We start from the raw sequence: 57671 nt of genomic DNA, 5'->3' as shown, positions 1-57671 counted from the left end.
GAGGCCATCTTCGCCGCTTACAACCGGATCGAAGGGGATAAGCACATCGACGTGCATCCTTTCTCCGGCCATGAAGTCAGCGAGCGGCAGCAGCAGGAGCACAGGAAATATCTGGCCGAATGGGCCCGCGAGGAGCAGTAGAGCCGTACCGGGAGCCCGGCTGGAGAAGCAGGACTTAAAGTTATTCTGTTAGCAGAGCATGCGGACGGATAACGGAGGGGCCTGCTTTTTTGTGGCGGCCCGGACCCGGATACTTGGCAGTTCCGCTGCAGGGCCAGGGGCTGCGGGAGCAGGATTTGAACCTGCGGCCTTCGGGTCATGTGCCGGGCTGCGGGAGCGCCGGGCCTCAGCGCCGCCATGCCGTGCAGGAACGTTAGCTCGGGATTCGCGCGCCGGAAGGCTGGCCCTGACCATGCGGCGCACGGCGGATCATAGAATGGCAGGCGGACCGAACCGCTTCCTGCCTCAAGGCCGATCCCCGCAAGCGGTGATGGCCTTCGCTTGACCAGTGGCCCGATCGACTAATCGGCAGCTTTCCAGCATCTGGATCGTTTTTCATTGACGCGTATACGTGTATACACGTATACTTATTTTAATCCTAATCTAATTCAAGGAGGCGAGTTGTTTGACATCTAGCCGGCAAGTCCCCCTCATAACGAGCGGCAAGTCGTTGGGCGAACAAGCGTATGAAGCGTTGCGGGACTCCATCATCACGTTAAAACTGGAACCCGGCCAAACGATTTTCGAAAGCGAAATCGCGGATACGTTCCGGATCAGCCGGACTCCGATCCGCGATGCGTTCCAGCTTCTTGTAACGGAGCATCTGATCGAGGTGCTTCCTCAGAGGCATAAGAAGATCGCGCGCATTTCGGAATCCAAAGTAAGGGAAAGCAGCTTTGTCCGGCTTAGCCTGGAGAGCAGCGCCTTCAAGCTTGCTGCCGGAAGCTGGAACGATACCGACCGCTTCGTGCAGGCGGAGAGGCAGATCGGCCGTATCCTCCGGGAGCAGAGCGATGCGGCAGAGCATCAGGATGTGGTTCAGTTCCTGCAGCTGGACGAGGCTTTTCACAAATGCATCCTGGAACTGACCGGCAACGCGACTCTGCTGGAAGTGGTTTACCATATGCGAGGCCATCTGAATCGTCTCAGATATCTGGCGATGAAAGAACTGGTGCTGACCCGGAAACTGGTCGAAGAGCACCTGGAGCTGTTCGACAGCTTGAAAAAGAACGACGAAACGAGCACCGTTCAGCTGCTGGAGCGGCATCTCGGCAATCTGGATCATGAGATCCCGCAGCTCCGGGAGCAGTTTCCCCACTATTTCACCGACTGAAAACGCAGGAAGGATGATAACCATGAAGATGACCTTTCGCTGGTTCGGCGAGAATGATCCCGTAACTTTAACGAACATCCGGCAAATCCCCGGCGTGACCGGAATCGTGTCGGCTATCTACGATGTTCCCGTCGGAGAAGCATGGCCGCTCGACAAAATTACCCGCTTGAAGCAGACGATCGAAGATCACGGTCTCCGCCTGGACGTAATTGAAAGCGTACCCATTCACGAGGATATTAAGCTCGGCCTTCCTTCGCGCCAAGCCTATATCGACAATTACAAAACAACGCTGCGCAATCTGGCGAAAGCCGGCATCGATACCGTCTGCTACAATTTTATGCCGATCTTCGACTGGACCCGGACCTCTCTTCATTACGAACTCGAAGACGGCTCCAACGCCCTCATCTACGAGGAAGAAGTCGCACAGAAAATGAATCCGCTCACAGGCGAGCTTAAGCTTCCCGGCTGGGATACGAGCTATACGGACGACCAGCTCAGAACCCTTTTCGACCATTATAAAAACGTCGACGAAGAGAAGCTCTGGTCGCATCTCGCTTATTTTATTCGGGAAATCATGCCGGTCGCCGACGAAGAAGGCATCAAAATGGCCATTCATCCGGACGATCCGCCATGGCCGATTTTCGGGCTTCCCCGCATTATTACCAACCGGGAGAACCTCGACCGTTTCCTCGGACTCTACGACAGCCAAAATCACGGACTGTGCATGTGCAGCGGTTCGCTGGGCGCCCATAAAGACAACGATTTCCCGGCCATGCTCCGGCATTTCGGGCACCGGAAGCGCATTCACTTCGTTCATGCCCGCAACATCAAGCGGATCGGGGACAAAAGCTTCTGCGAGACTTCCCACCTCTCCGAGCACGGGTCCGTCGACATGGTAGAAGTGATGAAGGCCCTCAAGGAAGTCGGCTTCGACGGTCCCCTGCGGCCCGACCACGGCCGCATGATCTGGGGCGAAACGGGAAAGCCCGGCTACGGGCTTTACGACCGCGCCCTCGGCATCGTCTACCTGAACGGCATCCGCGAAGCCCTGAACCATTAGCTGGTTCACTCCGCCCGGCGTGAGGGTAATTCCTTAAAGGACTTATCTCGTTCTACTATCCCGTTCGGATCTTGCGAACAGCGGAACTCACGCTGAAAAGGAGGGCATACACATGCCGGATAAGCGTTTGGAAGGTAAAGTGGCCGTCGTCTCCGGCGGCGGCTCCGGAATCGGCAAAGCTTCGGCCATCCGTTTGGCCCAGCAGGGAGCTAAGATCGTCATGCTGGACCGCACCCCGGATAACGCGGAGAAAACGAAAGAGACGATCGAAAGCGCCGGTGGAGAGGCTCTCGTGATCGAGTGCGATATTTCCAAGCCGGAGATGATCGAACAGGGATTGCGGCAGGCGGTCAGCCGATTCGGCGGCATCGATATCGTGTTCGCCAATGCGGGCATCAACGGAACCAAAGCTCCGATCGAAACGCTGGAAATCGACGAATGGGAGCAGACGATTAACATCAATCTGCGCGGAACGTTCGCTACCGTCAAATACGCGATCCCTCATCTGAAAGAAAAAGGCGGAAGCATTATTATCACAAGCTCCATTAACGGCAACCGCGTCTTTTCCAATATCGGATTTTCTACGTATGCCACGACAAAGGCCGGTCAGGTAGCCTTTATGAAAATGGCGGCCCTGGAGCTTGCCCGGTACAAAATCCGGGTAAATGCCATCTGTCCGGGCGCAATCGACACGAATATCGACAATAACACGTATCCGACCGACGATTTGAAGGAAGTTCAAATTCCGGTCGAATTCCCGGAAGGCGATCACCCGCTCAAGGGTGCGCCGGGAAAGCCCGAGCAGGTGGCCGATCTCGTGCTGTTCCTTGCTTCCGACGAGTCCTCCCATGTCACGGGGACGGAAATCTACGTCGACGGCGCAGAGTCGCTCCTGCGCGGCTGATCACTAAAAGGGCGCTCTCCACGGAACATGGAGAGCGCCCTTTTGGCGTTTGTCCGACGGCGGCGCGTATGTCCGCCGTCGTCCGCTGCCCTATGTATGACTACGGGTGCGGCCGCCCTTTTCAGGCACTGGCGCCGTCGCGCTCCCATTTTTCCAGCATCAGCACGTATAGCTCCTCCAAAGGCATCTTCACGGCGGTCTGCGTAATGTTGACCGTAGCCTGCACCAGCCCCTGATTCGCTTTCATAAGCGCTTTCTTGAACCCGTTCTGCCGGGCGAGGAACGTGTCCGTGTCGTGAAGGCGGATGCCGATAAAACGCTGGCCCATATAGTCGTACAGCTTAATTTCCTCGATATCCGCCCACTTCAACTCGCCCCCGCCGATAGCCGACGAATGGTCCACAATCCCCTCATCGTTCACGATAAGAGATGGCCTCCGGTTGAAGAGCCGGTAAACCAGATACAACAGACACGCCCCGAAAAAGGCAACGCTGATTCCCCCGATCACCACAAGTCCCAGGGAATTCTCCTCGTCCGACTGTCCCACTCCTATAAATACGACACCCAGAACAACAAAAACGAGTGCGGCCAAAACGAGCCCTATCGTTTTTTTGGTACTCGGATAAATGATCCATTCATTAGGCTGATGCACCGGCAGCAAAACAATCCCCCCTAATTTTCCTCTATCCGTTATATAACAAGCCGCGTGAAAGTTGAAACAAAAAGACGATTTTAAGACAGATACACGTGTCCCTGATACATCTCGGTAATGCGCCGCGCCGCACCTTCCAGTACCGTTTCGTTCAATCCTTCCAGCTCCTCCAGATGCTCCAGCCTTTCCTCAAGCGAAAGCTCCGGGAACGTGAACAGGCTCCAGTTTGCCAAATTCTCGATCGCCGCCTGAAAATCCAGCCGGCCGTAATCCAGATAAGCCTTGTAGATATAACAAGCTCCGTATGACGGATCCAAGGCCAAAGCCTGGTCGAAAGCGTTGCGTGCCGCGTCTTCTTCCCCCTCCAGCTTAAAGCAGACGATACCCAGATTGAAAAAAGCCGAAGGGCTGTCCGGATGAAGTCTCGAAAACTGGCGGGCGAGGTTTCGGGCCTCGGCGTACTCTTTTTTCAAGTACAGCACATTGCCCCGCAGGCTGATCAGGTCCGTGCAGGAGGCATCCTTATCGTAGCCGACGATGCAGTCCAGCTCCGCTTTTTCAAGCTCGCGCAGAGTAAGATAGCATTTCGCCCGGCTCTCGTAATAGGACGCATGCTCCGGCTGGATGTCGATCGCTTTCGTAAAAGAAGCGATGGCCATCTCAAGATGGCCCATCTCCTCAAGCACCCGGCCCATCGCATGATGGTAGCCGGCTCCCTCGGAAATGCCGGGCTCCAGCTCCGCCGCATGATGCAGATCCATCAGGGCCTCGTCAAAGCGGGAGTCCATGAAATAAGCATAGCTGCGCTTCATGCGGAAATCCGCACGGTCCTGCATCGCGATCGCTCTGCCGTAAGCGGACGCCGCCTGCCCGAAGGCGCCGGTCTCTTCCAGAATCAGACCCCGCTGCTGTTCGTTAAGAGGATCGTCGTCCTCCAGTTCCAGCAGGCGCTTGTTGAATTCCAGCGCTTTCTCGGTCTGGCCCAGATCCAGGTAAGCATCCGCCAGCCAGTAGCAGACGATCGGATTCCCCGAATCCTGCTCGTAGAGTTTGTGAAGCAGAGGCACCGCTTCGGAATCCCGGTTCTGCGCCCGGTAGAGAAGGACTCTTTCCATCCACAGAACGCGCTCTTCCACGTCCCGCTCCTTTTCCAGAACATCCAGCTCGCGCTCCGCGTCCTCCCAGCGCCCTAAGCTGCGGTAGACCGCCACACGCTGCAGGTACAAGCCGTTGTTGTCCGGGTAGGCTTCAAGAGCGCGGTCGATCTCTTCCAAAGCTTCCCCGTACCGTTTCAGACTCGTGTATAGGCCCGCCAGGTCTTTGCGGAATCCGCAGGTACGCTCCGCTTCTTCCATGAAAACACGGAAAGCTCCCGGACCGTATCCGGTCCGGTTGAGCACGAGCCGCTGCCCTTTATCCGAAATGTACTCCCATTCGATCACCTGGTCGACGGCTTTGCGCATCGAACTGACGGCTTCTTCCGGACGGCCCATAATTTCCAGCGTCTTACCCAGCCTGTAATGGAAAATGGGAATGTCCCGGTCGGGATACGACAGCACTTTGCGGAATGTTTCCTCCGCCCGTTCGTAATCATCCATCCGCCAGTAGCACATGCCCAGCTCGTAGTAGGTCGATACGACGGAATCTTCGGGCTCGCGCTTGACGCATTCTTCCAGATCTGCGGCCGCCGCCTCGTAATCCTGAAAATCCTTGCGCCATATCCCCCTCGTATACCAGTACATGTAAGGTTCGGGATTGAGACGGATGGCCTCGTCCATATCCCGCATGGCCTCTTCTTCCCGGCCGGTTTCCTGCAAAATATGCGCACGCCGCTCATGGGCCTTATCCGAACTCACCCTCCCGATAATGTCCCCCAGGAGAGACAGCGCGTGTTCCGTACGCCCGCACTCGTGATAAACTTCCGCGACTCGAATCTTTTCGGCGGTATCCAGCTTGCCGTAATCGGCCTTTTCGTAATACTGGAGCGCTTTCGCGAAATTCCCTTCTTTTATGTACTGTCTGCCTTTTTTTATATAATAGCCGTTAAAAAGCTTCACGGTCTTCCCTCCCTCTGTTCTGTCCTCCGGCAGTAAGTAAGTATACCTGAAATCGTGAAAATGAAACACGGTTTCATACGTCGTCCGTACCGGCCCGTTTCAAAAGCTCCGGCAGCCCCCGATGCAGCAAAAGAACGTCAAAGGAACCCGCCTTCGTACGCTCTTCCGGTACAGCTATCCTTTTATTATACAAATTATTACTCGGGGGAGGTATACGTTTTTACGGACGGACGATGAAAGGAAGCAAAAATAGCCCTTCAACCGGCAGGCCGCGGCAAGGACTACTGAAAAAAGAACCGGGAGAAATACCGGTCTACGGGCTCTTATTCTCAGCGAGAATATTGCCCCAAAGACTACTACCCTAATGAAAACATGACTGCGATTACTAACACCATAAAGCCAGCACCTATATATACAGGAACTTTCTTTTCGATAAGCCCCGTTTTAAAGGATAGGTAATCTATACCACCCAATATTATTGCGACTAATGCGATTTTCAGAAAATTATTTAGTGACAACTGGTCGACCATTAGGAAAACAACGATGAACAAAATAAAATTTAGCGGGTAGCTAATACTCAATTTGGCCTTCTCCTTTCTTCACACAGGACCATTATATACCAAAATATAGCAAAAATGCCTAGCGATTGCAAAAAACCGCTAGGCTAAATTTAATTCTTAATAAGCGTTCCGTTGTAATGCCTCAACGGGTACTCTGGTCCCTGTCCCATAGTTCTCAACCTTGACAGGGCGTACGGCATGCTGCATCCGCTCCATTAATCAGTCGCTTAATCAGCGCAACAAACTTTGGCCGCCTGTCCGGCCGATGATGGAGGCGATCTCCAGGATGAGGGCCACGTTCCCGTCACCCAAAATCGTCGCCCCGGCGATGCCTTCGACTTTGCCGATGTAAGGCCCCAGCGACTTGATGACGATCTCCTGGTTGCCGATCAATTCGTCGACCCCAAGAGCGAGGCGCTTCTCGGCCGACCCCACGATCACGAGCGGAATGTGGCTCCCCGTGTACTCCGTGTACGGAATCTGGAGATAATCGTGGAGCCGGGCAACCGGAATGACCTGATTGCGCAGGACAATGACCGACTGTCCCTGGACGCTCCGGATCTCATCCGGGCTCACGCGGACGATCTCCGCTATGTTGCTCATCGGAACGATGAAGGTCCGCCCGCCGAGCTTGACCTGAAGGCCCACGATAATGGCCAGCGTCAGGGGAAGCTTGATTTTGAAGCAAGTTCCGTGGCCGAGGCGGGTTTCGATGTCGATCAGCCCGTTCAGCTTCTCAATGTGGCTGCGGACGATATCCATTCCGACGCCTCTGCCGGATACATCGCTTACCGTGCTGGCGGTTGAAAAGCCCGGGCGGAAAATAAGTGCCACGGCCTCCCGCTCGCTCAGCTGTGCGGCCTCTTCCTGAGTGATGACGCCCTTCTCCAGCGCGGAACGGATCATCCGGACGGGATCGATTCCCGCTCCGTCGTCCTGCACGTAGATGACGACCTGGTTGTCTTCGTGGGCGGCCCGGATGGTAAGGACGCCTCCGGCGCTTTTGCCGGACAGCGTCCGGACCTCCGGCTTCTCGATCCCGTGATCCACCGCGTTGCGGATCAGATGGATGAGCGGATCGGCGATCTCCTCGATGAGCGTCCGGTCCAGCTCGGTATCCTTTCCTTCGAGGACGAGCTCGATCTCTTTGCCGAGCATGCGGGAAAGGTCCCGGATCATGCGGGGAAAGCGGTTGAAGAGCTGCTCGATCGACAGCATTCGCGTCTTCATGACACTTTCCTGCAGATCGCCGATGATCCGCGACAGATGGTCGGCTATGTGGCCCAGCTCGTCGACGGTCTCATCGGCGAAACGCCGCCTCTGCGTGCGCTCCACCTGATGAATGCGGGTCTGGTCGATCACGAGTTCCCCGACCAGGTTCATCAGGTGCTCCAGCCGCTCGACGCTCACGCGGATCGTCGGAGACTTGGCCTTCGCCGGAGCATCCGCGGCCGCCGGCCGCGAGGCCGATGCGGAGGCTTGCGGCGGCGTGGCGGCGGCCATGGCGCTGTCCGCGCTCCATGCAGGCCCTGCCGCGGCCCCCGTGCCGCCTGCTGCGCCCGCCGGAGCCGCTGCGCTGCGCGACGGGCCTGCCGCGTTCGCTGCGGCGGCTCCGCTGCCGCCCACGCCCGCAGTGCTGCCCGCATGGCCCGCGGAGTCCTCTGCGGCCATGACGCCGCCTGCTCGGCCTCCGGCGTCTGCTGCACCCGCCGTATTCATTGCAGCCGCCGCGCTGTCTCCGGCGCCCGCCACATCCCGCGCGGTCCCGGTTCCAGTTACCGCCGCTTCTTCATGCGCAAGCGGCTCCACCACGGCCCGCTCGACCTCCATGAGGCCGTCCGCGAACGCCTGCAGTTCCTCCAGGGACTGCTTGCCTCCATACAGGAAAAGCAGGTCCCCGGGGCCTTCCTCGCCCAGGCCTTCCGGCTCCGGATCGGCCAGAAGCACGTCGCCGTGTTCATTCAGCGCGGAGTGTATGACGTACGCCCGGGCTCCGCGGATCAGGCATTCGGAAGCAATTCGGATATCAACCCAGAACAGCTCTTGACCGAGTTCCATCCGCTCCTGCACCCTTAACCGCAAATCGAGCGAAAGAGACGGTTTCCCGCGATGAGTGGGCATTTCCTCTGCATCCGGCCTATCCCCGTCCAGGCCCGGATCTTCACTGCCGAAGCTCCTCAGTGCCCGGACACAGTCCGAAATATCCACGGAAGGCGGCTCCCCGCCTACGATGTCGTGCTTAAGCTGTTTAAGAACATCCAGCGCCGTGAAGAGCAGGTCGACCATAGAACCCGATACGGCGAGCTGCCCGCTTCTAACCCGGTCCAGCAGATGTTCCATCTCGTGGGTTAACTGCTTCATCTCCTCGAAGCCCATCGCGGCCGACGATCCTTTGATCGTATGAGCCGCCCGGAACAGGCATTGAATGACGGTCCCGGATTCGTCCGACTGCTCCAGCTTCAGAATCTCCCCGTCCATAACCTGAAGCTGTTCCTCCAGCTCCTCCAGAAAGATTTCCCTATACTCGGACAACATACCCGTCAACTCCTATTCGTGAAGCAGAACTTCGTCCAATTTTAAAATCCCGGCCAGGCTGCTGTCCGCAAGCCCGATTCCCGTAAAAAATCCGCCCTGCACGCCGCCCACCCGTTCCGGAGGAGGCTGAATGTCCGTGAAGGTCGTCACTTTGCTCACATAATCCACCATAATCCCGACGGTGTCCTCCAGGTGATGAACCACGACAATCCGGGACGCCTTCGTCGGCTCCGCCTCTTCCATTCCGAAAAAGGTCCGGAGGGAAATGACCGGAACGATCCGCCCCCTCAGATTGATCACCCCTTTGACATAGGGCCTTACACCCGGAATGGCCGTAATGGCCTGCATTTTAATAATCTCGTGAATATCGTAAATCCGGATGGCATACTGTTCCCGGTCGATGCCGAACGCCACATATTGTTCCTGCCCGCTTCCCTGCATAAAAAGGTCCTCCTTGCTGTTCATACGGAATCCGGCCCCCGCCGTTAAAAGAATAACCCCAATCAGGCTGACTGGGGTCCCTGCCTCGCTAGGCGGATTTGCTGATTTTAAACACCGCTACCGTCCGGTTAAGCTCTTCCGCCAATCCGGCGAGCGACTGGGCCGTCGAGGCCGTCTCTTCGCTGCTGGCCGCCGACTGCTCGGTTACGGCGGAGATGCTCTCGATCGACGACATGACCTCGGAGGACTGCGCCGCCTGCTGCTCGCTTGCCGCGGCGATCTCCATCACCTTATTGGCCGACTCGTTCACCATTCCGATAATGTGATGGAACGATTCGCCCGTCTGGCGGGACAGAACCACGCCCTCGCCGACCGCTTTGACGCTCTGGCGCGTATTCTCCTGCATGCCCTTGATAATCGCGGTAATCTGCTTCGTCGCTTCCCCGCTCCGTTCGGCGAGCTTGCGGACTTCGTCCGCAACGACCGCGAACCCGCGTCCCTGGTCCCCGGCGCGTGCCGCTTCGATTGCCGCATTCAGGGCAAGCAGATTGGTCTGCTCGGCGATATCGTCGATCACTTCGATAATCTCTCCGATTTTGTTGGAATCCTGTTCTAGTCTGGATACCTGCTCATTGACCTGGTTCATGCTCTCGATGGACGAGTTCACGATCTTGCCGCCCTGCTGGGCGATATCGAGCGCATCCGACGATACCTCCGAAGCTTGTTCGGCACTGGTCGCGACCGACATAATCGCGGTCGACAGTTCCTTGAACAGCTCCTGGATGGTTTGCGCGGCGTTGGCTTGACTGACGCTTCCGCTGGCGACTTCCTGCGTACTCGCCGAAATCTGCTCGGCCGCCGCCGACACGCTCTCGGCCGACGTCAGAATGCCGCCCACCGTGCTTCGCAGGCTGTATACCATATCGTTTACGGATTTGGCCAGCTGCCCGATTTCATCGCGGGTGTCGATATGTGTGACTTCGGTCAAATCTCCCGCGGATACTTTACTTACCAAACCGACCACCTGGTTAAGCGGCCGGGAAATGATCCGCGCGATAGCATACCCCAACCCGATGGAGATCAGGAAGGCTGCAATCATCACCCCGAAGGTCACGTTGCTGGAGCTTTTGTACAAGGCGGCGCCTTCGGCGTTGCGTTCTTTCGCCAGCTTCACGTTAATCTCGAACATGTCGTCGAAAGCCTTCATGACTTCATCGCCTTTGGTTTTGAAGCTTCCGCTCGCGAGCAGGGCTTTAAACGCTTCCCGGTCATCGCCGTAGCCGATTTTAACGGCCTCCTCCAGCTGCTTCTGGTAGCTCTCCCACACGGGATGAAAAGCCACAAGCAAATCTTTTTCACCTTGGGTGACGTTGGTTTTCTCGTAGGCTCCTATTTTTTCCCCGATCTTCTTCACGTTCTCATCAATGTTTTTCTTATATTCGTCTTTCTGGGCCGGAGTTTCCGTAAGATCGTTCAGGTCCCTGAGATCCGTTCTTATCACTTGATAATAAAAGGAAGCGTCCGAAACAACCCGGAGCGGAACCAGGTTATTCTCATACATACTGCTCAGGCTGTTGTTGAGCTTGCTCATATTGAAAAGCCCGAAAAAACCGGTAAATACAAGCAGAATCGCGATGAATACAAATGCGGACACGAGCTTTGCGGATGTTTTTAAATTGCGGTACCATTTCATTGTCCGTACCTCCTGCCTTTGCGTCCTTCAATCACTTTGAGCTCGGCCTCCAGATCGTGCAGAATGTCGTCTATTTCTTCGCTCGTTAATCCTCCCTCATTTCTTTCCGGATTGTAATCGGCTCTTCTTCTGGAATTGTCCCACAGCACTCTTATAAATCTCGTTTTTTCCAAGTATGTTCCCCCATCTTAAATTGTTGATTTGTCGCGACGTTTTTTATGCGGCTTCGGACTTTTGCAGAAGAAGGATCATATGGATCGTTCCGACTTCCGCAAGGGAAACCGCTATTGAAATCCCTTTTTCGAATCCGTAAAGCTTCATTTGACCTACCATGACCGTGGGCGGGGTAATATCGATTTTATGCCCTTTCTGATAGATAATCGCCGACGTATTTCCGGCAATCATATTCGCCATTTCTCCCACAAAACTATGGAGCATTTCACCCTCAAGAGGCATGCCAAACATGGATTGTCCCAGTTTACCGAACGTTTCGATGTCTCCTTCAATCACAAGTCTCCCTTCGACATCCCCAACGATCCCGATCAGCACTCCGATCTCGCCCTGGATGACCGCATTTTGCAGCATACTGGGCGGCTTCGTGTCGATGGGGATGGGAAAAACCTGGCCCATCGATGCAATGGTACTGTTCAGCAAATCTTTAACTCCGTTTGGATTCTGCACTTCAATCAACCACCTTTATGTGTATAAAATGATCTCAGCCCGGGACCTTCGCTGTGGAACGACCTCGGATAGAGACAGACATTTACCCGCAAATTCGCATCCTCCCTTTCGGGAGCTTCTAAAAACCGAGCAATCCGTCATAGGTTAAAAGACCTAGAAGATGTTTTAATCATAAACCGCAAAAGAGCAGTGGTAACCGAAAAAGCTTTGCGGGAACCCGCAAAAATATTGCGGAAACATGTAAATTCCTGTCGGATTAATGGTAATAAATAGACAAAAAAACCGTATCACGGCTGTGTACGGTTGAATTTATGTCGAACTTGATAAATTTTTTATCAGGCCATTTTCGGAAAATCTTCATCGGACAGCAGGCCCAACTGCTTCGCTTTCATGGCCGCTTCGATCCGTGATTTCACGTTAAGCTTGTGAAACAGGTTCGTCAGGCAGTACTCCAGCGAGCGCTGGCTCATCAGGACGGATGCGGCGATTTCCTTGTTGCTTCTTCCTCTCGCGATCTCCTTCAAGATCTCGTATTCCTTGGAGCTGACCGCCTGCGTTTCCGGATTGCCGTTCGCCGATTCCGCAAACTGGCTGCCCGTCGTCCTCCTCAGCTGTTTCACCAGGGACAAAGGCAGCACGGCTTCCCCCCTGAGAGCGCAGCGCACAGCCGTTACGAGCTGTTCCTTGTTTGCCGTTTTGAGGACAAATCCGGCGATTCCGGCTTCAATCATCAGATTGAAATGATTGTTGAATTCAAAGCCGGTGTAGATCAGGATGACGGCGTCCGGAATAAGGTTGAGAATTTGTTTGGCCAGATCGATCCCGTTCATCGTAGGCATGTGCAGATCGATCAGCATCACATCAAAATGCTGGGCAACCGCCAGCTCCAGCGCTTCTTTGGCCGTATGGGCCAAGGAAACTTTCATATTGGTATCCTGCTCCAGCAGCATTTTCGTCCCCTCCATGACGGAAGGATGGTCGTCGACCAATAAGATCTCAATCATGGTTATCCCTAACACTCCAATTTCTGATTTCGAATTTCTGATTCTGTTTCACCGGTACGTTAATGAAAACGGCGAGCCCATTGTTCGGGGAGGAGTAAAATTCAACGTCGCCATCCATACTGCGAACCCTTTCTTTAATGCCGTAAACTCCCATACTGTTAAAGGACTCCACCATTCCACTAACATCCATACCGATTCCGTTATCCTCATAACTCAAATGAATCCGGTCGGAGTGAGCCGACAACTTGAATTGAACTTTCGCTGCGTTAGAATGTTTCGTCGCGTTGGCCAGAAGCTCCTGTACAATTCGATACAACCCGATCAACAAATCGTCGTCGTGCAGGGAGCCGTGAAAGCCCGTGTAGTCAAAAGCAATGGAATAGTCGGTCCGCAGCTGCGTAAATTCGAACAGGGCTTCCAGAGAAGCCACAAGGCCCTCTTCCTTGAGCATCGGCGGCCTCAGCTCGTTGCACGTGATGCGGATCTGGTAAATGACATCGAGCAGCCCCTGCGTAATCTGGGCCAGCTTCTCGCGCAATCCCGGCGGAATCCCGTCGTCCGACGAAATCTCGTCAAGCTTGCGGTACCAGATGATCTGCTCCTGCAGAGCCCCGTCGTGCAGATCCTGGGAAAGACGCTTGCTTTCATTCTCGGATAAAGTGAATAAGAGCCGGATCAGCCAGGAAGGCGTCTTCTGCCGGGTCGCCAGCTCACGCAGCTCCTGAGTCAGGTCTTCGATGACTCTGAAATTATCGTACAGGACACTCGCGTAGCGGGCGATCGTTTTGATCCATACCCTTTTGGATTGCAACACGAGTGAAGAGGATTTTTCCCCGATGCAGAGCAGATAGCTTTTTCCTTTAATTTCTCCGATGCGGATCAGATGGCCGTCCGGCGTGTCGATAATTTCGCAGACGGGCAGCGGGTCGGAACAGCCCTCGACAATCTCCTCCCAGACGTGCTGGGGAATGTCCGAGCTGCCGTTTTTGACCGTAATCTTGTTCTGCTTGTCCACCTCAACGAGACTAACCTTCTCTGTACGGATCATTTCCCGCACTTCCTGAATAAGCCTCCGGTCCAGCTCCTGCACGTTCATAAGCCCGAATAAATCGCTTGAGAAGCGGTCCAGACTCGTCTGGAGCATATAATAGCGGTCCTTGCTCTCGCGGACGATCTGCTCCGCATAGTCCCGGTCCTTCTCCGCCTTCTTCTGCTCGCTTATATCCCGGATCACGGTCATGGCGACATCCATGCCGATATACGGAATGGGAATGGTAACGACTTCGGCGTCGATGATCCTTCCGTCCAGCCGGATGATCTTGTGTTCGGCGATGCGGGTGGCTTCCTTGTTCTCGTAAACCGCGTTCAGACGGACGCGCACCTTGTCCTTGTAGTTCGGGTGGACGGTATCGTAAATCGAGCGGCCGATCAGGCTGCAGGTCGTTCCCGCTCCGAACAGATCCAGTCCGGCCGGATTGACGTAGTCGAATTTGTGGTCCCGGGTCAGAATCGTCGGAATCGGCGACAGCTCCACCAGGTGGCGGCTCAGCCTCTCGCTTTCCTGCAGGGCGGTTTCCGCCTGTTTGCGCGTCGTAATATCCTCGAAGAAAACGAGGAAAGCTTCGGTCCGGGCGTCATAGATGGCGGTCGCGAGCATATCGACCACATTGCCGTCGCGCCGGGTAATGGCCAGATCGATAGGAGCGCTGGTCCCTCGTTCCCGGATGGTACGTTCTTCTTCGAAGAGCATACCCGGCTGAAGCCAATCCTGCGGTGCCGTGCCTATGATCTCCTCCGGACATCCAGCGCCCAGTACCCGGACCGCAGCGGGATTCACGTAGATGACCCGCCCGTCTTTATAGAGCGCGATCGAAACCGGGGACAGTTCCACAAGGCTGCGGTAGCGTTCTTCGCTGTCCCGGAGCGCCTGCTCCATCTGCTTGCGCACCGTAATATCCGTATGCACATGAAGGGAGGAAAGCGACAGCCCGTCGTAGATGCCCGTCACTTCCACATCAATGACGCTTCCGTCGGAACGGACCATTTTGTACGTCAGCGGCGGAGCATACTTCTCGTGCGCCATCGCAAGCGCGCGGCTGCGGGCCTGCTCGACATAATCCGGATGCATGAACTCGTAGATGCTCCGGCCGATGAAATCGCAAGGCAGCGCAGCGCCGAACAGCTCCAGCCCTGCGGGATTCGCATAGATAAACCGCTCGTCGCGGATCATCGTCAACGGCTGGGGCAGCAGCTCGATCAGATGCCTGTACCGTTCTTCGCTCTCCATCAGCTCCCGCTCGATTAACACTCTCTCGGTAATGTTCCGGGATACGATGATAATGCTCTCCACTTTCCCGTCGGCTCCCTGGACAGGATTGGCCACACAGTCGAAATGCAGCTCGGAGCCGTTCGCATGGATGAGCCGGCAGCGCGACGCCCATACGCAGGCCGATTCCCGCATCCCTTCCAGCTTAAGCCGGACAAGCTTCTCGTCTTCGGGATGCATGATATCGTACAGCGATAATTCCGCCGCTGCCGCCCCGTCCAAACCGAGCCTCGTTTTATAGGAAGGAGACGTGTAGCGGAACTTTCCGTCCGTACCGACTACGGCCACGAGATCCGTCATATTTTCCGCGATCAGACGGTACATGGCCTCGCTATTTCGTAACGACCGCTCCGTCAGTTTCTTCGAAGTAATATCCCTGCACAGCACAAAAACTCCCGTAACCGCGCCGTTTACATACACGGGCACCATTTTCATTTCCCAGTGGTACATGCGGCCTTCTTTATGGTAAGAGGTCATTTCGAACGTCTGGGCAGCCCCCTGCACCACCTGGTCGAAATACACCGACATCCGCTTCAGGCTTTCCACACCGAACAATTCGATAAGCGACAGCGGGTTCGCGATCTTGTTCCCGTTCTCCGTAATTTCCAGGGCGGCCGAATTGATATCCAGAACCTTCCCGTGCAGATCCAGCTCCACGATCGCATCCGAATGATGTTCGAATAGAGAACGGTAGCGCTGCTCGCTTCTCAGCAGGGCTTCTTCCGCCGCTTTGCGGGCCGTAATATCCAGGACTACCCCGTCCAGACGGATAATCCGGCCGCTCGCTTCATCCAGCGTCGGAATCATCCGCACCTGTACCCACCGGATATCGCCGGTCGCGTGAACGATCCGGTACTCGCTGAAATCGGAAATCCCCTGTTTGACGTTATCGCACGCTACCCTGTACCGCTGAAAATCATCCGGATGGATAATTCTTTCCCATGCTTGCTGGGTAGCGAAATATTCAGCTCGATAGCCGGTAATATTGAACAGAGCTTCCGATGTGAAAGGAACGCGCCGGGACGAGTAATCGTACGACCAGGTGCCGACATCCACGGTATGCATAATATTGACCAGCAGGCCGTACTTTTTGACGAGCTGCTCGTGATGTTTCCGTCTTTCCAGACTCCTTTTGTAAAGGATGAGAATGATTTGGGCAGTCAGAAGAAGGATGCATATAGCAGCGCCGACGATAAATTCATTCAAGATGTGTGTCTCCTTTATGCGTTGAAGAATAAGCTCGGGGATGGGCTGCGGCAGATGCGGCTCCCGTGGAACCATAAAGGCGCGAATCGGATTCGGATAGCTACTATTTCGGAAAAAGTACCTTCCAGTCCTTCCCGATCCGTTGCGTGAATGCGGATAATTTTGGTAATGGGGAAATTTGTTTAGCGGTAAAGTTTTTATACCGCGAAGCATTGGTTTATAATATAGCTTATCCGGATCCGCATTTAAAGGAGATCTTGCAAATGAGCCCTGATATTTATTCAACCTCTTCCCTGCCCTCTGCCGGCGGGAAGCCCGACATCCGGCGCGTCCTGATCATGACGCCCGTCGAAGCCGAGCGGGACGCCGTGCTCCGCGGTCTTGCCGGAGCGCCCGGCTTCCGGGTGGAGCTCGCGGGCGTCGGCCCCGTGGCGGCGGCTATCTCTACCGCGACGGCGCTCGCCGCCGCCGAGTACGACCTCGTCATAGCCGCCGGAATCGCCGGCGGCTTCGAAGGGCGCGCCGCGGTCGGCTCGCTCGTCGTGTCGAGCGAAATTCTCGCCGCCGATCTGGGCGCCGAGACGCCCGGGGGCTTCCTCAGCCTGGACGAGCTCGGCTTCGGCTCGGCCCGCGTGCCCGTCGACGCGGCGCTTGCCGGCCGCGTCGCCGAAGCTCTGGCGGCCGCCGGGCTGCCCGTAAGCACAGGCCCTGTGCTTACGGTCTCGACCGTGACGGGCACGGCGGAGCATGCCCTGGAGCTGGCCGGGCGGGTGCCCGGCGCCTCCGCCGAGGGCATGGAGGGCTTCGGCGCGGCAAGCGCCGCCCTCGCCCGCGGCATCCCGTGCCTGGAGCTCCGTTCGGTCTCCAACGCGGTGGGACCGCGCAACAAAGCGGCATGGCGAATTCCCGAAGCGCTCGCCATGCTGGAGAAAGCCAGTTCAGTCTTACCGGAGGTGCTGTTATGAAAATCGCGTTTTCCCCGTGTCCGAACGACACGTTCGTCTTTCACGCCTGGGTGCACGGGCTCGTCCCGGGCGCACCCGAACTCGATGTCCTGTATGCCGATATCGATATCACCAACGGCCTGGCCGCCAAATCCGGCGGTCCCGAAGTGATGAAAATCTCTTACGCGGCGCTGCCCTGGGTCCTCTCGGACTATGCCCTGCTCCCTTGCGGCGGCGCTCTGGGCAGAGGCTGCGGACCGCTCGTGCTGTCCCGGGACTCCGCCGATCCGGCGTCCCTCTCCGGCAAGCGCGTGGCCGTCCCGAGCGAGCGCTCGACCGCGTACCTGCTGTTCCGGCTGTGGGCCGCGCAGCAGGTTCCCGGGGGCGTCGGCGAGATCGTCGTGATGCCTTTCCACGAGATCATGCCGGCCGTCCGGGACGGGAAGATCGACGCGGGCCTCGTCATTCACGAGGCGCGCTTCACCTACCCGTCCTACGGTCTCAGCCTGCTGGCCGATCTCGGCAGCTGGTGGGAGTCCGACACCGGACTCCCGATTCCGCTCGGCGCCATCATCGCGAAGCGTTCGATGGATCTGGAGGCGGTGGCGGGATGGATCCGCTCATCCGTCGAGTACGCATGGGCCCATCCGGAAGCTTCTCAGGCGTACGTGCTCCAGCACGCGCAAGAGATGTCTCCCGAGGTCGCCAAAGCGCATATCGACTTGTACGTGAATTCGTTCACGGCGGATCTCGGCGAGGACGGCTACGGAGCGATCGAAGCGCTGCTCGGACGAGCCGCGCGGGAAGGGCTGGTGCCCGAGTTCGATCTGAAGATGCTTCGCGCCTAGCCTTGGGGCTATCCTTCCATCATCGGAACGCGTCCGAAACTTTCACCGACTGACGGTGGAGAGCAGCACCAAATGAAGCCGGCACATGAAAGTTATCCCCCTTAAGCAGAGAACCCAAAAACAGCCTTGGTTCGGGAATTGACCGGACCTAGGCTGTTTTTGTTTTTTTAATATAAAAAAGTTGTCTTTGTCCCCGGAACACCGTCATGTGACGCCGAGCACCGCGCGCTGGGAGCTTCGCGCGGTGCGGAATTTCTAAGTCGTTCCGCCGCCTCCGGATTTTTTTACTTTTACCCTACGAGTCCTTGTTCTATGCTGAAATCAACAATTTCAAACCGTTTTGTTAATGCTTTTCACTTGCCGGCGTATTAACATACGTAAATTTCCTCGACCAGAATACTTACCCGAAGAAAGAAAGGAGGAAAGGAGTTGGAGAGCGTTTCAATAAATATGGAAATTTACCGCAATCAAGATGAGACAACGCGTGGAAATATTTTAACCTCCGAACAATTTTCACAGCTGTATGAAATGTACATCGACCGCGTTTACAAGTACATCTACTATCGGATTCACAATTCTTACGAGACGGAAGATATATGCAGCAAGGTTTTTGAGACGGTCATTTCCAAGTACAACAGCTTTTCGGAAGAAAAAGCTAAATTTGATGTGTGGCTGTTCGCGATTGTAAGAAACGCGGTGACCGATTACTTTCGCGCCCGGAAAAAAAGATTCCATTTTTCACTGGATTCCATTACCGGACACATCCTGCCTAAGCCGTCACCCGAAGAGCTCGCTATCCGGGGCGATGAACATCAGGCACTGTTTAAAGCGCTGGAAAAACTGCGTGACAAGGAACGCAATATCATCGCAATGAAGTTCGCGGCCGGTCTGAAAAATTCGGAAATCGCCGAATTGATGGGGGTTAGCGAGTCCAATATCGGCGTCGTAATCTTCAGAAGTTTAAAAAAGCTGCAAAAAATTTTGGAGGCGGGTAGGTTCAGGAATGAGTGAAAAACAAAATCCGGAAGCATATGAAAAAGTCGTTGATCTGCTTGAAAACATGGAGGTCGATCCCTTGACCAAAGAACGTATTTTCAAGCGTGTGGCAAACAAAATGGAGACGGGAACCCTTCAACCCGAAAACACGAAAAAGGATGCGATCGCTATGTTGAATAGAAAATGGAAAACCGCTGCCGCGACGGCCGTTGCTGTAATTATCATTGGAGGCGCTCTTTCGACCACCTCATACGCACAGGGGATGTTCCAGTCCATCCTGGCACGTTTTCAAGTGGGCAATATGGAAATTGTCCAAACCGACAAGGAACGGCCGGGCAGGACAAAGCCGCCGAGCCCGGGGAGATAAAGCTTCCGGAACAGCCGAAGCTGACTGTGCAGGAAGCCCGTGCCGCAACAGGCATGAATTTCCCTGCGCCTGCCTGGACAGCCGGTTTTGAATACTTCAACACGGTTATTCAAGCTAAATCCATGGTAGAAGTGCAGTACAGCCAAGGCGAAAAAACCGTTAACTTCCTGATCTCTACGAGGGGCGAAAACGGCATCGAGACAACTGACCAGGTTAAAACGGAGGTTATCGCCGGGAAGAAAGTCTATTTTGCGAACGGGATTGTATTTTGGGAAGATAAGGGTTTCACCGTAGAGATGTATGCACAGGAAGATTTCGACACGGCCTCGCTGGAAAAAATCATCAAAAGCTTTGCCGTCGGAAAGCCGTTGACGCAGGAAGAAATCGACAAAGCGAAATCAGTCCTGGACAACAGCTTGAACGCGGAAAAAGCCGGACCCGCTCCAGCTTCGAACTGATAGGGAATTATTCGCGGCAGCTTCTCCGGGACAAGTGATGCTCCACAACCCCTACGGGTTGCGGGGCGTCTTTCTTTTATGCCGGGAGGTTCGGAATTACGACGGCTGAAGCCACGCTGCGGCCTCGTTTGTCATCCCGCCAAAATGATTCAAAAAGAAGAAGCCCGCAATAAACAGAGCTTCTTCTTTCTTCTTGTGCGGTCCGCTATAACGGGACTTTAGCACGGGCATCCGGCTTCGGCTTTCGGCTTATATGCATCCGCTGCTGTGAGTGCGGCAGCTTGCCCGCAGTTGTCCGCCGGTCGGCCGTTGCGTGCGCCGCTTATACGACGGGGAACCAGCCCGGTGTATTTAGGATCGCGTTCCACAGAGGGTCGGGAATAACCAGACGCTCTTGATCGTCCCGGGTTAAGGTCGTCTTGATTTCCGACTCTCGTCCGTCCGCGACTTTGCCGACCCAGTCCGGTTCCACGATCAGCTCGCGGCCCAGGGCGATCAGAGGCACGCCGGACTCCAGAGCTTTCAATGCGTCGTCTGCCGTATGGATAGAGCCTACGCCCATCACCGGCGTTCTGCCGCCGACGGTTTCGAGGATGATTTCGATCCGCGGACGGTTATCGTCTAGCGTTCTCGAAGCCGACCAGAAATCCATCAGGGAAACGTGGATATAATCCAGACCCTTGTCGGCCAGCGCATTTACAAGCTGAATGGAATCGTCCATGGAGATTCCCGGTGTTTCGGGTTCTTCCGGCGAGAACCGGTAGCCGACGGCAAACGGCTGTTTCGCATGCTCGGCCGCGACGCGCTGCACTTCATCCACGATTGCAAGCGGGAAAGTCATCCGCTTGTTCACATCTCCGCCCCAGCGGTCGTCGCGGCGGTTGGAATGCGGGGAGAAGAACTGCTGAATGAGATAGCCGTTCGCTCCGTGAATTTCCACACCGTCATAGCCCGCTTCGATGGCGCGACGGGTCGTTTCGCCGAAGTCGCGGATAATGCCTTCGATTTCGGCCTCCGTCAGCGCTCTGGGCACGACGCTTCCTTCCTTCTCTTCCGCCACGGCGCTTGCGCTTACGGTCTCGCCGTTCGGCACCAGCTCCGGAGGGCAGCTCCGGCCGCCGTGGAAAATTTGCAGAATGGCTTTCGCTCCCTGCCCCTTGATTGCCGAAGCGAGGCGGGCGAGGCTCGGGATCATCTCATCACGGTCTCCGGCGAATTCGCCGGGGAACCCTTTGCCGTTAGGCGTTACGTACGTACAGGCGGTAATGACAAGACCCGCTCCATTGGATCTGCGTTCATAATACGCGATTTCAGCGTCCGAGACGGTTCCGTCCTCATGGGACGAAAAATTCGTCATCGGAGCCAGCACGACCCGGTTATCCAGCTCCACACCGCTCGGGAGCGTAAAAGTTTCAAACAAAGCGTTAAACTTGCTGTTCATCTGGTTTCTTCCTCCTCTATATCCGTTCACACGTACAAGATTAGCTTGCTCAAATTACTCGGGAGATATAAAAAGACTCGCGGACACGCCCTATACGGACTTCTCCTTCGCCCGCTCATGACGCTTATAAAAGCCGGAAGATTTCCGGCGGTTGCTTGCACTTGACTGTTATTTTATCTGTAACAGTTATTCATTGTCAATCGCCCTTACTGCTGAAATCCCCGATTCGGATACTTTACTCTGTCTATTCCGCCTGTTTCTCTAGGGATTTGGCGAACAAAACTTTTTTTACATTACCGATCATCCGGCTGTTTCGTCTCTCGGTGCGGCTTGCTTTCCGGACAAACTGTAACTATAATGATTACAAGATACACAAAAAAACTCCCTGTTTGCTTCGTTCAGACGGTCCGAGATAGAAATTTGGAGGTTTTCTAAGATGAAAATTGAAATCTGGTCCGATTTTGCATGTCCGTTCTGCTATATCGGAAAACGCCGGTTCGAGCAGGCGCTTGAACAATTTCCGCACAAGGAAGAGCTTGAAGTGGTGTACCGCAGTTTCGAGCTGGACCCGAACTCCCCCCGGGATATCGGCCACAGTGTCCATGACATGCTGTCCCAAAAGTACGGGATGAGCGTGGAGCAGGCCAAAACGATGAATGCCAATGTGGTCGCGCAGGCGGAATCCGTCGGGCTCACCTACCACATGGATACGATTGTCCTGACGAACACGTTCGACGCGCATCGTCTGGCTCATTTCGCCAACGCCCACGGCAAAATGCACGAGATGACGGAGCGGCTGCTGAAAGCCTACTTCACGGATTCCCTTCATCTCGGCGATCGTGCCGTACTGGCTTCCCTTGCCGAAGAAGCGGGACTGGACAAGGCCGCGGCCGAACAGATGCTGGCAGGCGACCTGTATGCGAGCGAAGTGCGCGCCGACGAGCAGGAAGGCGCTGAGCTGGGCATCACCGGCGTTCCGTTCTTCGTGATCGACCGCAAATACGGCATTTCGGGCGCCCAGCCCGTTGAAGTTTTCCAGCAGGCTTTGGAGAAAGCGTACGGCGAATCCAAGCCTCTCACGATCTTAAGCGACGGAGAAGGCAGCTCGGCTGACGGAGCCTGTGCCGACGGTGTTTGTACGCCTCCCGTGCGGGATAAGTAATCTTTTCCCGCTTCAATTCAATGACAAAGGCCGTCCGGCATAGGACGGCCTTTCTGGCGTTCGGCGGCCGGTGCAGAACTGCCGCTTCCGCGCGGGCAGAAGCCGCCGCCCTGCGGCAGCAAGGGCCGCGCGGCCCGAGGCAGTTCTTGCTCTAAAGCAGATGGCACGTCCCTGGAAGCGTGCCGGCGGACGCAGCAAGAGCGGCTGCCCATCTGCGGCTGGGCACCTTCATGCGAAGCAAACACCGCGAGTTCTGAGAGCGGGTAACAACCGCACGGCAAAGACACGGAACGTCCGGTGTCCCGTGTCTGCTTTTCACCCCGTCCGCGCTCCCGTATCCTGCATTATCATCCGGCTGGCCATGTCTGCTTGTTCATTCCATCCCTGTCACAGATCCTTCTTCTTCATCCTTCAACCGACTTGTCCTCACTCGCTCCCGCCTTCTTCATCCTCAAGCGTCGCGGAATAAATATTTTTGCCGTAAAAAATTTCGTCCATCTCCAGCGTCAGGCTTTCCGTTATTTCCTCCTGCTCCTCGGGAGTCAGCGTGTCCTTCGTATACCCGAACAAATAGTTGTTAAGATCGAATTCACGCAGTTTACATTTCGTGTGGAAAATATTTTCCTGATAGACGTTCACGTCGATCATATGATACTTATCCTTGATGGACTGCGGGATATAGTTCTGGATGGAGCTAATTTCATGGTCGATAAACAATTTATGGCCGTTAATGTCCCGCGTAAAGCCGCGAACCCTATAATCCATCGTAAAAATATCCGTGTCGAACGAATGGATCATGTAGTTCAACGCCTTCAGCGGAGAAATTTCGCCGCAGGTGGAGACATCGATATCCGCCCGGAACGTGGAAATGCCCTCATCGGGGTGGTATTCCGGATACGTATGGACCGTGATGTGGCTTTTGTCGAGATGAGCCACAATGGCATCCGGCAGAGGTCCCGGGGATTCCTCGAAGGATTCCGTGGGCGCCGTATCGACCGGACCTTCCGATACGAGCATCGTAACGCTGGAGCCCTGGGGCTCGTAATCCTGCTTGGCGATATTCAGAACGTGGGCGCCGATGATGTCGGATACGGTATTTAAAATTTTCGTCAGCCTCTCCGCGTTATACTGCTCGTCGATATATTCGAGGTACGCCTGCCGCTCTTCCCGGGTACGGGTGTAGCAAATATCGTACATATTAAAACTCAATGACTTTGTAAGGTTATTAAAGCCATGGAGGGTGATTCGCTGCTCGGGTGTCAGTGCCATCATTGATTTCCCCCTATCCCACTTCAGGTTAAAAAAAGACTCTTTTTATTTTTACCCACTCTGCTCAATAAAAAACATGTCGAAAAAAGGGGAAAGCGGAAGCGCCGGAAAAACAAAAAGGCCGCCCTTGCGGGCAGCCTCTGTCACGCGCTTTACGCTGCTTACTTGAACCCGGGGAGACCGCGTTCCTTCAACCATTTCTCTTCGTAGTAATCAAACACGTTGTTCTGGGCAAGCGCTCTTCGCTGTACGGCATATTCACGCCCGAGCTCCATGGATCGTTTCAGAACCGTTTCGACTTTAAGCCTTGTGATCGGCTCCGTAACGCCGTGCTCCTGGACAAACGCGTACAGAGACTCCGCTTCCTCCTGTCTGCCCGCCAGACTCCAGCCCATCGCTTCCTCGCACAGGATGTGGGAAATGATCATTTTGTTGTGTTTGTTCCCTGTCTCATTGCGGAGGGCGTCCATAAGAACCGGCATAAAATCTATCGCGTTGATCCGGTCCCTGCCGATCACCTGACTGAAATATTTCGCGTAATACAGCACAAACAGATCCGTAAACTTTTCCGTGATCCCTTTCTTGCTGCCGATATATTTATCGAACAGATATGTTTCCGACTTCAACAGCAGAAATTTGAGGCTTTCTTCTTTAACACTCGGGATCGTAAATAAAATATTCCAGTAATAATAAAGCGATTCGTACGGATCGGAAATCGTCTTGGCGAGCCTGCCGTCCGAAAAGATCAGCGTACCCAGCCCCATCGCCAGCGATAAAATACCGAACAGCGTCACAACGAGGTAGTCCAAGCTGTTTTTGAGCAGCGTCAATGCCAGAATCCCCGTCACCAGGCTCATCACAGGCCCCAAGATAAAAATGACCGACTGCTTCTTATTATTCCTCTCATAGGACGCCTCATCGCGGAAATCGGTTACATCCACCAGCACATTGCCGACGTAATAAAAGTTTTTCCACGAAAAAATCAATTTTTTCTGCGGAACGGACAGGGTAACCGGCCCCAGACTGAATTTGATTACTTTTCTGCCCGTCATAAACGCCCCCAGAACATGACCCAGTTCGTGTACAAAAAGGGCGGCTCCGCCCGCAACCACGAAAGACAGCAGGAAAACGACGATATTCAGAGCCATACTAGGGCTCGCAACGGCAATTGCCGCAAGCACAACTAAACAACCGATCAGAAACTTTACTTTTCCCTTCATTTCTCTCTCCTTTGAAGACCGGTAGGCTTTGCGCTGAACGCTCCCTGCCGTTTGTTAAAAAGTAGTGTCAGGTTTATTTTACCTCATAAAATAAAAAGTTAAAAACATAAAGAGGCACATCCGCCCGAACGAATGTGCCTGACATGCCGGAATGGCCTCTACTTATCCGGTGCCGCGTGATAGTCTTCTTTTAAAATCCCGTAGATTTCCAGGTCCACAATTCCTTTGCCCGACCACAATGCGGCCTGCCGGAGCGTGCCTTCTTTGCGGAAGCCGTTCTTGAGCAGCACCTTCTTGGAAGCTTCATTCGCCGGCATCACCTCGGCCTGAATCCGGTTTACCTCCGCTGCCGTGAACAGATAGGAGGTCAGCATCCTGACGGCTTCGGTGGCGATTCCCATGCCCCAGCAATCTTCCGCCAGGAAGTAGCCGATCATCACCATATCGACCTTCCGGTTGAAATCGAAAGCTTCCGCGATTCCCGTCAGCCTGCCGTCCTCTTTGCGGAAGATCCCCCACTTGATTCTCGATTTTTTATCGAAGTCTCTCTCGAAATGACCGATCATCGACCGGACCGTCTCTTTGTTATGCTTAGGGATAATGCCGCAGTGCCGGAATACTTCCTCGTTGTCGTAAATGCCGAACACCTCGTCGAGGCTGTCCTCTCCGATTTTTTTCAGTACCAATCCGGATGACTCCAAGACGGGAACTTGTGCAAATACAGCTTCCATGTTCAATGTTACACCTTCTCGCATTGGAATAAGTCAGTCTTTGGAGCGGACGGGAATATACAAATCCACCTTCGCTTTGCCTTCCGGGTCCCGTGACGGGCCGTTCAGCGAAATCCCGATGAACTGCCGGCGCTCCGGGGGAAGTCCGTTCCGGCTGCCCAGCTCCCGAGCTTCTCCCATGCCCGGCCCGTTACCAGGCAGCTTCCCGTATGGCGCCATTGTCAATTGTCTTCGTGAGCGGACCACCGACTTGAACGGGGTGGTACCAGAGCTCTCCTATAAGGCAAGAAACTCTTTCTCGGATAACCTTGCATTAATATAATCAATCGCTCCCTCGATGCTCATCATCTGATTCATCACATTTTTCACGCCGAGACCGATAATCTTCTCGACTTTCCGCAGATTGAAGTTATGTCCTGTCGGGAAGGCGGATTCTCGAACCCCGCGGTACTCTAAGTCTTTGGCGAACTTCAGCCAAGGGTATTGATCCATGACATTCTGGTTGCTGTAGATGAAATCGTTGACCGAAGCGCCGCCGAGCAGCGTGACTTGCTCGGCAATTTCATGATCATAGAACCAACGGAAGAAGGCTGAGACTTCGTCGTCCTTCCGGCAATATTTCGATACGCCTAGCGAGCCTCCGCCGAGCAGCGGCTGTTGGCCAGGGACCTCTGCGAACCCAACGAGCGGGGATATCTCGCTGTGGGCGATATTCGAGAATAAGTTCATATACACGATGAGCATCGCGATCTGACCGTCTTCGAATAACGAGATGGACTCGTCCCACCATTTGGCAGGTAAGTTCCTAGCTATGGATAAATGATCGATATAGCTATGAAAGGCATCAATCGCAATCTCTTTGGATAGAGCCAGCTTATTGTCTTCTTGGATCAAATGTCCGCCTTCGGCATAATACCTGACTAGGAATTCGGAAGCGATAATCTCTGAATTTCCCGTCGTTACGCAGGATCCATGGGATAGAGGCGACTCGGGGTTACTCGCTCGAGAGAAAAATGCAGAAATCCGATTGAACGCCTCGAAGTCGGAGGGCGTTCGCAGTTCGGCTTTATACTGCTCATAGAACATTCTTCGCACCTTGGTATCTTCGAAAATATCCTTACGGTAGAAGAGCATCTGAATGCTCGGATCGAAAGGTACCGCGTAAGGGATCTCGTTCACATAAGCATACCGATCAATAAGCTGTGAAGGATAATTCGTCAGCAACTCCTGCATCTCCGGGCTTAACGGCTTTAAAGTCTGGCCCGCGAACCAAGATAACCCGGCCATATCAACACGAATGATATCGTAATGTTTATGGTTGTCGATATCGGATAAGATATCGTAAATTTCTTCGAACGAATAGACAGCTAGTCGAAGATCAATACCGGTCGTCTTCTTAAAATGCGGCGCTAATTTCTTGAGCGCATCCGTGGTTGGACTCGGGATCGTAAGAATGTTCAGCGTCTTGTTCGCCGTTGGATGACCAAGCGCTTGGTCATCGAACATAAACCCGCGATTCAACCCGATGATCGGGGCTCCGTCACGCTGGTCCGTCGTCTCATGACGTAGAATCGTCTCGGCAATTTCTTTGCCTAGCCACTGATAATTGATGTGATACTTGTGAATGAAATCCTCGGTTAAAAACTCGGAATCGGCCAAGCTGTATATCTCCGGACTTTGGCCCGTACTCCCTAAGAAATGGGCATTTTTGATATAACGCGCTCGTTCCAGATCACTGGTCACAATGCAATCGAAGGCATCCCCTGCAAAGAAATCAAATGCATGATTATAGGCCGTAGATTGCGCGGCAGCAATCGTATGTACGCGCAAATCCAAAGGTGATAGTTCTTCCATGATGGCATTTCTAAAATCCCGATCACAGGAATATTGGAGCAAATCGGTGAATATTCCGATCTTCCGGTGCGCTTTTTCTTTTATTTTCTGAGCAATCGTTCGTCCGGATGCACCCGCATCGAAGCTGGCGAATTTCATTGTGTTTTGCAATTTACGATAGACAAAAATGATGTTCTCCCGTGGAATGCCGAGCAGGTCATAATATTCCATGGCATCGTCCACACAGGAGACCGTGATTACAGCACAGTCCCGATTCGCAGCAATTTCTTGCAGAAGGGCTTGTTCATTCTCTTTCTGATCTTGTGTGAGATATAAATTTGTCGTGTACCCCGCACGGAGAAGGGTGCTATGGATTGCGATATATAGCTTGTTATAGGAATCCGATGAAATGTTAGGCAAGATGAGGGAGACGGTTGTCGTGCTTCCTTCACGTAAAGATTTAGCGCGCGCGTGGATCTGGTAACCCATTTTACGAGCGGCTTCTTCCACGAGATTGATTTTCTCCAGACTTACATTTCCTCTTCCGTTCAGCACATTCGATACCGTTCCATGCGACACCCCCGCAGCTTTGGCGATATCTTTGATCGTAGGCATGCTCCATCCTCCCCCCTTTTTGATGATAGTTGGCTAAATTAATTATATCGGGTCCTCAATTGATATGCCATCATCACGATATTTTGACACGTTCCAATTTTAAAAAGTATTCCGAACGGACGTTAAAGTGTTGTTTTTGTAGTGTTTTACGTAGATATATCGCGTTCTAGTGAAAACCAACTCTCAAATATTTATTGACTCGTTCCAATAATATGTTAGAATTCTATTCAAGAAAGCGTTAACATCACATCTGGATTGATCGTTCGTCAGTACGGTTGATCAAGATTTGTACGACATCATGATTAAGGGGGAGAGGAACGCTGTGGATCCAATCCAGTATGGCCAGATGTTCGGACATTGGGAGATGTATGTCAGAATCCTTGCGAGTGCATTGATGGGCCTGTTTATTGGCTGGGATCGATCACATAAACATAAGCCCGCCGGTATGAAGACGTATACCTATACCTCAGTGGCTTGTACATTAATTACGATTATTTCCATCTCTACCGCCAGTCATTACAATGAAACGGGTCAACTCATGCGCGCCGATCCGATGCGGCTAACGGCTCAAATCGTATCTGGCTTAGGATTTATCGGAGCGGGGGTCATTCTTAAGGATGGGGAACGGGTTAAGGGGCTAACATCGGCGGCCATGATATTTTTCTCAGGCGGCGTCGGAATTGGCATTGGAGCGGGGTACTATGGCATCGTCATTTTCTCCGTTGTCTTAACTTTTTCCCTTGCAAGAATCAGTCGATTTCTTCCGATGAGCAACCTGGGAGATGATCGGAAATCAAGAAGCAGCAATGATGCTGCTAGGAAACAACAAGAGAAGGAATGTATCTGAATTCCTGCATATCTGCGAAGCGAAAAGGAGATATTTGTATGAAAGTTCATTTTCTAGGATCTGCCGCGTCAGAAGGGATACCGAATCCATTTTGCAAATGCGAGGTTTGCGTGAAGACGCGAAGCGAGAAAGGGAAAAATAGTAGAACGCGGTCAGCTGCGATTGTTGATGATACGATGCAGATTGATTTCCCGCCAGAATACAGCTACCAAGTCATGCGGGATGATGTGGATGTTACTCGTATTTCGGAATTGCTCTTCACGCATACGCACCCCGATCATTTTAACGCAGGAGATTTGTTCAGTCGGATGGAAGGGTATGGTCACCACGTTACGCATCCGCTGCATATTTTCGGGAATGATCGTGCTGTTAATGGTTGTCTGGATGTGTTGACCGACTATAGTCCGCAGCGGTTTCAATTCACTCGGATGATTCCATTCGTGACAGTAGAGTCCGGCGGAGCGCGCATTACGCCGCTTCTCGCCAATCATGCGAAGTGGGAGACGTGTCTGATCTATTTTATCGAAAAGGAAGGCAAGACATTGCTGTATGGTCATGATTCAGGATGGTTCCCGGAATTGACGTGGTCGTGGCTTGCGGACAAACATATCGATCTGACGGTACTCGAATGTACACATGGCTACAATCAGAATCCGCATTCCGATGGTCATATGAGCATTGAGACCGTGTTGGAGACACAGAAGCGATTGCTGGATAGCGGCATTCACTCGGCATCGAGCCAGATCATCGTCTCGCATTTATCTCATAACAGCGGTTTCATGCATGACGAGCTTGTGGACATTTTCAAGCCTCACGGTATCGAAGTGGCTTACGACGGTCTCATCAAATTTATTTAATAGGGGATATTACACATGAAGACTACTATCGTTCCGAGACTATTAATTATGATGTTTCTGCAATATTTCGTTCAAGGCGCTTGGAATATGACTTTAGGGTTAGTTCTCAGCACATCGGGCTTATCTTCCATCATCGGTACTTCTTATGCATTGCTCGGCATCGCGACGATTCTGTCGCCGCTGTTCATCGGGATGGTCGCGGACCGGTTCATCGCCTCCCAGAAAATTATGGGCATCCTGCATATTGTTAATGCTTGTGTGCTGCTAGCGATTCCGTCTCAGATTCAATCGGGCAACGCGACGATGTTCCTCGTATTGCTCTTTATCGTCGGTGTGTTGTTCTATCCTACGACGGGACTGTCGAATAGCATCAGCTTCAGACATATTCATGGCGCCAAAACATTTCCGGTGATTCGGGTGTTCGGAACATTTGGTTTTATGGCGATCGGTTTCCTGCTCGGACAGATGGGCTTCTCGGGCAGTACTATGACCTTCAAAATTGCAGCAATCTCTGCCATTGTGCTCGGGATCTATTGCTTCACACTTCCGAATACACCGGCAGCTGGCAAGGGTAAGAAGTTCCTGATGAAGGACCTGCTCTGTCTTGATGCGCTCGCATTGTTCAAGGATAAGAACTTTACGGTATTCATGGCCTGTACGATTTTCTTGATGATTCCTAAAACAGCTTACAGTGCTTATGTGCCGGTATTCTTGGGCGCACTAGGGTTTAATAATGCAGCTACGATTATGCAAATCGGTATTGCAACGGAAGTTATCTTTATGTTCTTACTCTCTCTGTTTCTTTTCAAATTTGGATTCAAAAAGATTATCCTGTGGGGCGCGATCACGTGGGTTCTTCGTTCGTTGTTGTTCTCCTTCGCAGCAGTCGATGCAGGCATTCTCGTCATCATCATTGCGCTGGCACTGCAAGGGATTTGTTGGGACTTCTTCTTCACGGCGGGAGACATCTATGTGGACAATAAAGCGGACGTGACGATTAAAGCGCAGGCACAGAGCTTGAAGTTCATGATCTCGAACGGGCTAGGGCTGTTGTTCGCTTCTTCGGTCACAGGTTATATCTTCAATCATACGGTCGTGGATAAAGGGGCGGCTGCGCTGAAGCAGTGGCAGCAGTTCTGGATTTACCCCGCTGTCGTGGCGGCTGTCGTCGCGCTAGTGTTCTTCCTGTTCTTCAAGGATAAAGGGATGATATTCCAGAAGAAGAATGCGGAAGAAGGTCCGGTTTCGGAGTCGAATGCCGTGTAATAAAGGAGCCGAAAGGCTATGGAAAAAGGCTACCGATAAGGTCGATAGCCTTTTTCTTTGCATTTTGGTGAGTTTTATTGGAATCCGCCAGGGAGCGGATTTTTTATTTTTCGGCGATGGCGAGCCGCTTCGCGTCAGGCCGGGCCATCCCGGAACGGTGCCTCGAACGCCTCGACTTCGTCTCGGGCCGGAAGAGAGGTCTGCGCGCCGAACCACGTCACCGCCAGAGCCCGTCCTTCGAGGCGAACCGGACCGCTTCCTACAGCGGTGCCCCTCGCTCCACCGGACAGCCAGTCCCGCGTTGAAGGCGTCTCCCGCAGCGGTCGTATCGGCGACGTCCACCCGGTAGGCCGGATGCGCTCCCTGCTTCCCGTCCAGGCCGTAGAGCACACCCTTACCGCCGTACGTTACGACGACGCCCGCTCCGCCTCCGCCGTGCTGACGAAGGCGGTATCGATGCCTTCCCGGCGCAAGCCTTCGAGCATCTGCGCGCCGAACATGTCGCCGCCCACGCAGCCGATCATGGACACCTGCGCGCCCAGTCTCGCCGCAGCGACCGCCTGATTGGCGCCTTTTCCGCCCGGGATCATCCGGAACTGCCGTCCCATTACCGTTTCACCGGGAACCGGCGGACGTTCCGCCGTAACGACCAGATCCATATTGATGCTTCCCGCGACTGCAATTTTGGCCTGTCTGTTCACGTTAAAGATCCCCTTTCGTACACGGACCGTATTAGGTACAGTGTATCATGCCTGCCGGGAGGTTTCCTTGACGGCATCCTTGCGTTTTTTGCCGCCGATCCTGCAAGAACCGAATTCTGTCCTCTTTACAGATAGTTGCCCCCGATGCAAAATATGGATATAGGTGATCCAAGCCTAAAATCCTTGTAGGAGTGATCGAATGTCCAAGAAGATCCTGATCATTACAGGCGATGCAGTCGAGGCTTTAGAAGTGTATTACCCGTACTACCGCGTGCTGGAAGAAGGCTATGAAGCGGTTCTCGCGTCTCCCCAGCAAAAAGTGCTAAAAACCGTCATCCACGACTTCGAGGGCTGGGATACCTATACGGAGAAGCCCGGATACCTTCTCGAATCCCACGTTTCGTTCGAAGATGTAAATCCGGCCGATTTCGACGGACTGATCATTCCCGGCGGCCGTGCGCCCGAATATATCCGGCTCGATCCGAACATTCCCCGCATCGTGGGCCACTTCTTCGAAGAAGGCAAGCCTGTCGGGGCTATCTGTCATGCCGCTCTCGTACTTGCGGCTCTGAAGAACAACAAATATTTCGAAGGACGCACCTTGACCGCCTACACGGCTTGCCGGTACGATGTGGAAAGCCTCGGGGCGAACTACACGGAAGAAACGCTGCACGTGGATGGAAACCTCGTCTCCGGGCATGCTTGGCCGGATCTGCCTGGCTTTATGCGCGAATTTCTGAAGCTGGTGAAAAGCTGAGGGGACTTATTAACTTCCCTGATATTTCATGCCATATAAAAAGACCTGCCGTAGCAAAAGCTCCGGCAGGTCTTTTTACGTAAGAAAGCCGTTCATACGACAACAAATGGAAGATACATACAAAACCTCTCCGCTTATTTCCGCAGCAGCCCCGCCTGCATCAAATAATCTTTCGCGGTCTGTTCCGCCGACGCTCCCTGAACGTTTACCTTGTAGTTCATTTCGCGCATTTCGTCGTCGCTGATCTTGCCGCCCAGCTTGTTCAGAACCTCACGCAGCTCCGGATGCTCTTCCAGCGTCTTCGTGAGCAGCACGGGCGCGCCCTGATACGGCGGGAACAAGTGCTTGTCGTCCTCCAGCATCGTCAGGTTATACTGCTTCAGTTCACTGTCGGTGGAATAGGCGTCCACAAGATTAATATCGCCGGACTGTACGGCCTGATAGCGGATTTTCGGCTCCATCTTTTTGACGTCCGCAAACTGGAGACCGTACAGCTTCTGAATGCCCCTGTACCCGTCTTCGCGGTCGGAAAATTCCAGCGTAAAGCCGGGCTTAATCGTCTGCCGCACGTTTTTCAGATCGGAAATGGTCTTCAGCCCCTGCTCTCCGGCAAGCTGCGCGGGCACCGCCAGCGCATAGGTGTTGTTGTACGCCATCGGCGTCAGCATCTCCATGCCGAATTTGCTCAGCATGCCGGCTTTCGCCTGTTCGTACACCTCCGTGCGGTCGGTGCTGGCCGGCGTCTCCTTCATAAACTCGGAAATGGCGGTTCCCGTAAACTCCGGGTAAATATCGATTTCACCGGCTTTCAGCGCGTTGAAAACGAATGACGTTTTCCCTAAGCCCGGCTTAAGCTCGACCTTCAAATCCGTGTCCTGCTCGATAAGCTGTTTGTACATCTGGATCAGAATCTCCGGTTCGGAGCCGAGCTTGCCCGCGATCACGAGATTTTTGTCCTTGCCGCCCGTGAAATACGGGACAAGCAGCAGAAGGAGCACGACCAGGACGGCCGCCCCGGCTGCCGGCACGAAGCGCCGGAAAGACATGCGCTCGAACGCCCTCAGCAGCAGGTCGAACAAGATCGCCAGCAGCGCCGCCGGAACCGCGCCCAGAATGATGAGCGCCGAATCGTTGCGGTCGATGCCGAGCAGGATGAGATCGCCGAGACCGCCCGCCCCGATGAGGGCGGCCAGCGTCGCCGTGCTGATAATGAGCACGGTGGCCGTCCGGATGCCGGCCAGAATGACAGGCAGCGCGAGCGGCAGCTCCACTTTGAACAGACGCCTGCGGCTGTTCATTCCCATCGCTCTGGACGCTTCGATCAGCGAGGCGTCCACCTCTTTGATCCCCGTATACGTGTTGCGGAGAATGGGAAGCAGCGCGTAGACGACGAGCGCGATTACCGCCGGCACCCGTCCGATTCCGAACAGCGGGATCAGCATGCCGAGCAGCGCCAGCGACGGAATTGTCTGCAGGACGGCGGCTACTCCGATAATGCCTTCCGCTCCGCGGGTCTTCCGGGTGAGGTAGATGCCTAGCGGAACCGAAATCAGAACGGCGAAAAACAAGGCGATAACGGACAGCAGAATATGGTCCGCCACGGCGCCGAGAAGCTGAGACTGCCTCTCGCGGAAAACTTCGGCCAGCGTATTCATGTCCGCGCCCCCTCCTTCAGCCGCCCGGCCATGAACTTCAGCAGCGCCTCCCGCGAGACGGAGCCCACGATCACGCCGGCCTTCTCGACGGCGAGCACCTCTTCATCGGCAAGCAGCTGCAGGGCCGCTTCCAGCGGCACTTCCGCCTTGGCGATAGCCGCGGGATGGGACGGAAAATCGGACGGACCGATTTCCAGCAGCACATCTTCCAGCGTCAACCGCCCGCCGAAGAGCGGCTTCTGCCCGCCGACGAACTGTTCCACAAATGAGCTGGCGGGATTTTGTAAAAACCCTTGCGGGGTGTCCAGCTGGACGATTTCGCCTTCATTCATGAGGCAGATCCGGTCACCCAGCTTCATCGCTTCCTGCATATCGTGCGTGACGAACACGATCGTCTTCTTGATCCGCTGCTGCAGCTCCAGCAGCTCGTTCTGCAGCTTCTCCCGGCTGAGCGGATCAAGCGCGCTGAACGGTTCGTCCATCAGCACGATCTGCGGGTCCGCGGCCAGAGCGCGGACAACCCCTACCCGCTGCTGCTGTCCGCCGGACAGCTCCTTCGGCTTGCGGGAGCGGTAGGTCTTAGGCTCGAGTCCCACCATATCGAGCAGCTCGTCCACGCGGGCGCTTATTTTCGCGCGGTCCCATTTGCGCATTTCCGGCACGATGGCGATGTTCTCTTCGATCGTCATATGCGGGAACAGCGCGATCTGCTGAAGCACATAGCCGATGTTCCAGCGCAATTCGTGGATGTCGTATTCGCTGATTTTGCGCCCGTTGATCCAAAGCGTTCCCCCGGACAGCGGGATAAGCCGGTTGATCATTTTCAGCGTCGTCGTTTTCCCGCACCCGCTGGGCCCGATGAACACGAAAAATTCCCCTTCGTTAATTTCCAGATTCAGATCGTTTACGGCTACCGTATCGTCCGCGTAACGTTTAGAGACGTTCTCGAAACGGATCATAATTTTCTCCTCTGCGGCACTGACTTTTATTGGCCCCTGTATACCTATCTCTCTTTATAATAGCCTTACAGGCAAAAAATGAATCTGCGAAAAAACCTTGACAAGCGCAAAGGCCCGGCAAGGTTTTGTGAAGGGATTATTCGGCATTCAGATCAGACTCTATGTCTTAGCCCGCGTTAGCTTTCCCATACACGAACAATTTGTAAAAAAATAGATCCGTCCGGTTCTGCCTGATCCGCTCGAACATCTGGTACAAGCACCGCGCCGCTGCAGTCAGTCAGGCCCTAAATGTGAGGCGGCCGCTACCGGTGCCGTTTTTGCACACTCCCTTTTTCAAACGGATATGTATCCCGGCAAGCCGTGCTTCAGCAGCTCATCCTCCGAGAATACTTTGAAGCCTTCATTGCGGAGCATAGCCGGCCCTCCGCCGGGCACCTAACGCATGGATGGCTTCGGCGGCGGCGGGAGCGGGAATTTCCGCGGGCACGGCTTCCGTGTTCCGAGCCCCGTTTCCCCTTCCGCCGGAAAGCAAAAAAAACCTTTCCGCAGCATCTGCGCCATTTTCACAAGGCACACGTTTACGGAAAGGAAGTACTTGTCTGGCGCAGATAGGAGCGACTCCGGGATCGGATCGGTTGCATCCCGGTTTATTTGAACCAGCCCTTCTCCTTGAAGCGGGTGATGGCTTCGATCCGGTTGCTCACGTCCAGCTTGTCGAGGATCACCGAGATGTAATTGCGGACCGTCCCGGTCGTAATGTACATCTGGCTGGCGATCTCTTTCGTATTTTTGCCGTCGGCGATGAGAAGCAGCACTTCCTTCTCCCGCTCCGTCAGCGGGTTCTCCTCGCTGTAGGCTTCGTCCACCAGTTCCGAGGCGTAGAGCCGCCGGCCCGCCATGACACTGCGGATGGAATCCGCCAGTTCCTCGCTGGGGCTGTCCTTGAGCAGGTAGCCGTTCACGCCGGCCTTCATGGCGCGCTCGAAATAGCCGGAGCGGGCGAACGTCGTCAGGATGATGACCTTGCATCCGGAGCCCTTCAGCTCCTCGGCCGCGTCCAGCCCGCTTTTCGCCGGCATCTCGATATCCATGATGCAGACGTCCGGCTTGTGCTCCTGCACAAGCTTCAGGGCGTCTTCGCCGTTGCCCGCAACGCCGACAACGGTCATGTCTTCTTCCAAATTAAGCAGGGAAGCTAGCGCGCCCAGCAGCATCCGCTGATCTTCGGCGATCACAATGCGAATCATTTCCCCGCCTCCTTTGCCGGTTGTTTCAATACGATCGGAATTTTAATGACGACCGTGGTCCCTCCGTCGGAGAGGATTTCCAGCGTGCCGTTAATAAATTCCAGGCGTTCTTTCATGCCGCGCAGCCCGTTGCCGCGGAAATAATCGAACTGTTCCGCCCGGCCGTTCCCGTTATCCTTGACCTTGACGACGAGGTCCGTCCGCGAAGGTTCGATCACGATTGTGCAGGCCGTCGCACCACTGTGCTTGACCACGTTGGTGACCGCTTCTTTGAGGCACATGCTGATGACATTCTCCGTCATCAGCGAAGTACCGATCTGCTTCGGATCGCCTTCCTGCTTGAAAGATATCTGCGCGGCTTTCAGAATCTGCTTAACCCGGAACATTTCCTCGGAGACCCGTGTGCTGCGCATGTTGGTCACCATTTCGCGCACTTCTTTCAGCGCGCTCCGCGCCGTCTGCCGCACATCGTTAATCTCGGCCCGCGCCTGGTTCGGATTCTTGGCGATGAGCTTGCCCGCAAGATCGCTCTTGAGTCCGATCAGAGAAAGCTTCTGTCCCAGTGTGTCGTGCAGATCCCTGGCGATCCTCTGCCGCTCCTCCATCTTGACCAGCTCGTCAATCCGCTTGTTCGCATCCTCCAGCTGCCCTTGCAGCTTATCCCTTTTGTTCTTCGTATACGTATTGACCGGAAGCAGGATCACCCCGATCAGGGAGATCAGCACGAACGGAAGCTGTGTAATGAAGATCGGATTTTGCGTGACGAAGCCGAGATTGATCGTAGCGATCGTACTTACCAGATGAATGGTATAGAAGGTAAAGAAGCCGATCTTGTTCTGGATATTCCCGATAAAAAATGCGAGAAACAGCGAGAAATACACGTACCCGAACAATAGTGTCATCGCGATCGAAACGACGATTTGCACGCTCGTCCAGAAATACACAAGCCACCCCTTCGATACGACGGACAGCACATAGCAGGAGAAAAAAATAATGATCATGCCGATGCCGAAGACGTTCTTGAGGGTGGAACCCGAACTGAATATGAAATAAAAAGGAAGGATGTAAAAGACCACCCACACATAGGGACTGAGACCGGTGTTTTTCTGAAAAATTCGAATCCAATTCTGCATGGTCTTTTCACCTTTTCTGCGGCGCCGTTTTACATCCATTTTAGCATAAACGGTTAAGTTTGGGACTATTCGCCCTGGAAACCAGGTTTCGGATTTTTCAGGACATCGTTTGCGGCTCCCTGCCTGCGGAGCACATGTTTGACATCTTTAAAGCTTACAAACGACTTGCCTTTTTCGTCCCACAGACGGAAACGGAGAGACTGCAGGCTCGTGCGGAGCGTAATGGTGGTCGCTTTTTGCAGCGGGATCGTGGAGTTATGCGCCTTTTCCAGGTTGTAATTCGGCACTCTCGGGCTCAGATGGTGAACATGATGGTAGCCGATATTTCCTGTGATCCACTGCAAAACTTTCGGAAGCTGGTAGAAAGAACTGCCGTCGACGGCCGCTTTCACGTAGCTCCACTCGTCTTCCTTCTCGAAGTAAGAATCTTCGAACTGGTGCTGCACGTAGAAAAGCCAGATGCCCAGCAGTCCCGAAACGAAGAATACCGGAGCCTGAACAAGCACGAACGCCTGCCAGCCGATCAGCCAGCACATCAGCGCGTACAGCAGCACGATGGATACGTTGATCACATACGTGTTGATGCGTTCCTTGCGCTTCGCTTTCTTACGGTTGAAACGGTACTGGATCAGGAAGACGGCAATCGGCCCGAGGCCGAACATAACCAGCGGATTGCGGTAGATGCGGTAAGCGACCTTGCGGAACCAAGGAGCTGCCGCGTATTCTTCCACGGTCAGCACCCACATGTCTCCGGTGCCGCGCTTGTCGAGATTGCTGCTGGTGGCGTGATGCACGGAGTGGCTGTACTTCCACTGCTCGTACGGGCACAGCGTCAGAACGCCGGTAATGGTGCCGAGAATATCGTTGGCCCGGCGGCTTTTAAAGAAAGACTGGTGACAGCAGTCGTGAAATATGATGAACGTCCGGATGACAAACCCGGCTGTGATAAAAGCTAGAGGGAGCGTGAGCCAGTATGAAACGGAAAGACTCGCGTAAGACGCATACCACAGCAGGAGGAGAGGCACAATCGTGTTGAAAACCTGCCGGATGCTTGATTTAGTATCGGTTTTTTCGTAGGGGGCGACATCTTTTTTCAAATTCATAACTTTCGTCTGAGACATTAGTATGTGTCCTCCTCGTTCTGATGCGGGGTCAAATCCCGGGCATCAGCTCGCTATTCTACCCTCATTATAGAGATAATCGCTTGGGCGCAATAGTCATAAACGTCATGAGGGTACATGATAAATGTCATATAGGCGTGGGGAAAATGCGGCGGGAATGACCCGAAACGGCTTGCCCCAAGGGAAAAAAATGCGAATCCCGGAAGGTTTGGGCGGGAAAGGCCGGCCGTAGGCGAAATGACGCCGATTCCACTCGGGACTGGAGGAGGAGGCTGGCTCAGAGACAGCCGGGGTGCGGTCAGTAAAAATCCGCCCGGTTCTCTTCGTCCGCTATGTCCTGAACCTCTTCGGGCGTGATGACCATGACGGCATATCCGTCTTCGTTCTGTTTCTTGAGGGCCCGCTCTTTCATAAAACGGGGACTCCCCTCGCCCGCTTCTTCGTCATAAAAAAGAAGAAGGCCGTCCGTTTTGCGCAGGAGAAGATCGTCCCGGGCCTGAAGCTGCCACACGCCGGCATACGGCTGTTTGCTGACGGCTCCGTAGAAATCCACGTCCTTCAGGATGCCGCGGTAAAACTCCTGCTTGTCTTCCTTCCACTTCTCTTCCGGGTTGGCGTAGGCGGTCAAAATCGACAGCTTCAGCTGCGGATACTGTTTCTTGAGTTCGATCACGACTTCGCACGCCCAGAGATCGACCCCGTACTGTCCCGGCGTGATCACCCATTCCAGCCCGTCTTCGATGAGCGGGATCAGCCGGCCCGCTATCGCTTTTTTGATATACTCAATGCCTTCGTGCTTTTCGTTAAAAATGTTCAGCTCATGCGCCCGGTAGCCGGTCACGAGAAGGTTTTTCAACTGCGGACACTCCTTCGGTGCGGGTGTTGACATACATCTTCCAATATACACGAAATGGAGGATGGTCGGTTATCCGTTCCTTAATAGAATTCGGATAAAAACCACCGGATATCACCATTCATTTTTTTCTTTTCTTCTGTCGCCGGAAAGTGTCCGCAGTTATAAACATGGGCCGAGGTAAGATTTGAAATGACCTCTCGTGCCCGATCCACAACTTCTTGGCCCGGAAAGAAGATATCTCGCTTGCTCGCCAAAATCAGGGTAGGAGCGGAATAGTCGTCTAACTCTTCTTTCTCCACGATTTTAGGCATATTTCGTTCAAGTCTGACATATTGGAAAATTTCCCCGAGTAACCGCATATCTTCTTCATTCATGGCTCCTGACGATAGGGCATCGGCTATCCGCCGCAGTGCTTTAGGCGAAGAAAACAGCTTAAAGTTGAGCAACGGAAGCAGTACCTTGTGAATCATCGGAATTTGGGGACCCGTTTTCATTCCTGCCGGATTTACGAGAACCGCACATGCGATCCGTTCCGGCATACAGGCGGCCAATCGCAAAATAATCCCGCCCCCGTACGAGGGACCGATAAACGCACATTTTTTCAGATCAAAATGCCGTAACAGATCCGCTATCCAGTATGCAAAGCTGTCATCTTGAGCCGATATTCGCGTCTCGTCGCTTAAGCCCGGGTGCCCTATTGTATCAGGGGCAATAATTCGGTATTCCTCAAACAAAGGTCGGAACCAGGCCAGCGTCATCGGATTGATACAGTTCCCGCCTTGCAAAATCATCAGGGGCTTCAACTCGGATGAGCCTATTTCCAGAACATGCGTTAAACCGTAGCGCGTTGGGACATAGGTCCGCTTCGTCTCTGTTTGAAGGAGCGATACATAATGCTCATAGCTGTTAAGCAATATTTTTTTTCCTTTGTCACTTAGATAAATGGTATCCATGAGCATCCCGCCTCCGAATAATAAATAAGAAAAAGAACCCGCCACCGACGGCAACCGTGCGCAGACACAGTTTACCCTTGATGACAGGCTCCTCCGGTAATACAGGTTATTTTTAATCTTCCGTAACGTTACATTTCATAATAATGCATATCCCTAATACTGTAAATATATCGACATTGAAATGGAGCAAGCGACCTCCGGGGCCGGCGGACTTACGCGTTAAGATCGTAGAGGCCGGGGCTGTGCTCGTTAGGAAGCTCCGGCAGATAGGGCAGCGGGAACCCTTCCGGCGGCGGCACAACTTCCAGAGTGCCTCCGTTTCGGCTCGGCGACTGGCCGCTGTAAATCTCGCCGATCCGTGTATTATCCAGCCGGAAGTTAAACTGGGCGTTATGGAAGCCCATATCGACATATTTGCGGCATTCCGGATATTTGTTGATGTCGTAATTCGGGACCGGGAACAGCTTGCCCCAGTTTACGCCGAGCGACTCCAGCGCTTTGGCGAAAGCGTTCTGATGCGCGTTGTCGCGGACGATCAGGAACGCCAGCGTTTCACGGAACGTTTTGTTCGAGCTCATCTCGTAAATCCGGGATTTCTGGAGAACGCCGGTCGATTCCAGCACCAGATTATCCAGCAGGTCGCTGATCAGATTCCCGTGATCGTAGACGTAGTTGCCCATCCATGGGTTTCCTGCCGCATCTACGGGAAGCGAGCTTTGGGCGCCGATAATAAAATGATGCGGATTGGCATGCTTGACCGCTTCGTTCAGCGGAGCCCCGTCCACGCCGGAATCACCGGGCATTTCTTCTCCCGATCCCGTGAGCAGCTGATTGATCGTATGCTGGACGAGCTCCACGTGGCTGAGTTCCTCCAGGAAAACGCCGCGGATCAAATCGCGGAACTGCGTTGCCTTTCCGCGGAAATTGTTGCTCTGGAAAAAATACTGCATCATCGTGCGCATTTCGCCGAAACGGCCGCCGAGAATTTCCTGAATCACTTTGGCTGCCGCCGGGTCGGGCTTGTCCGGAACGATCATGTTGATCAAATCTTCTTTATAGAAGTACATCACTGGCCTCCTGGTCCGAATAAGTAGGTACGGTATAGTTTGGTTCGGAGGCAATGGGTTTATTCTATCTTTGTTTCTCTGGTGATGAGATCGCTCGCAGAAATGCAGATTCGCTTCACGAACCCCACACCAAAAACCGCCCTGACGAAAGCGTCAGAACGGTTTACTTGCTCTATGGTGCTCTATGCGCTGTGCAGATACTCTACAGTCTCGGGTCAATCTCTTTCTCTTTCGCCACTTCGAACAGCACGTTGGCCGCCGCTTTCTTATACTCCTCGTTGTCCGGGGATATATCGCCGTATTTCACGGCAAGCATTTCCTTGCCCAGAAGGTATTCGTTCAGCGATGTCCGCAGCTTGAGCTTGATGTTCTTCTGCTTCATGAGTTTGCCGTATTTGTGCGGAAAACGGTAGTCGTATCCGTAGACGAGGGTCAAATAATCCCGGTTGCGGACTTTCATGTAAGGCACGGTCTCACTGCCGGGCAGCTCCGGCTTGATGACGACTCCTTCCATATGAAGACCGGTCGTCAGGCTCTCAAAGTACGCTTCCGCTTTCTCATAGCTGTCCGGATCACTCAAATTCAGCAGGAGAAATTCATCTCCGGACAAAAACCCGTACGCCTCGGACGTCGCCATCTGCGGGATCTGCTCTTCCCCGTTTTCATACACCAGTTTGAGGATCGCAAACGGCTTGTATTCCGGCTCGCCCGCCTCCCCGTAAAGTTCCAGCTGTCTTTTATACGTGCGGTATGCTGCCTCGTGCTCTTCCAGCGGGACCCGCTTCTCCAGCAAACCGCGCATGTGCTTGTAATTCTGGTAGACGCTCGCACCGTATTTTTCGCTTAAAAGGGCCTTCGGCATCGTGAACTGATCCTTTTCGAAGCCGCTTGCCGAGTAAGCCTCCGCAAGTTTACCGAACGCCTCTTCGAACCCGTTCGCCCTCAGAAAATCCAGCTCCGCTTCCAGCGCCTTCTCGATCGGTCTAAACTGGCGCTCGATAAGCCCTTCCCCCAGCGCGTGCCAGGGAAGCAGCTCGCCGTCCAGCAGAAGCACGGCTATTTGGTTTTCTTCCATATAGGCCCTGTATTTTACCAGCAAGCTCCTGAAAATATCGCTTAAATCGGCTCCCTTGATCTTATAGCCGTTCCGGCTGACGCCATAGCAATAATCGGGATCGCGGTGCAAATAGATCTGGCATCGGGAGCCCATATATTTGGGCTGAAGCACGACTTCACCCACTCCATGATCCGCAAAGTAGCGCAGACCCTGTCTCAGTGATTCCAGTTCGCTGGCGGCTTCCTCTTTATCCGCGGGAGACATCGTTCCGGAAATGGTGTTGATCCGGTTTCGGGAGCAGTAATGGAGCCTCCTCAATTCCTCGGCATCCAGGTCCCCAAGCGTCACTTTGCGTTCTTCCCGGAACAGAACAGGCAGTTCTTCCGGCAGAACCGCCGCTCCGGCGCCGCGCGATTTGAAAAACGGCTTGAACGAAAGACTGACCGCCGTCAGCTTATTGCCATTTACGCAGCCGGTGTCCACGTGGACTTTGTTTCCGATCCGGAACGCGTTCTTCGCGGCGACGTGACCGAACACGTGAAACGGATGATTCTTCACAGCCTCTTCTTTCAGGAAAGCGAGCTGCTTTTCGAAAGACTCTCCCCGGTCCAGCCTGAAATTACGCTGGTGACGCGCCGAATTTCCATCCAGCTTTCCGATATATTTATTGCGGCACGGCGAATGCGTCACATAAAACGAAGGCCCACGGGTACCTACCTTCCGGTAAAACGGCTTCGACATTTCGACGAGCTCGTTGAATTTCCGCAGCAGCTCGGTATCCTTCCTCAACGTCTCCACGGACGTGAAATACGAATGAAACAGCTCCTCCTCCACGCCGCCGATCTCGCCTTTCAAATACTTGAACACGAAGTTTTCATGATTGCCGAGGACAAGCAGAAAGTGTTCGCGGTTTTCGTAAAGGAACTCCACGATGGCTCTCGTATGATTGCCTTTATCGATCCAGTCTCCCGTCAGCACGATTTTCGTATGGAGCAGCTTATCCGGGAGTTCCAGTGAATTGCCGCTGAGCTTGAAGCCGTAATCGAGCAGGAGTCCTTTCAGATCGTCCACACATTCGTGGACATCCCCTACGATGATGCAGTCGTACTCCTGCGGCAGTACCGAGGCAAGATATTCGTCCAGGTCCACAATTTCAACCGTGTACGCTCCGTTAGTCTTCCCTTCCTCCGGGAAGTAGAAGTCTTTGGCACGAACCTTGTGAATTTTCGTATACCCTTCGCGGGAGAGTGAGCCCATCACGTCTTGTTTCAAGCGATTGATATGAGCCGTAATCAGCCTCTTGGAGCGTTCGGACGAGTAATAATCGTGCCTTTTACGGTAATCGAAAAGAATCACTTCTAGGTTGTAGTTGTTTTCCTTGGCCACATGGCGGACCTTCTCGCGGAAATCCTCGGCAAGTCCCGTCGTATCGACCACCACAAACTCGGCATTGACGGGAAAAGAGGTCGCCATCTTCAGCCGCTCGAACAAGAGATGAAAAGCCTGGCCGCTGGATTCCAGCATAATCTGATCGTATTTATCGTAATCGAATCCGAGGATCTCCTGCCGGATACGGTCTGAGGACAAATATTGGATGTTGGCTTTCACCGCTTTATCGGCAGCTTCGAATTGGAGCCCGGGAATAAGAACTTCCTTGGCAAAAGTCGTCTTGCCGCATTCGGTCGAACCGACCAGCATGAAGATGGTATGCATCCGGGTTTGAATGTTCACGGGCTACGCCTCCTTTTTCCTTAAAATAACGCCCTGTGTCGTGCGGATAGAGTTGACTCCGTCTCCGATGGCCACCGGTTCGGCCTGATAGCCCGTTGTCCCGATAAAATCGTCGATCCACTGCCTGAATTCCTCCCGGCCCATCTCCCATTTATGATCGGGATGCCTGTAGCCGTCCAGTTCATAGAAGGGATTGAAATCGGCATTAGGCGTCGTAATGATAAACCGGTCGAAATCCACTTCCGCGCAAACTTGTAAAATCAGCGCCTGCGCTTCTTCGGGACTCATGTGTTCAATGACCTCCGTCAGAATCACGTCCACCCGTTCCCCGTTATACTGATTGAGAAAATGTTGGATCGAAGGCAGGGTAACGAGATTATCCAGCTCTTTGGCCCGGGCTTTGCGGCGGACCGTTTCCAGCGTTTCCTCATGAATATCCACCGCGTAGTAAGTGTCCTCCGATTTGGCCGCGAAAGGGATGGCGTAAAAACCTTCCCCGCACCCGATATCGAGAACCGCTTTGTCAAAAGGAAGCAGCCCGCGGATGAAAGTCCGCCTCTGATGACCGGTTCCTCCGAAATCGAAATCGATCTCGTAGCGGTCCGTTTTTTCCAGTTCCCTCTTATACTTCTTAAAACGCTCCCGCGAATTCAGGAAATTCCTCACGAACAAACTGCGGATATAAAACGGCGCGTCGATCACTTGAACGCTCCGGATATACTTCTCGAGCAGTAGATCGGAAATGTCGATATATTCGTTGCCGAACGTGGACAGAAACAGGCAGAGCACGCTGACGGCATGCAGCAGGTGATACAAACTGCGGTCTGTCGTTACCGTCAGGGAGTAGGTTTTGTGGGCCTGGTGCACGATGTCGAACGTAAAATCCGGCAGATGCTTTTCAAAAAAACCGATGTACCGGACCATCTCGATATGAATCATCGGAATCCGGACGGTGTGCGTAAATCCTTCCGTATCCCGTTCGTCCCGGCTTTTAAGCGGAGCCGTAAAAAATTCGTTCCATGCGTTCAGCGGAAACAGCGGCGTATTGTAACGGGATACGTTGAGATATTCAAATTCTTCCTTGTCGTGCTGTTTGTACGAAATTTCGTTGTCCGCATCCTTGAAATAGACGTTAAAGGTGCTCTCGCCGGTGTACCAGCCGTAAGCCATGCCTTTACGGACCGGTCTGAGCAGCATCCCGGAATCCGGATTTTTACGGATAAGATAAGAAAACTGCGGATTTGTCGAGCTCAGCTGTACGATAGCCATAAGAATCTTCTCCTTGCCTGTTTCTTTATACCTTCATTTTCGCTCATCCGGCGGAAGCTGAACATGGCGAAAGTATTACGACTCCGGGGAAAGTTTCCGTTCCCCCCGTCTCCCGCCTTTGATACAATGAAAAGATGACAGATTTTAGGGCATAGAAACGGAGGAAAGACCATGGCCCGCGAAAGCTTCGATAAAGAAATCCAGTTCCTTCGCCTGCTTGTTCTGACGAGCGGCGCCTACAGCCGGCAGCAGTTTGCCGAGCGGCTGGGCATTTCCGTACATACCTTCGATAAAACGTTACGCCGCCTTAAAGAAATAGCGAGCGCCGTCTCTTATCCGCTGGCCGAAGAACAGGGCCGGGAATTCGCGGAGATGCTCCGTTTCAATTACTATGAATCCTCCGATCCTCTGCTCCTCTTCCTCTACCGGGCGAAATCGATGAAGGAATCCGAGAGCAGGCGTCTGCCCTTCCTTCTGGCGGTTATGCAGGAGCGGGAGCAGGCCATGTCCGCCGGAGAACTGATCGACGCATGCTGCGGCGGAATGCCGGACGATGTGCCTCTGCCCGACGAGAAGACGATCCGCTCCGACCTCAAGTATTTGGAGGAAGTCGGCGTGATCCGCAAAAAAGGAAGCAGCCGCCCCTACCGGTACCGGCTGCACAATGATCTGATCCGGCAGTTGAGCCGGGAGGAGCTTCTGGATCTGTACGATTTTGCCGACGTGATGGCCAATACCCGGCTCCCTTCCGTGCAGGGCTATCTCCTCCGGGACAGCCTCAAGAAGGCGATCCGGCAGCAGGGGCTGGAAGCGGCAATCGCCGAGCCTTTTCTATATAAATATCATTATTACTCGCGCATTCTGGACGAAGCGCATCTGTTCCCCCTCTTTCAGGCGATCCGGCAGCGGAGGAAGCTCCGGTTTCTGTATTTTTCACCGAAGACGCACAAAAGCTATGCCTCCCGCAACACGAACCCGCTGTTTGAACGGGAGACTAACGGGAAACAGGCGCATGTGCTTCCGTTAAAGGTGGTTTATGACCATCAGTACGGAAGATGGTATCTGCTCGCAAGTGACGCCAGGCAGGGGATCATGAAGTTCCGCATCGAAGGGCTCACCCAGATCGAGGAGCACGATCAAGTTCCGGAAGAACAATTCCGGCGCAAGCTGGCGGAGCTGGAAGAGAAAACACGCTACAGCTGGCTCATCGACACTTCCGAGCCCGTCAAGGTCCGGGCGCGTTTCTACAGGCCCCTGGATGCGCCGGCCGATTTTATTAAGGAGAGGGTGCTGCTGCAGGGGCAATGGGGAACGATCACCGAAGAGAACAAAGAATCGTTCGTCTACGAAATCACGGTCAACGGATGCACCGAGATCAAACCTTGGCTCCGCAGCTTCGGATCCAGCTGTGAAGTGCTCGCTCCCCGGCAGCTTAGAAAGGAATTCATCGCGGAATGGAAGGAGATTCACGCCTACTATGAACCTTTTCGAGAAAATCTTTAACTACCAGATGATTTCCCGGTTGGAGGAATCCGGTGTCGTGACGCTGACTTCCCATGAGCGCACCTGGTTAAAAGCTTCGCTGAAGCATCCCGCTGCGGAAGAGGCATTTGCAGCCGAAACGCTGGTGAAGCTGCGCAGCCTTCTCGAAGAGGAGCCGGATCTGGAGACGGCTTTCCTTGTAACGGAGAAGGCCAAAAGCCCCGACAAGCAGGTCTACCATCCGCTTCTGCGCCCTCTGCGCCGCTTTATGCGGGAACGGCATGGTATCCGGCTCAGCTACCGGATCCGAAACGGCCGTACGATGGAAAGCCAGTCGGGCATCCCTTACAAACTGGAATACTCCATGGTGAAGAAAGAATGGTACCTGCTCTGGTACCACTTGCGGAACCGCATGTATATGGCGACCAAGCTTCGCAGCATCCTTGAGCTGGAGGCCGAGATTCCGGCGGTCGGCGTGTACGAGGAGATTACCGCCAAGCTGGATCAAAGCACCCTGCTGCGCAAAGAAAGCTCGGTCATCGAGGTCGTCCGCACGTATAACCGCGAGTTGTCACGGATTCTGTACGCTTTCTCCTGCTTCGAGAAAGAGGTAAACTATGACGACGAAAAGGATCTGTACCGGATCCGGCTGACCTATATGAGCGAAGACGCGGAGTACATTTTATCGAAAATCCGTTTTCTCGGAATGAGAGTAAAAGTCGTGGAAGGGCGGCATCTGCAGTGGCGGATGGCCGATTCGGCAGCTCGGGCGCTGGCACGCTATGGGGATGAACCTGAAGAACCCGACGGCATATCGCCTGATCTTGAGACGGAAAAGCACATAGAAGCGCCAAAAGCGTCGGCTCCGGGGAGCTGACGCTTTTTTTGTTTGCGGTATTACGATCATTCTTTTCGATTACCAGTCAAGGAGCATATCTCATCGACTACCTGCTGCTTTAAAAAAAAGCCCATTTCTCCGAAAGGGGTGCCCCGTTCAGGACGCTTTGAGTGATCGAACTCGACCAAGACGACATCCTCTTCTAATTTATATACCGCACAGGCTTCGAACAGATCCTGCAAGTCAACAAAACGACTTACTAAAGGAAAAACGAGAATAATGGCGGTCCCTTTGGAATCAGGAAGAACATAGTATAAGGAATTATTTTTTGTTATATACCTATTCATATCGTGCATTCCCCTAGATACCTGTCCCTTTTTTGCGGTTGTTTTGGAAAACGGCGATGGCTTCCGCTTTGGAACGGACAGCCAGCTTCCGATAAATTACACTCATATAGTTATCGACGGATCTTTTGCTGACAAAAAGCTTATCCGCTATCTGGCTGCTTGTTTCTCCAGAAGAAGCCAAAATCATAATTTTCGTTTCCTCTTCCGTCAATTGATCCGGATCTTTCTCCGGATCGGAAACGAGCTTCGCAATGGTTTCATGGGGCAGCACCAACTGATTATCCAATATGCATTCGACCATCCGCCTTATGACGGGGGCTTCTTTTTCTTTGGAAATAATACCGTGGACCCCTATCTCCGTTAGCGGGGCAACCAAATCAAGAACATCGAAGCCGGTTATCATGACGATTTTCATTGCCGGATACGTCTCTTTAATCCATTTAGCAACGCTAATGCCCGAACAATCCGGCAATTGATAATCGAGCATAACGAGGTTTGGGCCATATAAATTAATCATATCCATCCCTTGAACCCCATTTGTTGCGATACTGACCACTTTCAAGCCTTCAATTTTTTCGATAATATGCTTGGTTGCTTCCGCCATGATGGGATGATCATCTATAATGATCACTCGAATTTCCTCATTCAAAATGCAGCCCCCTCCTTCCAGGGAATGATCGCCTGAATTTTTAGGCCATTGCCCTCACTGCTTTCCAAAGAAAATTGACCGTTCAGGGATATGATCCTGCTCTTCAATTGTTTCATCCCCATTCCCGATATTCTGCCATCCTGCCAATCTAAAATATCGATATTGAACCCCTTCCCGTCATCTTCATAGAAGAGTAAAATCTGCTTGTTATTTACACCTAACCGAATAGAAAGCAGGTTTGCCTCGGAGTGCTTTTTTGCGTTGTTAAGAAGCTCTTGGATTACACGGAACAAATGGCGCTTTGTTTCCAGACTTAACCGCTCGACAATGTCTGCTTCCTCGACGCGGAAATCGACTTCAAACGATTCAAGTTTCATTTCTTGATCGATTAATTTTTGCAGAGCGAATACAATACCGGTTTCTTTAATTAAGTGCGGATGCAGTTCATAGCAGCTTTGCCGCAAGTTTGCATTAATAATATCAATGTACTCCATCATGTTTATTATTTGCGTTCTCTGCATGGGCGTTAGCTCTTCCTTCAAATTACTTAGTCTTCTTTTAAGAAAGAACAAATCTTGCATTGTCGTATCATGCAGGTCGGTAGCGATACGTATGCGTTCCTTCTCCTGTAAATCAAACAGGACTTTCCGGAACCAGATCAGGGCATCCGTCGCTTCTTCGTTCGGAATTTGGGAAGCGATTTGCTGCATCTTCATTTGCATCGTGCGAATCAAATAAACATTCTCCAGACTCACAGACAGATGCCCGATTACGGTACGAAGCCACTGTCGGTCTTCCGTACTCACATATGTATTTTCTTTCTCCTCCGTCAAAATCAGGTGGCTGGTATATTCTCCATGCTTAGAAATGGGGTAAATGAAATACTCGCCGCTTCTGCATTCTTGGAATGGTTTATCCTTCGCAAGCTGCTTAACGATACGTTCATCTATTTCACCGTCGCATACTGCATCAACCTCAGTAGAAGATGCAAGCACAATAGCTGCTCCGTAAACCTGCAGAACCGATACGATATCTTTCAAAACCGCCTCTTTAAACTCCCGAAAGGTCGTGATTTCACTCAATTGGTCCGTAATTCGGCGGAGGGAATCCCGATGCAGACTTCTTCTTGGAAAAAAATAAGGCTCCGTGATTTTTGTAAAATATTCAATCGAGAAGAGGAAAGCCGAGCAAAACATGCATCCAAGCATAAATACAAGAATGATTTGTTGAAGGGGCAAATCAGGCAGATAGGCAACTAACACACTTGTAAAAAATACGGAAGGAATGATAGACATAACGGCCATAAAAAGCAGCCGACGGACAAATAAATCAATCTCGTAAAGCTGCTTGGTCGCGATCAGGTAGGTAAGCAGTATCGGGAAGAGTAAAGCGAAAAGCCCGCCATATACAGGATCCACGATATAAGGCAAAGAAAAAACTAACGGTATAAAATATAAAAAAGTAATCGGACCAAACGAAATAATTAACGAAATAAAAATCATTTTGATAATATTCATTGCGTACTTTTTATTTTCCCGCTCTTTCTTGTAAAACAATAGTAGTGAAACAATATTAAATATGAAGCCGACTACAAATACGATCATGGAAAGCCTGCCCATGATATGGTAGATAGATTTTGTCAAACTGGATGGAACAAGATATATCAATTGAACTAGAAAGCATATACCAATAAAAACATACACAAATTTTAATGGTTTAGAGGTAAAGGGCTGGCTTTCTTTATTTCGTTCACTTATGAACATCATGAAAAAATGAAAAAACAAAACCGGCAGCAACATAACAGTGGTGCTAACCAAGTATTTGGCAAGTCCATCAAATCTCATAGAACCTGGCAAGGACATGAACAAGATACCTAGATCTAAAAAAATCAAACATAAATAGCGAAAAGATAGTAAAGGTGGCATCTTGCGAAACAATATAATCAATATCGTAAAACAAAGGATTTGTCCGAAAATATTGCCTAGATCATAGTAAGTAACATGAGTAGTAGGTTTAATACCAACTATTTCTTCGCCTCGTAATATTTCCAGCAGATGTCCACGTCCGATTGCCCCCCACTTGATAACACTCTCATCAAGTTGTGGAGGTTTTCCATCAATCCTTAAAATTTGATCTCCCAGTTGAAGACCCAAGTCTTCGGGTACTTGACGGGTCTCAAAATCCGTGATTAACCATCTATTTTGCTGAACCTCTTTAATATAAATTCCAACAAGCGGATATGTAAATATGAGATGAATAAACCAAGTTTGAATAACAATTATAAGTACAGTCATAATACTTAAAAGCCACTTTGGATACATAACAATTTCCTACTTTCGACCCAAAAAATATGTTATATATAAAAAAGAAACATTATTATAGGAGGTTGGCCTTAATATGCAGCTTATTCTTTGGACCCCGGAACTACGAATCTCCGTAAGGAAAATGAAAGCAAGAGCACTATCGAATTCTCATTCTGAAGATTTGACTCAAAAGTATCATCAAGCAAAAGTAGACCGGAGTCTTAAAAAGAAGCCGTCCGAACCCAAAGAATATTGGTTTTAATTTTTCCTTACTTTATCCCATTTGTAAGTATATTCCTTCTCGAATTATAGCTTAAAATAGGTTTTCTTGGATACTAGTCCCTTAAAATTATCGCTTCCTAAAACAAGAAATTTTATGAAATAGCGTGTACATAACAAAAGAACAAAAGCCGCGATTCCTGTTTCCGGGATTGGCGGCTTTTTGTATTATTTCTTTTTTGATTCCTAATTACTAGATTTCATACCTATGCGTCTGTACAAGCGAATAGATAAAAGAAGTAACAATTTTTAAACGATTGTAAGCAATAGATAAAACAAGGTATAATTTACCATAAAATACTTTTACCGATTCAATTATACGGAAAACGTTGAAAAAAAGTAGGTATCTGATCGACATCATATTTTTTCCAATTTTCCAAATAACATAACTGACACGATTCCTCAATGAAAAAGGATAGGTGAGAAAAATGAACGAAACCGTTTATAACCCGGATTTTTTCAAATCGCAGCAGGACGGGTCAAGGAAATCGGCCTGCGAGGTAGTTCCTATTCTCTTGGACCTTATCGACCCGGAATCCGTCATCGACATTGGGTGTGGCACGGGCGCCTGGCTTTCCGTTTTTAAAGACCTCGGAGTCCGGGAAATCCTGGGGGTAGACGGTGATTATGTGAACGAGGACATGCTTCAAATACCGAAAGAGCATTTTAGAAAACATGATCTTACCACGTTTTTTTCTTCCGGGAAGCAGTACGATCTGGTCGTTTCCCTGGAGGTCGGCGAACACCTGCCCCACACTTCAGCCGAAACTTATGTAAATACCCTCGTTTCTCACGGGGATGCCGTTTTATTCTCCGCGGCTATTCCTTATCAGGGGGGGAAAAATCATATTAACGAGCAGTGGCCGGGCTACTGGGCGGAGCTTTTTAACAAAAAAGGATTCATGGCCATTGACTGTATCCGCAAGCAGGTCTGGGAAAATGCCCATGTTCAGTGGTGGTACGCGCAAAACACGCTGCTTTATGTAAGAGAAGAAGCCCTGAGCCGTTATGCCTCCCTTCAAGATTACCCTCCTTCAGAATCGGCTCCTTTATCGCTTGTTCATCCCCGCTTATACATGCATCTGGCAAAAGATTTCTTCGGGGACGACGGCTATAAGGACGGCAATATTATCGGTCGGAAATTTACTCCTAGAATATAGCCACGGTGTCATTTGCATTGATCTCAGCCCCCCTATACAAAAAAAGGCTGCCTCCTAAGAGACAGCCCGGGGCCGTACGCTTCTGGAGCGTCCACTCCCTTTTCCTATTCGTTCAAATGGTCGCCCAGGAACTTCACAAGCCCGTCCTCCGCATCCTGGGAATATTCCCAGACCATGGCGCCGCCCAGATTGTTCGCCTTGATATAGGCGATTTTTTCGCGGAGTGCTTCTTTATCCTCGTAAGAGATGAACGTTTTGCCGTCGTACAAATAAGCGGCCTTGGCCTTCTCGTCGAAGTACCGCTTGAACCCGTTCTTGTCCATGTATTTCTCCTCGATGGTCTTGTAGCTGAGATCGGTCTTGTCGATGTCGATCGATTTGCCCGGCGAGAAGGCCCCGTCCCCATCGCTCTTGACGTCTTCCCATCCGTACGAATACGCGGGAACTCCGAGCAGAAGCTTGGCCGGATCGATATCGTGACTGAGATACAGCTGCACAATGCTGTCCACGCTGTCTATGGATTTGTTCTCCGCATCCTTGTACAGATTGGAGTTAAGCCCCGTCGTATCCGACCATTTGCCGGTCAGGTCGTAGCTCATGACGTTGATGTAGTCGACGTACTTTTCCACCTTCTTGACCTCGACGTTCTTGAAGTACCAGTCCTGCGTCCCTGACGCGAAGGTCAGGATATACTTCTTGTTCTTATGCGGAAGCTGGTTCAGCTTCTCCCTCAATTCCTTCATCAGAAACGTAAAATTCTGCGTATCCTCGCTGCGGGATTTTTGCGTCCCCCAAGCATCCGAGGCCGGATATTCCCAATCGATATCGACCCCGTCCAGGCCGAGCTCTTTGACCAGGGCGATAATGTTGTCGGTAAACGTCCGCCGGTTCTCCTGAAGACTCGCGTCGGAAAAACCGTCCGCCCCGTATCCTCCTACGGCGAGCACTAGGCTCGTTTTGGGATTGTTTTTTTTGAGCTTTTTGATATTCTCCTTGATTTCGGCATCCGCCGCTTCGTCTTTATGAAAGGACACCTTGTACTTGTCCCCTATCTGGGCGAAAGCCAGGAACGCGATGTCGACCTTCTTCTCCTCGAAGTTGATCTCATCCAGCTTGTCCCCCGTCGGGATGACGTAGACGGAATTGATTTTATGGTCTTTGGCCTGGATGGTGTTATAGAAGTAAAAGCCCATTCCGGAGATCAGCAGCGCCACGAACAGTTTCGTATACAGATGTATTTTCATCGTTACCCTTTCCCGCCGAATAGAACATTCGTCACGAGTTTGTTGAGGTTGAGAATTTTGACGAGAATGTAGCTGACCACAAAGACCGCGCCGAGATTAAACAGAAGCGTCACGGTCGTTTCGACCAGGCTTCCTTCTACCTCCGTCCTCCGGGAGACCATAATTTCGATAAGCAGATGAATCAAGTAAATGCTGAAGCTCGCTTTGGAAATAGAACCTACGAGCCGTTTGACTTTGTCGTTTACTTTGGCGCTGATCGCGGCATCTTTTTCTTTAAAAAGAATAAAGAGACCGGCCGCCATGAAAAATGTCGTGACCGAGTAATTGCCGTAGAACATTTCGTCCAGCACCCCGCTGTACGCGGAAGCGAAGTACGTGGCCACCGGCGTAAGAAAGAGGGAGACGATCCCCAGATTGAACAGGACGTTCTTCAGCTTGCGCGATATTTCGTAATGGAACAGATAGTAGCCCAGGATAAAATAACCGAGATACCCCATAAACAAGGGGATGTTCATAATGGGCACGTACAGGCTTTCCGATGTAATCCGCAGCACGCAGTCCGTAATGAAGCGGTACGCGATGCTGACGGTAAACCAGAGCAGCAGGTAATACCGCAGCTCCTTCTCGGTACATGCCTTGACCATGCGGCTGATGAGCGGCACCGTCAGGTAGATGGCAATGATCGCATACAGGAACCACAGGTGGATATAGTTGCGGTCCAGAATGAACTTGTAAGCGAAGCTGAGCAGGAATTCCCCCGCGCCCATGGTACTTTTCTGCAAATAATACTGGGTGAAAATGCTGTAGATGAGGGACCAGCTTACGAGCGAAACGACAAGCGGCATGATGCGCTTCAGAAAAAACGTTTTGTAGGATTTGACTTCCGACCGCAGAATCATCGCTCCGCTGATCATAAAAAAGACGGGCACCGCGAAACGCGCGGCGGAATTGAACAGATTGCTCACCCACCAGGAAGCGGTGTTGAAATCGTTCGTGCTGGTCAGCAGCGTGGCGGTAATATGTAAAATGATCACGGCGAGAATCGAAAGAATCCGCAGGAGATCGATGTAAATGATCCGGTTCGTTTTGAGCACAGCGTTGTTCATAAGGGTTTTCCTCCGTTAGCTCTGGGATAGTGGGGCAGCGGGTGCGGAAGGCGGGGCGGTTACGCTCCGGGAGATGGACGCGATTCCTTTTCTCTCGACATATCCCCAGCCTTCGTCGTTATCGAAATATTTGAACGTCCCCACAATATTGATATAGAGCAGCACATTCCGGTACGTCAGCAGTTCCAATTGGCTGAAAATAAACATGTGAATATAGTCCTTGAACGTATAGGTGCTCCCGTATTTCTTGCAGAGCGCGAGCGAAATGACGATCTGAATGGCGTTAATAAGCAGCGTGGCCGACAGGATGAGCAGCGCCATCCATATGCCATCTCCGGCTATCAGCAGCTGGAACAAATACACGAAGGTCGTGAACGCCGTCAGCGTTCCCAGCACAAAGCCGTCAATGGCGAAAAACAGCCGGACGCCCAGATTGAACTTACGAGGCAGGTCCGACCAATAGATAAGGATGCAGTCGATAAAAGCTTTCTGCCAGCGGATCCGCTGTTTGTAGAAGTTCGGCATGTTCTCGGGGCATTCGGTGTAACAGACGGCTTCGGGGGCGTACACGAGCTTTTTGGAAAGCCCGTTCGCTTTGATATATTCGTGGATTTTCAGCGTGATGTCGATATCCTCGCCGACCGTGCTCCGGAACCCGTCCACCTGGATGAGCACCTCTTTGTAAAAAGCGCCGAAAGCGCCGGATATGACCACGATCGAATTAAGCGCCGACTGGGTCAGCTTTCTTACGTAGAATCCGTGAATATAGGAGATGATCTGGCTTTTGATGAGGCCTTTGCCCGTAAATCTTTCCTGGATTTGCCCGTTCTTTCTTTCCGCGCCCTGGACAATCTTGACGGTACCGCCAAGCGCCATAACGTCGGGATCGTGAAAATACTGATTCACATATTGAAGGGAATGGGCTTCCAGCATCGAGTCGGCATCCAGCGTAATAACGATGTCCGAAAGGGCGTAATCGATTCCGGCGTTGAGGGAGTCGGCTTTACCGCCGTTTTGTTTGTCGATGACATAAATATGGGGATACTGCCGGGACCGGTAAAAGGCTCTAACCGGCCGATAGGTTAATTCCTGCATGACCTGGCGGTCATCTTCCTGCAAATCCAGCAGCTCTTGGAGCCTCCGGAGAGTTGCGTCCTTCGAACCATCGTTGATAATGATGATTTCATGATTCCGGTACCGGAGGCCCTCCATGGCTTCGATACAGTTGCGGATCGTCAGCTCCTCGTTGTAGGCCGGTACCAGCACCGAAATCGATTTTTCCTCCAAGCCTTCCTCCAGCTTCTTTACCTTGCTGAACAGCAGCGGAATAAAGGTATACAGGAGCTGGAACGCCAAAAAAACGATTGTCGTTACGTATAACAGTATCTGCATCTCTCTACTCCTCCTATCTTTTCTCTTTGTCTATAGGTCTCCACCGGTTAAGGCACGCATTACAGCGTTAAAGGATTTATCCGATAATCTCCTTTCTTCTGGAAATGTAGTTCTTTTTATCTAATTTAGTCTAATCTACTAGTAGTGTAAAACTCTTACATCATCCGATAAAGCGAATACATCACACGTTTACTAAAAATTTCCTCCGTTTTGCTCCCATTATCTAAGTCTACTAAGGGAATGTTTTGTGGTTTTCGTTATTTGTAAAGAAAAAAAAGACTCAAAGCGTTTACTTGGAGTCCTTTAAGGAATTTATTGGATTTTTTAAGAAGATTATTAAGAAAAATTAAGTAATTTGCGCGGAAGTTCAAAAAATCTACATATATGTTTTCAGATCATAAGCTTCTTTTTTTCTTCCATCGATTTAATTTATCCTCCAGTATAAGACCGTTAATTAATTTTATGTTCAATCGTTCAGCCGCTTCTTTGGCTGCCTTCGTAAAATTACTTGTTGTTACGATCCAGGCATCGTAGCATCCATGCACCTGCTTACCCGCTTTTAATCTAAGAACGATGTCATTACCTACATCTTGTTTCCATCGCTTACATTGAACCGCAATTTTGTAACCCTCTTTGCCCTTAAGAATTAAGTCCACCTCATGATCACCGGCCCCGCCGACTCTTTGTACGGAGTAACCCTGGTCTTGGTAGTACATTACCATTAACTTCTCAAAATCTGTACCGGACAATGTATCCAAACGAGCGACCAAGATCTGCTGATCCGTCAGCGCTTTATAATTTATTTTATTATTGGCAGGCTTTTTCGCCCGTTTTCTTTTATCTTCTCTTCTCTTTTTTGTCCATTTAGCTCCTAATACTTCACCAATAAATACAGAAACAAAAAGCACAACAAAAAACATCCACCATAATTCCTTGAGCCTTGTAGAAAAAAATATGGATAACCCCACTAACACACAAAGACCGCGAACAAGATAAGCAACTTGTCTGCCTTCCGCATAATACGTTCTTGCCATTGCAAACTTAACCTCCCTATAGGAT

The 57671-nt window shown here is 52.3% G+C and carries 52 protein-coding genes and 1 pseudogene (1 of these 53 cut by a window edge); 18 read left to right on the top strand and 35 right to left on the bottom strand.

The window, feature by feature from the left end; genetic code table 11:
• The 5 genes from AC58P5_RS22925 to AC58P5_RS22905 form a co-directional block, all read left to right on the top strand.
• On the top strand, positions 1–141 hold the 3' end of the coding sequence (locus tag AC58P5_RS22925) for an acetylxylan esterase (protein ID WP_497390699.1). The gene continues 822 nt to the left of window position 1, outside the view; the window shows 141 of its 963 coding nt (coding positions 823–963); its start codon lies beyond the left edge, outside the window; the stop codon is at positions 139–141.
• 89 nt (positions 142–230) lie between these two features.
• Entirely contained in the window at positions 231–377 is a 147-nt protein-coding gene (locus tag AC58P5_RS22920) for a hypothetical protein (RefSeq protein WP_497390697.1), read from the top strand.
• A gap of 248 nt (positions 378–625) precedes the next feature.
• Positions 626–1333 carry a GntR family transcriptional regulator gene (locus AC58P5_RS22915; RefSeq protein ID WP_497390695.1) on the top strand — a complete coding sequence of 236 codons (708 nt, stop codon included), beginning with the start codon at positions 626–628 and terminating at the stop codon, positions 1331–1333.
• A gap of 22 nt (positions 1334–1355) precedes the next feature.
• Positions 1356–2393: a mannonate dehydratase gene (gene uxuA / locus AC58P5_RS22910; RefSeq protein WP_497390693.1), complete on the top strand. Its 1038-nt coding sequence runs from the start codon at positions 1356–1358 to the stop codon at positions 2391–2393.
• Positions 2394–2505: 112 nt separating this feature from the next.
• Positions 2506–3297, top strand: a complete 792-nt coding sequence (locus AC58P5_RS22905; protein WP_497390691.1) for an SDR family oxidoreductase — start codon at positions 2506–2508, stop codon at positions 3295–3297.
• 121 nt (positions 3298–3418) lie between these two features.
• Here AC58P5_RS22905 and AC58P5_RS22900 read toward each other — a convergent pair whose 3' ends face one another.
• The 10 genes from AC58P5_RS22900 to AC58P5_RS22855 all read right to left on the bottom strand — a co-directional run bounded on the left by AC58P5_RS22900 (position 3419) and on the right by AC58P5_RS22855 (position 16452).
• The gene (locus AC58P5_RS22900) at positions 3419–3949 is read right to left on the bottom strand and encodes an STM3941 family protein (RefSeq protein ID WP_497390890.1); all 531 of its coding nucleotides are present in this window, start codon (positions 3947–3949) and stop codon (positions 3419–3421) included.
• An 80-nt stretch (positions 3950–4029) separates the two neighbouring features.
• Positions 4030–6006, bottom strand: coding sequence for a tetratricopeptide repeat protein (locus tag AC58P5_RS22895; protein ID WP_497390689.1), 1977 nt, complete (start codon positions 6004–6006; stop codon positions 4030–4032).
• 356 nt (positions 6007–6362) lie between these two features.
• On the bottom strand, positions 6363–6587 hold the full coding sequence (locus AC58P5_RS22890) for a hypothetical protein (protein ID WP_497390687.1): 225 nt from the start codon (positions 6585–6587) through the stop codon (positions 6363–6365).
• A 210-nt stretch (positions 6588–6797) separates the two neighbouring features.
• Positions 6798–9101 carry a chemotaxis protein CheW gene (locus tag AC58P5_RS22885; RefSeq protein ID WP_497390685.1) on the bottom strand — a complete coding sequence of 768 codons (2304 nt, stop codon included), beginning with the start codon at positions 9099–9101 and terminating at the stop codon, positions 6798–6800.
• Between the two features lie 12 nt (positions 9102–9113).
• Positions 9114–9566, bottom strand: a complete 453-nt coding sequence (locus AC58P5_RS22880; protein ID WP_497390683.1) for a chemotaxis protein CheW — start codon at positions 9564–9566, stop codon at positions 9114–9116.
• 64 nt (positions 9567–9630) lie between these two features.
• Positions 9631–11235 carry a methyl-accepting chemotaxis protein gene (locus AC58P5_RS22875; RefSeq protein WP_497390681.1) on the bottom strand — a complete coding sequence of 535 codons (1605 nt, stop codon included), beginning with the start codon at positions 11233–11235 and terminating at the stop codon, positions 9631–9633.
• Entirely contained in the window at positions 11232–11408 is a 177-nt protein-coding gene (locus AC58P5_RS22870) for a hypothetical protein (RefSeq protein ID WP_497390679.1), read from the bottom strand. Before AC58P5_RS22870 ends, AC58P5_RS22875 begins: the two co-directional genes overlap by 4 nt.
• Before the next feature lie 43 nt (positions 11409–11451).
• A complete protein-coding gene (locus tag AC58P5_RS22865) occupies positions 11452–11916 on the bottom strand; it encodes a chemotaxis protein CheX (protein WP_497390677.1) in 465 nt (154 codons plus the stop codon).
• 335 nt (positions 11917–12251) lie between these two features.
• The gene (locus AC58P5_RS22860) at positions 12252–12920 is read right to left on the bottom strand and encodes a response regulator transcription factor (protein ID WP_497390675.1); all 669 of its coding nucleotides are present in this window, start codon (positions 12918–12920) and stop codon (positions 12252–12254) included.
• Positions 12913–16452, bottom strand: a complete 3540-nt coding sequence (locus AC58P5_RS22855) for a PAS domain-containing sensor histidine kinase (RefSeq protein ID WP_497390673.1) — start codon at positions 16450–16452, stop codon at positions 12913–12915. The genes AC58P5_RS22860 and AC58P5_RS22855 overlap by 8 nt, the downstream gene beginning before the upstream one ends.
• A gap of 263 nt (positions 16453–16715) precedes the next feature.
• On the opposite strand from AC58P5_RS22855, the gene AC58P5_RS22850 reads away from it, so the two are divergent.
• The 5 genes from AC58P5_RS22850 to AC58P5_RS22830 all read left to right on the top strand — a co-directional run bounded on the left by AC58P5_RS22850 (position 16716) and on the right by AC58P5_RS22830 (position 20065).
• Positions 16716–17417 carry a futalosine hydrolase gene (locus AC58P5_RS22850; RefSeq protein WP_497390671.1) on the top strand — a complete coding sequence of 234 codons (702 nt, stop codon included), beginning with the start codon at positions 16716–16718 and terminating at the stop codon, positions 17415–17417.
• On the top strand, positions 17414–18244 hold the full coding sequence (locus AC58P5_RS22845; protein ID WP_497390669.1) for a 1,4-dihydroxy-6-naphtoate synthase: 831 nt from the start codon (positions 17414–17416) through the stop codon (positions 18242–18244). Before AC58P5_RS22850 ends, AC58P5_RS22845 begins: the two co-directional genes overlap by 4 nt.
• A 429-nt stretch (positions 18245–18673) precedes the next feature.
• Positions 18674–19255 carry a sigma-70 family RNA polymerase sigma factor gene (locus AC58P5_RS22840; RefSeq protein WP_497390667.1) on the top strand — a complete coding sequence of 194 codons (582 nt, stop codon included), beginning with the start codon at positions 18674–18676 and terminating at the stop codon, positions 19253–19255.
• Complete coding sequence (locus AC58P5_RS22835; RefSeq protein ID WP_497390665.1) at positions 19248–19607, top strand: hypothetical protein; 360 nt, start codon at positions 19248–19250, stop codon at positions 19605–19607. Before AC58P5_RS22840 ends, AC58P5_RS22835 begins: the two co-directional genes overlap by 8 nt.
• 26 nt (positions 19608–19633) lie before the next feature.
• Positions 19634–20065 (top strand): hypothetical protein, encoded by a 432-nt coding sequence (locus tag AC58P5_RS22830; protein ID WP_497390663.1) that lies wholly within the window; start codon positions 19634–19636, stop codon positions 20063–20065.
• A gap of 322 nt (positions 20066–20387) precedes the next feature.
• Here the strand turns inward: AC58P5_RS22830 and AC58P5_RS22825 are convergent, their stop codons facing one another.
• The gene (locus AC58P5_RS22825) at positions 20388–21506 is read right to left on the bottom strand and encodes an NADH-dependent flavin oxidoreductase (RefSeq protein WP_497390661.1); all 1119 of its coding nucleotides are present in this window, start codon (positions 21504–21506) and stop codon (positions 20388–20390) included.
• A 436-nt stretch (positions 21507–21942) separates the two neighbouring features.
• Between AC58P5_RS22825 and AC58P5_RS22820 the strand changes: the two genes are divergently transcribed.
• A complete protein-coding gene (locus AC58P5_RS22820; RefSeq protein ID WP_497390659.1) occupies positions 21943–22668 on the top strand; it encodes a DsbA family oxidoreductase in 726 nt (241 codons plus the stop codon).
• A 426-nt stretch (positions 22669–23094) separates the two neighbouring features.
• Here AC58P5_RS22820 and speD read toward each other — a convergent pair whose 3' ends face one another.
• From speD to AC58P5_RS22795, 5 genes are all read right to left on the bottom strand, one after another.
• Positions 23095–23937: an adenosylmethionine decarboxylase gene (gene speD / locus AC58P5_RS22815; protein ID WP_497390888.1), complete on the bottom strand. Its 843-nt coding sequence runs from the start codon at positions 23935–23937 to the stop codon at positions 23095–23097.
• 161 nt (positions 23938–24098) lie between these two features.
• Entirely contained in the window at positions 24099–25157 is a 1059-nt protein-coding gene (locus AC58P5_RS22810) for a site-2 protease family protein (RefSeq protein WP_497390657.1), read from the bottom strand.
• Positions 25158–25315: 158 nt separating this feature from the next.
• A complete protein-coding gene (locus AC58P5_RS22805; RefSeq protein WP_497390655.1) occupies positions 25316–25894 on the bottom strand; it encodes a GNAT family N-acetyltransferase in 579 nt (192 codons plus the stop codon).
• A 27-nt stretch (positions 25895–25921) separates the two neighbouring features.
• Positions 25922–26107 carry a hypothetical protein gene (locus AC58P5_RS22800; protein WP_497390653.1) on the bottom strand — a complete coding sequence of 62 codons (186 nt, stop codon included), beginning with the start codon at positions 26105–26107 and terminating at the stop codon, positions 25922–25924.
• Positions 26108–26164: 57 nt separating this feature from the next.
• The gene (locus AC58P5_RS22795) at positions 26165–28336 is read right to left on the bottom strand and encodes an extracellular solute-binding protein (protein WP_497390651.1); all 2172 of its coding nucleotides are present in this window, start codon (positions 28334–28336) and stop codon (positions 26165–26167) included.
• A gap of 346 nt (positions 28337–28682) precedes the next feature.
• Here AC58P5_RS22795 and AC58P5_RS22790 point away from each other — a divergent pair, with 346 nt between their 5' ends.
• From AC58P5_RS22790 to AC58P5_RS22780, 3 genes are read left to right on the top strand one after another with little or no spacing between them, the layout of a single operon-like run.
• Positions 28683–29183: an MgtC/SapB family protein gene (locus tag AC58P5_RS22790; RefSeq protein WP_497390886.1), complete on the top strand. Its 501-nt coding sequence runs from the start codon at positions 28683–28685 to the stop codon at positions 29181–29183.
• A 38-nt stretch (positions 29184–29221) separates the two neighbouring features.
• Positions 29222–30040, top strand: coding sequence for an MBL fold metallo-hydrolase (locus AC58P5_RS22785; protein WP_497390649.1), 819 nt, complete (start codon positions 29222–29224; stop codon positions 30038–30040).
• 15 nt (positions 30041–30055) lie between these two features.
• Positions 30056–31306: an MFS transporter gene (locus tag AC58P5_RS22780; protein WP_497390647.1), complete on the top strand. Its 1251-nt coding sequence runs from the start codon at positions 30056–30058 to the stop codon at positions 31304–31306.
• Here the strand turns inward: AC58P5_RS22780 and AC58P5_RS22775 are convergent.
• Complete coding sequence (locus AC58P5_RS22775) at positions 31214–31696, bottom strand: PfkB family carbohydrate kinase (protein WP_497390645.1); 483 nt, start codon at positions 31694–31696, stop codon at positions 31214–31216. The two genes, AC58P5_RS22780 and AC58P5_RS22775, sit on opposite strands and share 93 nt — an antisense overlap.
• Before the next feature lie 65 nt (positions 31697–31761).
• Positions 31762–31965, bottom strand: a pseudogene (locus AC58P5_RS22770) (PfkB family carbohydrate kinase); the annotation flags it as partial.
• A 241-nt stretch (positions 31966–32206) separates the two neighbouring features.
• On the opposite strand from AC58P5_RS22770, the gene AC58P5_RS22765 reads away from it, so the two are divergent.
• On the top strand, positions 32207–32764 hold the full coding sequence (locus AC58P5_RS22765; RefSeq protein ID WP_497390643.1) for a DJ-1/PfpI family protein: 558 nt from the start codon (positions 32207–32209) through the stop codon (positions 32762–32764).
• Between the two features lie 134 nt (positions 32765–32898).
• Here the strand turns inward: AC58P5_RS22765 and opuFB are convergent, their stop codons facing one another.
• The 10 genes from opuFB to AC58P5_RS22715 form a co-directional block, all read right to left on the bottom strand.
• Positions 32899–34419 carry an osmoprotectant update ABC transporter permease/substrate-binding subunit OpuFB gene (gene opuFB, locus AC58P5_RS22760; protein ID WP_497390641.1) on the bottom strand — a complete coding sequence of 507 codons (1521 nt, stop codon included), beginning with the start codon at positions 34417–34419 and terminating at the stop codon, positions 32899–32901.
• Positions 34416–35378: an ABC transporter ATP-binding protein gene (locus AC58P5_RS22755; protein WP_497390639.1), complete on the bottom strand. Its 963-nt coding sequence runs from the start codon at positions 35376–35378 to the stop codon at positions 34416–34418. Before AC58P5_RS22755 ends, opuFB begins: the two co-directional genes overlap by 4 nt.
• Positions 35379–36025: 647 nt before the next feature.
• Positions 36026–36625, bottom strand: a complete 600-nt coding sequence (locus AC58P5_RS22750) for a response regulator transcription factor (RefSeq protein ID WP_103997010.1) — start codon at positions 36623–36625, stop codon at positions 36026–36028.
• The gene (locus AC58P5_RS22745) at positions 36622–37758 is read right to left on the bottom strand and encodes a sensor histidine kinase (RefSeq protein WP_497390637.1); all 1137 of its coding nucleotides are present in this window, start codon (positions 37756–37758) and stop codon (positions 36622–36624) included. The genes AC58P5_RS22750 and AC58P5_RS22745 overlap by 4 nt, the downstream gene beginning before the upstream one ends.
• Positions 37759–37823: 65 nt before the next feature.
• The gene (desA, locus tag AC58P5_RS22740) at positions 37824–38879 is read right to left on the bottom strand and encodes a Delta(5) desaturase DesA (protein WP_497390635.1); all 1056 of its coding nucleotides are present in this window, start codon (positions 38877–38879) and stop codon (positions 37824–37826) included.
• A gap of 298 nt (positions 38880–39177) precedes the next feature.
• Positions 39178–39735: an SLOG family protein gene (locus tag AC58P5_RS22735; protein ID WP_497390633.1), complete on the bottom strand. Its 558-nt coding sequence runs from the start codon at positions 39733–39735 to the stop codon at positions 39178–39180.
• Between the two features lie 80 nt (positions 39736–39815).
• Complete coding sequence (locus AC58P5_RS22730; RefSeq protein WP_497390631.1) at positions 39816–40688, bottom strand: alpha/beta fold hydrolase; 873 nt, start codon at positions 40686–40688, stop codon at positions 39816–39818.
• A gap of 212 nt (positions 40689–40900) precedes the next feature.
• Positions 40901–41755 (bottom strand): manganese catalase family protein, encoded by an 855-nt coding sequence (locus tag AC58P5_RS22725; protein ID WP_497390629.1) that lies wholly within the window; start codon positions 41753–41755, stop codon positions 40901–40903.
• Between the two features lie 202 nt (positions 41756–41957).
• Positions 41958–44543 (bottom strand): metallophosphoesterase, encoded by a 2586-nt coding sequence (locus AC58P5_RS22720; RefSeq protein ID WP_497390627.1) that lies wholly within the window; start codon positions 44541–44543, stop codon positions 41958–41960.
• Between the two features lie 3 nt (positions 44544–44546).
• Positions 44547–45812, bottom strand: coding sequence for a class I SAM-dependent methyltransferase (locus AC58P5_RS22715; RefSeq protein ID WP_497390625.1), 1266 nt, complete (start codon positions 45810–45812; stop codon positions 44547–44549).
• Positions 45813–45983: 171 nt separating this feature from the next.
• Here AC58P5_RS22715 and AC58P5_RS22710 point away from each other — a divergent pair, with 171 nt between their 5' ends.
• Positions 45984–47315: a helix-turn-helix transcriptional regulator gene (locus AC58P5_RS22710; RefSeq protein ID WP_497390623.1), complete on the top strand. Its 1332-nt coding sequence runs from the start codon at positions 45984–45986 to the stop codon at positions 47313–47315.
• On the top strand, positions 47290–48171 hold the full coding sequence (locus AC58P5_RS22705; protein ID WP_497390621.1) for a WYL domain-containing protein: 882 nt from the start codon (positions 47290–47292) through the stop codon (positions 48169–48171). Before AC58P5_RS22710 ends, AC58P5_RS22705 begins: the two co-directional genes overlap by 26 nt.
• Before the next feature lie 26 nt (positions 48172–48197).
• Here the strand turns inward: AC58P5_RS22705 and AC58P5_RS22700 are convergent, their stop codons facing one another.
• The 3 genes from AC58P5_RS22700 to AC58P5_RS22690 are packed head-to-tail and all read right to left on the bottom strand — an operon-like array spanning position 48198 to position 51449.
• The gene (locus tag AC58P5_RS22700) at positions 48198–48479 is read right to left on the bottom strand and encodes a hypothetical protein (RefSeq protein WP_497390619.1); all 282 of its coding nucleotides are present in this window, start codon (positions 48477–48479) and stop codon (positions 48198–48200) included.
• A gap of 13 nt (positions 48480–48492) precedes the next feature.
• A complete protein-coding gene (locus AC58P5_RS22695; protein ID WP_497390617.1) occupies positions 48493–49128 on the bottom strand; it encodes a response regulator in 636 nt (211 codons plus the stop codon).
• The gene (locus AC58P5_RS22690; RefSeq protein ID WP_497390615.1) at positions 49125–51449 is read right to left on the bottom strand and encodes an ATP-binding protein; all 2325 of its coding nucleotides are present in this window, start codon (positions 51447–51449) and stop codon (positions 49125–49127) included. The genes AC58P5_RS22695 and AC58P5_RS22690 overlap by 4 nt, the downstream gene beginning before the upstream one ends.
• 689 nt (positions 51450–52138) lie before the next feature.
• On the opposite strand from AC58P5_RS22690, the gene AC58P5_RS22685 reads away from it, so the two are divergent.
• Positions 52139–52870, top strand: coding sequence for a class I SAM-dependent methyltransferase (locus AC58P5_RS22685; protein ID WP_497390613.1), 732 nt, complete (start codon positions 52139–52141; stop codon positions 52868–52870).
• A gap of 104 nt (positions 52871–52974) precedes the next feature.
• Here AC58P5_RS22685 and AC58P5_RS22680 read toward each other — a convergent pair whose 3' ends face one another.
• The 4 genes from AC58P5_RS22680 to AC58P5_RS22665 all read right to left on the bottom strand — a co-directional run bounded on the left by AC58P5_RS22680 (position 52975) and on the right by AC58P5_RS22665 (position 57646).
• Positions 52975–54114: a glycoside hydrolase family 18 protein gene (locus AC58P5_RS22680; RefSeq protein ID WP_497390611.1), complete on the bottom strand. Its 1140-nt coding sequence runs from the start codon at positions 54112–54114 to the stop codon at positions 52975–52977.
• A 2-nt stretch (positions 54115–54116) separates the two neighbouring features.
• Positions 54117–55220, bottom strand: a complete 1104-nt coding sequence (locus AC58P5_RS22675; protein ID WP_497390609.1) for an acyltransferase — start codon at positions 55218–55220, stop codon at positions 54117–54119.
• Between the two features lie 15 nt (positions 55221–55235).
• The gene (locus AC58P5_RS22670) at positions 55236–56612 is read right to left on the bottom strand and encodes a glycosyltransferase family 2 protein (protein WP_497390607.1); all 1377 of its coding nucleotides are present in this window, start codon (positions 56610–56612) and stop codon (positions 55236–55238) included.
• Positions 56613–57007: 395 nt separating this feature from the next.
• Positions 57008–57646, bottom strand: coding sequence for a restriction endonuclease (locus AC58P5_RS22665; protein ID WP_497390605.1), 639 nt, complete (start codon positions 57644–57646; stop codon positions 57008–57010).
• Positions 57647–57671: the final 25 nt, after the last annotated feature.

Source organism: Paenibacillus sp. JT31N7 (assembly GCF_059692095.1).
This window is presented reverse-complemented; position numbering and strand designations above follow the sequence as displayed.

Excerpts from the sequence above, each read along its gene's own strand:
- uxuA (WP_497390693.1), top strand. The coding sequence starts at position 1,356 with ATGAAGATGACCTTTCGCTGGTTCGGCGAGAATGATCCCGTAACTTTA.
- AC58P5_RS22905 (WP_497390691.1), top strand. The coding sequence starts at position 2,506 with ATGCCGGATAAGCGTTTGGAAGGTAAAGTGGCCGTCGTCTCCGGCGGC.
- AC58P5_RS22885 (WP_497390685.1), bottom strand. The coding sequence starts at position 9,101 with ATGTTGTCCGAGTATAGGGAAATCTTTCTGGAGGAGCTGGAGGAACAG.
- AC58P5_RS22880 (WP_497390683.1), bottom strand. The coding sequence starts at position 9,566 with ATGAACAGCAAGGAGGACCTTTTTATGCAGGGAAGCGGGCAGGAACAA.
- AC58P5_RS22875 (WP_497390681.1), bottom strand. The coding sequence starts at position 11,235 with ATGAAATGGTACCGCAATTTAAAAACATCCGCAAAGCTCGTGTCCGCA.
- AC58P5_RS22860 (WP_497390675.1), bottom strand. The coding sequence starts at position 12,920 with ATGATTGAGATCTTATTGGTCGACGACCATCCTTCCGTCATGGAGGGG.
- AC58P5_RS22850 (WP_497390671.1), top strand. The coding sequence starts at position 16,716 with ATGAGCCCTGATATTTATTCAACCTCTTCCCTGCCCTCTGCCGGCGGG.
- AC58P5_RS22845 (WP_497390669.1), top strand. The coding sequence starts at position 17,414 with ATGAAAATCGCGTTTTCCCCGTGTCCGAACGACACGTTCGTCTTTCAC.
- AC58P5_RS22835 (WP_497390665.1), top strand. The coding sequence starts at position 19,248 with ATGAGTGAAAAACAAAATCCGGAAGCATATGAAAAAGTCGTTGATCTG.
- AC58P5_RS22825 (WP_497390661.1), bottom strand. The coding sequence starts at position 21,506 with ATGAACAGCAAGTTTAACGCTTTGTTTGAAACTTTTACGCTCCCGAGC.
- AC58P5_RS22820 (WP_497390659.1), top strand. The coding sequence starts at position 21,943 with ATGAAAATTGAAATCTGGTCCGATTTTGCATGTCCGTTCTGCTATATC.
- speD (WP_497390888.1), bottom strand. The coding sequence starts at position 23,937 with ATGGCACTGACACCCGAGCAGCGAATCACCCTCCATGGCTTTAATAAC.
- AC58P5_RS22810 (WP_497390657.1), bottom strand. The coding sequence starts at position 25,157 with ATGAAGGGAAAAGTAAAGTTTCTGATCGGTTGTTTAGTTGTGCTTGCG.
- AC58P5_RS22800 (WP_497390653.1), bottom strand. The coding sequence starts at position 26,107 with ATGGCGCCATACGGGAAGCTGCCTGGTAACGGGCCGGGCATGGGAGAA.
- AC58P5_RS22795 (WP_497390651.1), bottom strand. The coding sequence starts at position 28,336 with ATGCCTACGATCAAAGATATCGCCAAAGCTGCGGGGGTGTCGCATGGA.
- AC58P5_RS22790 (WP_497390886.1), top strand. The coding sequence starts at position 28,683 with ATGTTCGGACATTGGGAGATGTATGTCAGAATCCTTGCGAGTGCATTG.
- AC58P5_RS22785 (WP_497390649.1), top strand. The coding sequence starts at position 29,222 with ATGAAAGTTCATTTTCTAGGATCTGCCGCGTCAGAAGGGATACCGAAT.
- AC58P5_RS22780 (WP_497390647.1), top strand. The coding sequence starts at position 30,056 with ATGAAGACTACTATCGTTCCGAGACTATTAATTATGATGTTTCTGCAA.
- AC58P5_RS22765 (WP_497390643.1), top strand. The coding sequence starts at position 32,207 with ATGTCCAAGAAGATCCTGATCATTACAGGCGATGCAGTCGAGGCTTTA.
- opuFB (WP_497390641.1), bottom strand. The coding sequence starts at position 34,419 with ATGAATACGCTGGCCGAAGTTTTCCGCGAGAGGCAGTCTCAGCTTCTC.
- AC58P5_RS22755 (WP_497390639.1), bottom strand. The coding sequence starts at position 35,378 with ATGATCCGTTTCGAGAACGTCTCTAAACGTTACGCGGACGATACGGTA.
- AC58P5_RS22750 (WP_103997010.1), bottom strand. The coding sequence starts at position 36,625 with ATGATTCGCATTGTGATCGCCGAAGATCAGCGGATGCTGCTGGGCGCG.
- AC58P5_RS22745 (WP_497390637.1), bottom strand. The coding sequence starts at position 37,758 with ATGCAGAATTGGATTCGAATTTTTCAGAAAAACACCGGTCTCAGTCCC.
- desA (WP_497390635.1), bottom strand. The coding sequence starts at position 38,879 with ATGTCTCAGACGAAAGTTATGAATTTGAAAAAAGATGTCGCCCCCTAC.
- AC58P5_RS22730 (WP_497390631.1), bottom strand. The coding sequence starts at position 40,688 with ATGGATACCATTTATCTAAGTGACAAAGGAAAAAAAATATTGCTTAAC.
- AC58P5_RS22725 (WP_497390629.1), bottom strand. The coding sequence starts at position 41,755 with ATGTACTTCTATAAAGAAGATTTGATCAACATGATCGTTCCGGACAAG.
- AC58P5_RS22715 (WP_497390625.1), bottom strand. The coding sequence starts at position 45,812 with ATGGCTATCGTACAGCTGAGCTCGACAAATCCGCAGTTTTCTTATCTT.
- AC58P5_RS22710 (WP_497390623.1), top strand. The coding sequence starts at position 45,984 with ATGGCCCGCGAAAGCTTCGATAAAGAAATCCAGTTCCTTCGCCTGCTT.
- AC58P5_RS22705 (WP_497390621.1), top strand. The coding sequence starts at position 47,290 with ATGAACCTTTTCGAGAAAATCTTTAACTACCAGATGATTTCCCGGTTG.
- AC58P5_RS22700 (WP_497390619.1), bottom strand. The coding sequence starts at position 48,479 with ATGAATAGGTATATAACAAAAAATAATTCCTTATACTATGTTCTTCCT.
- AC58P5_RS22690 (WP_497390615.1), bottom strand. The coding sequence starts at position 51,449 with ATGTATCCAAAGTGGCTTTTAAGTATTATGACTGTACTTATAATTGTT.
- AC58P5_RS22685 (WP_497390613.1), top strand. The coding sequence starts at position 52,139 with ATGAACGAAACCGTTTATAACCCGGATTTTTTCAAATCGCAGCAGGAC.
- AC58P5_RS22680 (WP_497390611.1), bottom strand. The coding sequence starts at position 54,114 with ATGAAAATACATCTGTATACGAAACTGTTCGTGGCGCTGCTGATCTCC.
- AC58P5_RS22675 (WP_497390609.1), bottom strand. The coding sequence starts at position 55,220 with ATGAACAACGCTGTGCTCAAAACGAACCGGATCATTTACATCGATCTC.
- AC58P5_RS22670 (WP_497390607.1), bottom strand. The coding sequence starts at position 56,612 with ATGCAGATACTGTTATACGTAACGACAATCGTTTTTTTGGCGTTCCAG.
- AC58P5_RS22665 (WP_497390605.1), bottom strand. The coding sequence starts at position 57,646 with ATGGCAAGAACGTATTATGCGGAAGGCAGACAAGTTGCTTATCTTGTT.